Below are 57,297 nucleotides of genomic sequence, written 5' to 3' on the forward strand. Positions count from 1 at the left end.
TTCAAGACCTGGCTGGCCGACCGCCCGCAGGAGTGGCGCGACGGCGTGGAGGTGGTCGCGATGGACGGCTTCACCGGGTTCAAGACCGCCGCCGTCGAGGAACTGCCCGACGTGGTGACCGTGCTAGGGCGTGTCTCCTATATGTGAGGTGAGGGTCGCGGGATACTGGCGGGGTGAATGAGAAGTCTCGGTTTGAGGCGATGACGGATGAGCAGTGGGAGCGTGTGGAGCCCCTGTTGCCAACGAACTGTGGGCGTCGGGGTCGCCCGTTCTCGAATAGTCGGATGATCGTCAACGGGATCATCTACCGCTACAGGACGGGGATTCCTTGGAGAGACCTGCCTCGTGAGAGGTATGGGCCGTGGCAGACGGTGTGGAAGCGTCACCGCTCCTACGCGAGGCGGGGCGTGTGGGATTGTGTCCTTTCTCAGGTGGTGGCCCAAGCGGATTCGGCTGGGAAAGTGGATTGGACGGTCAGCATTGACGCCACGATCAACCGTGCCCACCAACACGCCACGAACACGACGCGCCCCGACCAGGACACGGGGGGCTTCATCGAACTACAAGAATTCTCCGCTGGGCGAGGATGAGCCTGCAGGTCACGGCATTGGACGCTCGCGCGGGGGGTTGACCACGAAGATCCACCAGGTCGTGGACGGCAACGGGCGTCCCTTGGCCATGGTCGTCACTGGAGGCCAGCGCAACGACGGCGCGATGATGCAGGACACCTTGAAGGACATCTACGTCCCCAGGCCCACCGGCAGGCCCCGCACCACACCCGACACGGTCATGGCGGACCGGGGCTACACGTCGGGCGTGAACCGTGAATACCTTCGCGATCACCACGTCAAGGCAGTGATCCCCCAGAAGAAGAACGAGATCGCCTCCCGGAAAAAGAAGGGCTCCAAGGGAGGCCGTCCACCCGCCTTTGACGCAGAGGCATACAAGGGACGAAACGTCGTGGAACGCTCCTTCAACAGCGTCAAACAGTGGCGTGGTCTGGCCACCAGGTACGACAAGCTTGCCGTCACCTACAGGTCAGCCACAGTCCTACACGCCGTCCTCCAATGGCTCCAAATATAGGAGACACGCCCTAGTGGGGTCGTGCTCCGCATGCCCAAAGAGGACGTCAAATGCCTCGCCGATCTGTCCGTAGACCTCTGGCACCTCGCCTCGCAGACGGAGCCTCAGGTAGGCCCCACCTTGAATGGTTGTCTCGTCCAGGTCTAGAGGGTTGTCGACGTCACGGCCCACACGGACTGAGCACATTCGGTAGACGTGCCGCCCCCCATAGATGAGCCCCATCATGCGCCGCCCCCTGAGGGAGTCAAAACCGTGCTCAAATTCGGGCCATCCAGCCTGGATGTTTGAAAGGTCCAAGGGGACATCCCGACTCAGCGCCGGAAGATCTTCGAGGGTGACCACATCGATCCGGCCCAGGGCATGGCGAGTTGGATAGTTGCTCATGTGAGAGGTCTAGCCGAGATTTTGGGAGGTTTTCAAGCACTCACAGCAGACGTGGCGTGAAGGGTAGTTTCCCGCGGTGAACTGTCGGGCTGTCCCGCGGCCCGTTTTGATGGTGATGACGTGAAGAGAGGCCGTCGAGGTGTGAGAGAACACCCTAGGGGGCAGTGGGATCGGCCAGCCGTTCTTCAGCGAACCACCCGGCACGACGCCGCGCCGCCCGCGCCCCACGCAGGCCGGGCACGGCGTCGTCGTCGGGAGACGAACGAGGCACCCACCCCGCCAAGGGTGGGCGCCTCGCTCACGTGCTGCCAGCACGGGCCAGCGCTGGTGGTCCTACGACTCGCAGCAGGAGGAGGACTGCTCCTGCTCGCCGGCGCAGCAGTGGCCCTTCCTGGGGGCGGGGACGTCCAGGACCGGTGAGCGGTCGAAGAAGCCCTCGGGGCGCAGCTTGAAGCCCACGGTGTCCACGGGCATGATCGGCCAGTCCTCCACGCGCGGGAAGTGGGTGAGCCCGAAGGTGTGCCACACCACGATGTCCTCCCCGTCCACGGAACGCTCCTGCGCGGTCCACTCCGGCAGGCCGCCGTTGCCCGCGTGCTGGTTGGGGAAGTCGCCGGTCGGGTAGCGCTCGGCCTCCTCGTAGGGCGTGACCCACAGGGCCTTGGTGGCGAACGTGGCGCGGCGGTGGATGGAGGAGTCCTCCGAGGCGAGCATGGTGGGCCCGCCCTCCGGGTGGATCTTGTACGCGACCGGGTGGCCCAGGCGGTTGGTGTGCTCGGCGCTGGAGACCACCCAGGTGCGGCCCACGGCGGCGTCGGCGTCCCGCATGGCCTCCTTCTCGGTGGAGAGCACGGTGCGCTTGCGCGAGAAGGCGTTGCCGCGCGGGCTCACGTCCGAGGACAGGGGCACGCGCACGGCGTCCTCCTCCTCCACGCGGCAGGGACCGTCGTCGAGCGCGAAGTCCAGGCGCGCCGAGAACAGATGCTGGTGGAACGGCGCGCCCAGCCCCGGAGCGATCTCGGACGCGAAGTCCGTGGAGCCGTTCGGCAGGGCGGAGGTGAAGACCACGCCGGTGGCCTTGGCCTCGAACTCGATGGTGCCGTCCAGGTAGAGGTACCAGTAGAAGCCGTAGTCGTAGTTGCCCACGGTGGTGAAGAAGGAGATCACCAGGCGGCGGTTGCGGCGCGTGTAGGCCACCCCGCTCCACAGGTCCGTGTGCTTGGAGAGGATGGACCAGTCCTCCTCGTGCATGCAGATGCCGTTGGTGATCTCGCGCGGCTCACCGCGTCCGGTGACCACCACGGGCGAGAGGTAGGTGATCTCGCCCAGGCAGTCGCAGCCCAGCTCCAGGGAGTTGGCCCACTGGCCCACCAGGTACTCGCCGGTGTCGAAGTAGTTCTGCCAGGAGCGCACCGGGGACGGATCGCCGTAGGGCACCATCATCTCTGCGATGGCCGCGCGGTCCAGGATGCGGCGCTTCTGCCCCTTGTCCTCGAACGCGATGTTGTGCAGCACCAGCCCCTCGCGCATGTCGAAGCCCACGTCCAGGCTCCACTTCTCCCACTCCACGTGGTTGCCGCCGGTGACTGTGAAGGACGGGCCCTCGGGCTGGATGATCTCGATGGGCTTCTGGGTGGTGCGCGTGGGCCCGGTCAGCTCGGGATCCGAGTAGTCGCCGTCCTCCTCCGGCACGGGCACGAGCTCGATGTCCAGGACCTGGTCCACCACGTGGTTGGTGACGTCCACGTAGGCCACCAGGCCGTCGATGGGGTGCGCCCACGCGGGCTTGTGCTCGTCCTTCTGCAGGAACGCGAGACCGCGCAGCATGCGCCGCCCCTTCTCCTCCGGGTACTCGAACACGCCCGCGGACAGCGGCGCCACACGGACCTTCTCCACGGGCAGGCCGCGGCGCTCCAGCGCGGCGAGCCAGCGCTCGTCGGTCGAGAGGATCTGCTCGACCATCTCGAACTCCTCCTCCAGCACCGGCAACTCGCCGGTCTCGGAGGTGTCCAGCTCCACGACGGACTCCACCTCGCGGTTCGTCGCGGAGACGACGGCGTCCTTGGCCGGTCCCCCGGCGACGTCCAGCAGGAACACCCGGAACCGCCGGTTGGCCGGTGCGTCCACCGGGGTGCCGCGGGCGGGCTCCACGAGGCCGAGGTACGCCATGCGCGCCGTCTCGGGGAAGTGCCCGGCCGCTTCGAGGACCTCGCGCACCACGCGGATCTCCTCGGGGGTCTGCAGGGCGTACGGGCTCAGGTCCGTGGACGCGCTGGCGTCGGTGAGGGACATGGTGGGTCCTTTCGTGGAGCCGGGGGCACGGGGCGCATCCCCTGCGCCGCCTGTGTCCCGGGTCACTGTTTTTGCTCTACAGTCGTAGAGAATAGAGACGGCGGGGGCCCCTGACAAGACCGACGCCGTTCGCGCACCATTGCGACGTGGGTTGCGTCGTGGGTTGCCTCGAGGGGACTCGACGTCGACGACGCCGCCCGACGCCGACCCCGCGACAACGCCTCGCCAGAGGACGCCCGCAACAGGACGCCCACCAGAGAACGTCCCCAGCAGAAGGAGCCCCCGTGCCGAAGGTCGTGGACCACGAGACCCGCCGCGAGGAGCTCGTCCGCACGGTGTGGCGCATCATGGCCCGCCGGGGGCCTGCCGCGGTGACCATGCGCCAGATCTCCGCCGAGGCCGGCTACGCCAACGGTGCGCTGAAGACCTACTTCGCGGGCAAGGCGGACCTGCTGGAGGCCACCTACACCCACGTCTTCGAGCGCACGAACGAACGGGTGGAGCGTGCGGCCGCGGGGCTGTCCGGGCTCGGCGCGCTGGTGGCGTTCTGCCGCGAGGTGATGCCCCTGGACGAGGAGCGCCTGGACGAGGCCCGCGTGGTCATGGCGTTCTGGCAGGAGGCGGCCCACGACCCCGCCCGCGCCGCGCACAACAACCGTTACATGCACCAGTGGCGGGACTCCGTGGCCGGGTGGGTGGCAGAGGCCCGGGCCGCGGGCGACGTCACCGGGCACGTGGACCTCGCCTCCTGGGTGGACGCGCTGCTCACCTTCCTGCTGGGCACCCAGATCACGGCGGCCCTGGACCCCACAAACGTCACCCCGGCGCACCTGGAGCGTCAGCTGGCGGCACAGCTGGCGCTCGTGCGCGTTCCCGCGGAGGCTCCCGTGGGCGCCAAGGCCGCCGCCGACGTCGCTGCCCCCGGGAACGCCGGGGCCACCGCGAGCGCCACGACCCTCGGAGGCGCCGCAACCGCCGGGGGCTCCGCGGCCGCTGGACGGGGGCCGGTCACGTAGCCTGCTGGGATGCGCTCGCTCCGCCCGCTTCCCGCCCGGCCCGACGACCACGACGACGGGCCACCGCCCGAGAGCCGCTACCAGCACCTGGACGGCCAGGCGGTGCGCGCCTCCGCGGCCGCCCTGCAGCGCAGAATCCACTCGCGCTTCCCGCAGCGCAGCCTGTGGGAGGTATGCGGGGAGCTGATCGCCCTGGTGGACGAGGTCACCGAGGGCGGGGGCATCAGCCGACGCCGGATCCGCACCGCCCGCACCCTGTCCCGGTTGGGCGTGCTGGTGGTGCTGCTCGTCTTCGGGACTGCCATCACCCTGGCCGCGCTGAGCATCTGGGCGGACCCGGACGCCCTCGGTCCCGTGGATTGGCTGCCCCTGCTGGAGACGGTGGTCAACGACCTCGTCTTCGCGGGCATCGCCATCTTCTTCCTGCTCGCCGTCCCCCAGCGCCTGGAGCGCGCCCGCGTGCTGCGCGTGGTGCACCGGCTGCGCTCGCTCGCCCACGTGATCGACATGCACCAGCTCGTGAAGGTCCCGGAGCGGCTGCCCGCCGCCGGGGTCCACGCCGAGGACGGGCAGGGCACAACGACGCCGCCCGCGCCCCACGGCGCCGCGGATTCCGGTCCTGGGGCTTCCGATGCCGCGGGCTCCGGCCCCGCTGGTTCCGGTGCCACCGTGGCCGGCGCGGTCGCCGGAGGAGGCAGCGGTGCGGCGTCGTCGTCCCCGGGACGGAACCGGCGGGAGGACGAACCGGCACTGACGCGCGCGCAGATGACCCAGTACCTGGACTACTGCACGGAGATGCTCTCGCTGGTGGGCAAGACGGCCGCGCTGTTCGCGGAGGACACCACGGACGGCGAGGTTCTGGACGCCGTGGAGGGCATCGAGGCCCTCACCTCGGACATGGCGCGGAAGGTGTGGCAGAAGATCGCGATCATCCAGGAGCAGGGCGGCTGACCGCCCGCCGCAGGGGCGCCCACCATGCCGCCGGTGAACCTGAGGTGTAGAGGTGCCACGATTTCGGCGCGCCGGGCGGTCAGGTCTACACCTCAGGTTCCGCGCCCGGCGCCGGGTGGCGACGGCGGACGAGGACTTCCGCAAACCGGCCCAGCCAGTCGGCGACGACGGCGAGCAGGGACACCAGCCCGGCGCCCACCACAGTGACCGCGCTCTGCTGGTGCTCCACCCCGGTGGTGAGCAGCACACCCAGTCCCCCGCCGCCGGTGAAGGCCGCCAGTGCGGCGGCACCCACCACGACCACGAGGGTGGTGCGGACCGTGGTGAGGAGAACGAGCAGCGGCACGGTCCCGCGGGATGAGGCCGCCGGACCGTTGCCCGGTCCCGTCGTCGGCACCGGGACCGGGACCGGAGTGTTCATCCGTTGCACCCCAGCGACGAATACCCGCAGCGCGGGGAGCACCGCACAGGCCACGAGCCCCGCGATCGAGGAGCGGACCCCGAAGCCCAGCGCGCACGCGAGCAGCACCATCAGACCGATGGCGGGTGCCCCCTCGCCGATCCCCGCAACCACGAGCACGGGACGCCCGAGTCGACGCAGCGGGCCACGGGCCAGCGCAAGGCCCAGGGGAAGGACGAGCGCCAGGACGAGCACCGTGGCCACCGCCGTGAGGCCCAGGTGCTCCAGGGTGCGGGTCCACAGAGACCCCGGGGACACCACGGTCCGCTCCGCCGGGCTCAGCGGACCGAACGCCAGGAACGACCACAGCCCCGCGAGCGCGACGAGCACCGCTGCGAACTGGATCCACAGGGCGCGCAGACTCTCGTGGCTGGCCGCGGGGACAGTCCCTGGGACGACCGCGGTGCTGGCCGATGGGACCCCCACTGCGGCTGAGACGGTCTCGACATCGGTGCCGGACTCGACTGCTGCCGGGGCGCCGTCGCCGGGTTCCACCGCCGGAAGATGCTCGGCGCCGCCCTCCGCCGCAGCTGGCGGGTCATCCCTGCGGCTCATGTCCACCACTCCCCCGTCTCGCCTGCCTCGCTTGCCTCGCCCGAATCCCCCGCCTCACTCGACTCGCCCAGGCCCCCCGTGCCGCCCCTCGCGGGGCCGTCCGTCGCGCGGAGCCGCTCGGCGGCGTCGCCCGCGGGGGCCGGCTGCTGACGGTCAGGAGTGTCGTAGCGGACGAGCCGGGCTCCCCGGTCTAGGACGGCCACCCGGTCCCCGAGCGTCGTCGCCTCCGTCAGGTCCCCGGTCGCGCACACGACCGTGAGCCCCAGCCGCCGCTGGATCCCCAGCAGGTCACGCTGCAGGGTGTGCCGGGTGGCGGGGTCCACCGCACCGAACGGGTCGTCCAGCAGCAGGACGCGCGGCTCCGCGGCCAGGGCACGGGCCAGGCCCGCCCGCTCGTGCTGGCCGGGGGAAAGTTCCGCGGGGTGGCGCCGCCCGTCGGTGGCCGGGTCCAGCCCGACGAGCTCGAGCACCTCCGCCACCCGCGCGGCCGTGCGCCGTCGGGGCCACCCGAGCATCCGGGGCACCAGAGCGGTGTTCGCGGCCACCGTCATGTGCGGGAACAGTCCGCCGGTGCGGAGCATGAAGCCGATGCCGCGGCGCAGGGCACGCTCGTCCATACCTGCGACGTCCTCCCCGTCGAGCAGGACGCTCCCGCTGGAGGGGTCGAGCAGGCGGTTCACCATCCGCAGCACCGTGGTCTTCCCGCACCCGGGCGGTCCGACGAGCGTGACGACGTCACCGGCGGGCACCTCGAGGGTGAGCCCTCCCACCGCGGCACGGCTCTGCCCCGGGTACTGCTTGGTGACGCGGCGCAGCAGGACCGCAGCACCGCGGACCTCCCGGGGCGCGGGGGTGCCCCGCACCTCCCGGGCTGCAGGGACGGCGCGCTCCCCGGGGGACGACGTCGCCGGGTACGACGTCGCCGGGTACGACGCCGCGGCACGCGGGGTGGGGTCCACGGCGGGTTCACCCACGGAGACCTCGCGCGGTGGTGAGGCGACCCAGGAGCACGAGCGCCAGGTCGAGGACCGCGGTGAGGACCACGACGCCCACGAGGCCGCTGAGGGCCAGGCCCGCGGCGTCGTCGCCCCGCTTCGCGAGGCCGGCGAAGACCAGACCGCCCAGGCCGGAGCCCACCGTGTACGCGGCGAGCGCCGCGACACCCCCGCTCAGGCGCGCGGAGACGCGGATCCCCGCCAGGACGGCCGGCCACGCGAGGGGCAGCTCCACGGTGGTCAGCATCCGCAGCCGGCCCATGCCGATCCCGCGCGCGGAGTCGGAGAGGACAACCGGGATGCCGCGGAGGCCCCGCAGCGTGCACCGCAGGACCGGGAGGACGGCGAAGAAGGTCACCGCGAGCATCCCCGGCACCGCTCCCCCGCCGGTGAGCACGAGGAGAACGGCCAGCACGGCGAAGGCCGGAACGGTCAGTGCCATCCCGGCCAGGGTCTCGCTCGTGGCGTGCGCGGCCGGGTGGCGGTGCACCAGCACCGCGAGTGCCACGGCCAGCAGCGTGGCCGCGCCGAGGCACGGCAGCACCAGGGCGAGGTGCTGCCAGCAGGCCGTGGCGATCTGCTCGCGGTGCTGCGCCATGAACTCCCCCACGAGGCTCTCCTCTCTCGGCGCGGTGGGACCGTCCGGACCGAGGTGCGGCCACACGGTCAGGATCGATTGATCACCCTACTGACGATGAGTTGATTGTCCACCTTGCGGCAGCTGATTGTTGTTATTGCATGTATATTTCTTCACTTATACTTGTTTAAGAAACTATTTCTGGCGTAACGTGTGTGGTGCTCCGGCGGCCTCCCGAGCCGTCCCCCGACAAGGAAGTGGTTCCCGTGTCCCTGCTCATCCAGCGCCCCGATCCCCGCAGCCTGCGCCGCCGTCCGGCGGACGACCTGCTCTCCGACGGCACCACCATGGGTGCCGTGGAGCTGCTCGTGAAGGACCTGGACGGGATGATCGCCTACTACTCCACCGGCATGACCCTGGACGTCCTGCAGCACTCCGGGGACACCGCCGTACTGGGCCACGACGGCCGCGTAGTCCTGCGCCTGCGCCGCGTCACGGACCTGCCATCCTGGCGCCCGAACCAGGCGGGCCTGTTCCACACCGCCGTGCTCTTCGACGACGACGCCGCCCTGGCCCGCGCGCTCGCCTCGACGGCCCGTTTCGCACCGGGCACCTTCACGGGCTCCGCGGACCACCTCTACAGCCAGGCCTTCTACTTCACGGACCCCGAGGGCAACGGCGTGGAGCTCTACGCGGACCGCCCCCGGGAGACCTGGCAGCGCGAGGCGAACGGCCTGCTCAGCCTGGCCTCCAACTATCTGGACCCGAACGAGTTCCTGCGCACGAATCTGTCCCGGGAGGCGCCACAGCCAACCACGGCACCGGCCTCCACGCTGGGTCACGTGCACCTGCAGGTGGGCGACATCCCCACGGGGCGCGAGTTCTACGTGGACACGCTCGGCTTCGAGGTGATGAGCGACGCCGGGTCCGCCCTGTTCATCTCCGCGGGCGGCTACCACCACCACATCGCTCTGAACACGTGGAACAGCGCGGGCGCCGGTCCGCGCGCCGCGTCCCTGGGTCTGGGCCAGGTCAACATCGACCTCCCCACCGCCGAGGACGTCTCCGCGCTGGAGGAGCGCCTCACGGACCACCGGGTGACCACCCGCCACGATGGCGCCGTGCTGCGCTTCGAGGACCCGTGGGGCACTCTCATCCAGGTCGCGCAGGCCCCCGCGCCGGGCGTCGCCTGACACTGCCCGCCCCCGTAATGTCGGCTTGCTACAGTCGCCAAGGAAAATGCCCCGACCGGCCACCACACCACCGCAGGAGGTTCTCATGAGCCAGCACGCACCCACCACCGCACGGATCGCCGGGATCGAGCAGGAGATCTTCCGGCTGAACCTGGGCGGGAACACGTTCGGGTGGACGAGCGACGAGCAGCAGTCCTTCGACGTCCTGGACACCTTCGTGGCCGCGGGCGGAAACTTCGTGGACACCGCGGACATGTACTCCGTGTGGGCCGAGGGCCACGAGGGCGGGGAGTCCGAGACGGTCCTGGGGCGCTGGTTCGCGGCGCGCGGCAACCGTGACTCCGTGGTGCTCGCGACCAAGACCGGGGCGCACCCGCAGTTCCGCGGCCTGGCCCACGACACCGTGGTGGCTTCTCTCGAGGCGTCCCTCGACCGGTTGCAGACCGGCTACGTGGACCTCTACTACGCACACTATGACGACGCGGACACGCCCATCGAGCAGCAAGTGGAAACCTTTCACGAGCTCGTGGACTCCGGGCGCGTGCACGCAGTAGGGCTGTCCAACTACTCGCCGCAGCGCATGCGCGAGTTCTTCACGGTGGCCCGCGAGCGCGGCATGGCGGTGCCCGCGGCCATCCAGCCGCAGTACAACCTGGTGCACCGCCGCGATTTCGAGCGGGACTACGCCGCGATCGCCCAGGAGTACGACGCTGCCGTGTTCCCCTACTTCGCCCTGGCCTCCGGCTTCCTCACGGGCAAGTACCGCACCACCGATGACCTCGAAGGAGCGGCCCGCGAGCAGATGGCCCGGGAGTACGTCTCCCCCGAGGGTTTCGCGGTTGTGGAGGAACTGGTCTCCGTGGCGGACAGGCACCGCGCCGAGCCGGCCACCGTGGCCCTCGCATGGCTGCTCGCCAAGGGCGTCACCGCACCCATTGCTTCCGCATCCTCCGCCGCGCAGCTGTCCTCGCTGGTGGCGGCGCCCGCACTGCACCTGGGCGCGGACGACATCGCCGCACTGGACCGGGTGTCGCAGCCCTTCGCGTGAGGGGACGCTGGGTGCACGCAGCAGACGCCGCGCGGCGGCGTCATGATCGTGTCGCTGACAGCGGAACCGGCGGGGACACCCTTGCCGAGGAAAGTGCCGCGGTGCCAGACTGGAACCATCACCCGATAGAAAGGATTCTCGACAATGGCTGAACTGTCCGGCAAGAAGATTCTCGTTCTGGTGACCAACCAGGGCGTGGAGCAGGACGAGTTGAAGGTGCCCCTGGAGAGGTTGCGAGCTGACGGGGCGGAGGTTACGGTGGCCGCCCCCGAGACCGGCGAGGTGAAGTCCCTCGTGGGCGACTGGGACCGAGGAGAGACCTTCCCCGTGGACCAGACCATCTCCAGCGTCAACGAGTCCGAGTACGACCTGCTGCTGCTGCCCGGCGGGACCCTCAACGCAGACGCCCTGCGCTTGGACCAGGACGCACAGAAGACCGCCAAGGCCTTCGCGTCCTCCGGCCGCCCAGTGGCCGCCTTGTGCCACGGCCCGTGGCTGCTCGTGGAGACCGGCCTGGTGGACGGAAAGACCCTGACCTCCTACCCGTCGGTGAAGACGGACATCGTCAACGCCGGCGGCAACTGGGTGGACCAGGAGGTCAAGGTGTGCCCCGCCAAGGAGTGGACCCTGATCACCTCCCGCAACCCCGGTGACCTGGACGCGTTCGTGGGCGCCATCGAGGAGCAGCTCACCGCCTGATCCGCGCCCCTTCACACCGCAGGACGACGGCGGGCCCCACCTTCCCGGTGGGGCCCGCCGTTCGCACGTGGTGCCGACGACGTGGTGCCGCGGCGCCCAGGTCGCCCGGGGTCCGACCCGCGCGCCGGCTGGCCGACGTCACGCACGGGCCGGCCGGGTGGCCGGCCGAGGGGCGCGCGACCGGCGCGGCCGCTCAGCAGCCGTGGGCGGTCAGCGGCCCAGCACGTTCCTCAGCGCGCCGAGAATGAGCGTCACCGACTCGGGGCACGCGTTCGGACCCATGAGTCCGATGCGCCACACGGTGTTCGCGTACTCCTTCACCCCGGGGCCGATCTCGATGTTGTAGGTCTCCAGCAGCTCCCTGCGGACGGCTGCGGAGTCCACTGCCTCGGGAACCTTCACGGTAGTCAGCTCCGGCAGACGGTACCCCTCCCGGGCGAACAGCTCCAGGCCCATCTCCTGCAGACCGTCCTGCAGCGCACGGCCAGCGGCATCGTGACGGGCGCGGACGGCGTCGAGTCCCTCCGCCAGGACGCGGCGCAGACCAGCCTCCAGGGAGGCGACCATCGCCACCGGCGCGGTGTGGTGGTACGTGCGGGTGGCCCCGGAGGCCTCCCCCACGTAGCCGCCGAGCATACCCAGGTCCAGGTACCACGAGCGGGGCTTCTCCACACGGCGCTCCCAGGCGCGGTCCGACACGGTGAACGGAGCCAGACCGGGAGCCACGCCCAGGCACTTCTGGGTGCCGGCGTAGCCGATGTCGATCCCCCACTCGTCTGCCTTCAGCTCGATGCCGCCGATGGAGGTCACGGCATCCACGAGCAGCAGCGCATCCCCCTTGAGCGCGCCGAGAGCGGCGATGTCCGAGCGCACACCCGTGGAGGTCTCCGCGTGCACGGCGGCGATGACCTTGGGTGAGGGGTGCGCGGCGGCCACCTTCTGGGCGTCCACGGGCTCACCGAAGGGAAAGTCCACGCGGGTGACCTCGGCGCCGCAACGGGCAGCGACGTCGCACATGCGCTCCCCGAACAGGCCGTTGACCGCGATCACCACGGGATCCCCCGGGTTCACGAAGTTCACGAACGCCGCCTCCATACCAGCGGAACCGGTGGCCGAGAGCGGGAGCGTGCGGCGGTTCTCGGTGCCCCACACCGCCCGGAGACCGTCGCAGGCGCTGTCCATGACGGCGAGGAACTGGGGGTCCAGGTGGCCGAGCAGCGGACGGGCCAGCGCCTCGGTGGCCTCCGGGTACGGGTTGGTGGGGCCTGGGCCGAACAGGTGTCGGACGGTGAGGATGTCGCTCATGGAAGGGTCTCCTGACTGCGCCAGCCGAACTCGCGTCCTCGCGGGGCGGTGTCCGCGGGAGCACCGGCGGACGGCGGCGCGCTGTGGTGTGCGGGGCCGCCTCCAGGGTAGAGCCAGATCACACGCGGCGCGATCCCCGCGCGTGCCGGTGCCGACAGGGCCGCGGCGTCGTCCCCTCCGCGCTCCGCACCCTGGCGACGCCGCTGGGCTCAGTTCGCGAGCTCGGAGCGCCGCTGACGCAGCTCGCGTTCCGCGAATCGCAGGGGCGACCCGTGGAACGGCAGCGCATGGAGGTCAACGGCGGACGCAGCCCTGAGCGCCAGCGCGTTCGCTGAGTGCGCTGCACGCTCCGGGAGCCCGATGGCACGGGCGAAAGCAGCCCAGTGGCTCGCCCTGAGGTTCTTGGTCCGCCCGTCCACCGGCAGCGCCTGGGTCCTGTCGTCGTACAGGAGCGTACAGGGCACGTCGTAGACGGGGGCCACCTCGAACCGCCCGTCGACGCCAGCGAGCACGGACACGTTCTTGGCGTGGAGATCACCGTTGCCGGACAACCACGAGAACACGAACTGGAGGTACAGGTTCCTAGTGGCCACCAGGGGCGCGGCTGTCTGCTCCGCCAGCGCCCGCACGACCTCCTCCGAGGTGCACGTGTACTTGGCCGCCGGCGCCAGCCCCATGACCTGGCACGCGTCCTCCAGCGCCGTGCGGGACCAGCCGCTGCCGAGCTGCCTCCGGTCGAAGCGCTCCACCAGCAACCCGGGAACCCCGTGGCGGTCCACCACCGTCTGCGCAGTGGCCACCGGGATCCTGAGCTGCCTCGCGGCGGCGAGGTGGAGCGCTTCGTTGGCCACGAGGTGGGCGTGCTCCGGGGGATCGAGCTTGAGGATGTATCGCTTCTCCGCTGCCGCCACGGGTGCCGTGAGCATCGACGCGCTGGCCTTCTCCTGGACACCCGGCAGGGCGTGGAGATCCAGAGCGGCGGCGAGCCGTGAGAAGTCGACGTTTTGCAGGTGAGCGGTGTCGACCAGCGGCTCGGGCTCGGCCGGAGGGGTCCCGGCGGGGACCACCTGGACGTCTCCCGGGGCATCGGCCCCCACGGCCATGAGAAGGGAGAGCTCGTCGTCGGGACTCGTCTTGATCGCGTTCCGCAGGACGGTCAGACGGTGCCCTTCCGGCAACAGTCCCGCGAAGAACGCGGGGACCCCGCCCGAGGCCGTGGTCACGGGCGTCTCCTTGACGGGAAGCGTCGTCGCCACCGGTGGGCCGCCCTGCTGCCCGTAGTTCCCGTCGTAGGTGAACACGGTGCTCGCGCCGTCGCCCCGTTCCAGTCGGGCCGCCAACCGCCCAGCCTTGTAGACGTCCGCCGCACGGACCGAGCGCAGGTGCTGCACGTCTGCCGTCATGCCACGCTCACCCGCAGACCGAGCACACCGGCCGTGGCGACGAGGGCGGCCACCGTGGGGTTGCCCCGTCCCGTCTCGATGGCGCGCACCGTCCTCTCGGAGACGCCAGAGAGGTCCGCGAGGTCCTTCTGGGTGAGCCCCGCCTCGCGACGTGCTCGCCGGATGGCCTCGCCGGGCTCCATGATCCCCTGCATCAGTCCCCCTCCGGCAAGTAGTTGCCGATTTCGATTCAGTGGACCCCATTCTACCGCCAAACCTGGCAAACCGGCAAGATGTTGCCTTTCTGGGCTCCGCGGCGTCGTCAAACGCGCCCGAGGTGGCCTATCGGCAGGATGCTGCCGCTCTGGGCAGGAAGGTCAGTGCGAGCACCACGGCCGCCACGATCAACCCCGCGATGCACAGCACCGCCCCGTTCCACCCCGCGGCGGTGAAAGGGACGCCCACCGCGTAGCCGAGCACTGACGAACCGCCGTAGTAGAGCAGGGTGTACAGCGACGACGCCTGGGCGCGCCCCTCTGTGGCGAGGGCGGGAACCCACCCGTTGGCCACGGAGTGCGCCGCGAAGAACCCGGCCGTGAACACGAGCAGCCCCGCCACAATCACGGGCAGCCACGGCACGGCAGTGAGCAGCAGCCCCGTGAGCATGACCAGTGCGGAGCCGAGCAGCACGGGGCGGCGTCCGAACCGCCCCGCGAGGCCGCCGGCCCGTGCAGAGGACCACGTGCCGGAGAGGTACGCCAGGAACAGCACGGACACCACACTCTGGGGCACGCCGAACGGCGCCTCGCCCAGGTGGAAGCCGATGTAGTTGTAGACGGCCACGAACCCGCCCATGAGCAGGAAGCCCTGCAGGTAGAGCGTGAGCAGCCGCCGGTCCCGGAGGTTGAGCCACAGGTGGGAGAGCAGTCCCTGCTCACCCGTGAGCCGCACCGGTTGGGGCGTGAACCCGCGCTGCCGTGGCGCGAGCACGATGAACACCACCGCAGCCGCCGCGGCGAGCAGGGCAACGACGGACGTGCCCACCTGCCAACCGAAGAAGTCCGCGAGGGGTGCGGCGACGATCCGCCCGAACAGTCCGCCCAGGCTGGTCCCGGAGATGTAGGTCCCGGCGGCCACTGCGCCGTAGCGGGGGCTGACCTCCTCCGCGAGGTAGGCCATGGCCACCGCCGGGATGCCGCCCAGGGCCATGCCCTCCACAAACCGCAGGGCCACCAACGCCTCGAACGTGGGCATGAACCCCATGAGCACGCCCAGGCACGTGGCCGCCACGACGGCGATCACCATGGCCCGCAGCCGCCCCCACCGGTCCGAGACGAGCGACCACGGAATCACTCCCACCGCGAGCCCCAGTGTGGCCGCAGAGACGGCGAGCGCGGACTGGGCGGCGTCCACGTGCAGGTCCTCGGCCATGATGGGAAGCACGCCCTGCACCGAGTACAGCTGCGCGAACGTGGCCACGCCCGCGCACAGCAGCGCCACAAGGATGCGCCGATAGCCCGAGCTCCCCCTGTCGTAGCCCTCCCACACCCTGCGTGACGATCCCATACCCGGGTGCACCTCCTGCTGCGACTGTCCTGCCCGGGCAGCTGCGTCTTCCCGGGCCCGGCCGTACCATTCCTGCACGACCTCGGCCAGGGTACGCCCGGTGCGCGCCCGGGCCCGGGCCGCTCCCACGCGAGGTTTCCGTGCGGCGCCGTGCAGGAGTCACGCGGAAGCGGCGGCACCGCCCCGGACACGACGACGCCCGCGTCCTCCCTGGGGAGGACGCGGGCGAACGGTCATTCTGGCGCGGGGCACACCGCTCCGCGGAGTGTCAGGAGCCGGCGACGGTGGAGGCAAGCCGCTCGAGGGACTCCTCCAGAACCTTCTCGCCGAAGAGCGGGAAGCTGATCTTCTTCGTCACCTTGGGGTTGGCGTGCTCCCACGAGTAGGTGAGGGTCACGGTGGTGGAGTCCGAGCCCTCGGGCTGCAGCTCGTACATCCACTCCCAGCCGTTGTCCTCCACGGTGGTGCCCTCGGGGCAGGGCTTCCACGCGATGAGCTTGTTGGGGTCCAGACCGGTGACGTGGTTCTCCGTCTTGTAGTCCCCGCCCATCATCTCGGCGTGCATGTTCATCACAAAGACGTCGCCGACGTTCTGGATGCGCTGGTCCGTGCCGGAGATGACGGTCCCGGAGGCGTCCAGGTCGGGGTGCTTGGCGGGCAGTGTCAAGACCTCGAAGATCTCCTCCGCCGGGGCGTCGATGACACGGCTGACGGTAATGCTCTTCTCGCTCACGAGGTACCTCCTATGTGGTGACGTGTCTCTGTTCCGTTTCAGAGTAGCCAGGACCGGGGCTGGGTGTTCAAGTGTTTTTGCGGTGGGCGAAGAACCTCGCGCCGTTCGGGCGGCCTGCTGGCTCGGGCCGCGGTGGCTGCGCGGGCCCCGGCCGCGGCGCCTTCTCCGGCTGACCGGCCAGCCGTGCGAGGCCCAGCAGGTGGTGGGCGAACCCGAGTTCGGCGCGACCCTCGAACCGCGCGGAGGTGATCGCCCGGATCCGGTCCGTGGCCTCGATACGCGCTCCCGTCCGGTGCAGCGCGGCCACGAGTGCCTCGTCCTCGCTGCACTCCAGTGGCGGAAAGCCCCCGGCGCGTTCGTAGCACACCGCACGAACCCCCATGCTGGCGGCATGGATGTGCGGGTGGCCCTCCGCAAGCGTGTGCTCCCGCTGCCACAGGCGGTACACGGCCACCGGGCACTCCGAGGGGTCCGGTTCCACGGTGCCGAGGACCGCGTCCACCCCGTGCGCCGCGCGCCCCAGCTGGTGCGTCAGCCAGTGTGCGGGCACGGCGGTGTCCGCGTCCGTGGACGCGATCCACTCCGGCCGACTGTTCGCCAGGGCCCACGACGCCGCGGCCGCCCGGGCCCCGCCCGCGCTGCGCCACGTCCCCGTCACCACCTTTAGCCGCGCTACCTCTGCAGCCAGTCCCGACGCCGCCCACGCGGTCCTCGCGCGTTCCACCGTGCGATCGGTGCACGCGTCCGCGGCGAGCACCACCGTCACGTGGAGCGGCGTGGACACGACGGGTGCGGCGGGAGGCGACGGCCGGGCGCCGGCGAGCGGCGCGGCGGCGGCGCTGCCCGGTCCCGCAGGCTCCGGTGTCGCAGAGCTGGGCAGGGGTGTGGCTCGCGGCGGCGTCCCTGTCATGCCGGTCACGGCGCAGGCCGACGCGATGGCCGCCGCCACCGACGTGATGCACCGCCCCACGTGCTGCTCCTCGTTGCAGGCCGGGACGACCACGGCCACCCGGTGCATCACGGCTCGTCCCGAGGCACGAGGCCGAAGATCTCCAGTTCGAAGTCCCGCTCGCGGTGGCTCACCACGCGCCGCAGCTCCGGGCGGCGGCGGGCCTCACGGTGCACGTCCGCACCGTCCAGGGGCCAGTCCGCGATGGGGTGGCGCCAGTGGCACAGCACCAGGTGCCCGTCCGGTCGCAGAGCGGCCACGCAACGCCCGAGCAGCTCGTGCCACTGCGTGGGAGAGCAGAAGTAGCCCATCTCGCTCACGACCACCAGATCCCGGCCGGTCCAGTCCTCACGCCAGTCCGCGGGCAGCACGGCGTGGACGAGCTCGACGTTCGCGAGGTCCTCCTCCGCGAGCCGGGCGCGGGCAGCGCGCAGGGCGACGTCGCTCGCGTCCACCGCGGTCACGGCACCCGCCCGCCGGGCCAGGGCCGCGGTGAGCGCTCCCGTGGAGCAGCCGAGGTCCAGGACCCGCTCGTAGCGCGGGCGCGGGAGGCACCCGAGGAGCACGTCCCGCTTGCGCCGCTCGTACCAGGAGGTGTCCACGGCCCAGGGGTCCGCGGCGGCCGTGTGCACGCGGTCGAAGACGGCGCTCTGGTCCGGGGTGGCCACCACGAAGAACTCGGCAGGGCGCTCGAAGTGCGCCAGCACGTGCTCGCCCAGCAGCACCTCGTCCCCGGGGCGGTCCGAGAGCGGGCGCACCTGGGTCACGTGGTGGTCGAGGGCGGCGCGCTTGGCGGCCCGGTCGACGTCGTCGAGCGGCACCCGCACGAGACCGCGCGGCAGCCGCGTGGGCGTGCCCCAGTGCCACAGCCACACCGGGAACTGGACGCAGCGCACGCCCCGCGCCCCGGCGGCGAGCGCCACGGTGCGGCCCAGGGTGTCGTGGTCCGTGTGGCCGTCCTGCTCCCACGTGGAGAGCACGAGGGGCTTCCGGCCCTTCTCCGCCCACGCGATGTGCTCCGCCACGGGGGCGCGCAGCTGCTCCTCCGTGAGCGAGCCGTCCGAGAGGTCGAGGAAGTGGGGGACGGCGTCCGGGCCCACGAGCGTGCGCAGGGCCGCCACCATCTCCTCGCGCCGCACCTCGGCCAGTTCGTGCGGGGCGTACGTGGTGGAGTCCGGGTGCGAGTTCTCCCCGAGCGTGGCCACGACCACGCGGACGTCCGCCCCGGCCCGCGCCAGTCGGTGGACGGTGCCGCCAGCACCGAGGGTCTCGTCGTCCGGGTGGGCGGCGAAGACGACGGCGCGGTCCACCCCGGCCAGGTCCAGTTCCGGGGCGCGGTGCAGGGCGCCGCAGCGGGCCCACTCCGCCTCCGGGGTGCCGGGGTCCCGGTGGTCGAAGCTCACCACGGGGTGTCCTCCTCCCCCAGCTCGAGCAGGGTGCGGCCGAGGGCTGCGGTGTCCCGCTCGGCGTGGTCCTGGCGGATGTAGACCTGCAGGGACTCCACGCGGCGCACGTGCGCCGGGTTCCCCGTGAGCGGGCCGGGGCCCGTGGCGCGGGAGACCACGCTGATGACGGACTCGGCGGCGTCGGCCACCGTGCGGCGCACGCGAAGGGCCCAGGCGGCGCCACGGTCCCCGGCGGCGTCGCCGTCGTCCACGGCCTGCGCGGCACGGTCCAGGACGGCGCGGGCGGCGCCGAGTTCGAGGTCCAGCCGGCCGAGAGCGGTGAGGGCGGCCTCGTCCACCGGGCGGCGGGGGTGTCCCAGCTGCTCCCACAGCAGGTCCGCGACGGCCTGCGCGCCGCCCAGCCACACGGCCGCCACGCCCATGCCGCCCCACGCGAAGCCGGGGCGCGTCAGGTACCACTCGTCCGCGCCGAGGGGCTCGGCGGGGACGTGCTCGAAGGACACCGGCACGGTGGTCACCTCCGCGAGGCCGTGCGAGATCCACTCCGAGGCCGGTTCCGGGGCGAACCCGGGGTGGTCCGTGGCCACGACGAACGCCCGCCGGTGGCCCGTAGGCGTCCCGTGCTCGTCGGTCACGTGGGCGGTCACGACGGCGCGCGTCACGGAGTCCGCGAGCGAGCACCACGGCTTGCTGCCGGTGAGCGTCCACGCCTCGGGGGCGACGACGCCGCCCGGGACGGCCAGCAAGGGCTCCCCCGGGCCCTCGGCGGCCCACACGGCCCAGGTCTCGTCCGTGCCTGCCAGGTCCTCGCGACCGGCCTGGCGCAGGATGGCGAGGGCGTCCAGGTGGGGTTCGATGATGCGCGCGTGGGCGAGGTCCAGCCGGCCCAGCGCGGTCAGCTCCGCCCACAGCTCGCGCGTGGCACCCTCACCCGGCGGCGGCAGCTCCCACCCGAGCACGCGGGCCCGCTCCAGGGCGTGCTCGACGAAGCGGCGCACCGCCTGCTGATCAGGCGCGACGGCCGGTGGAAGGGGGAGAGCAGGATGACCGGACACGACAGTAAGCCTACGTGCCGTGGCCGGGGCGGCGGGCGAGAGCGCTGACCCGCGGCCCTGCCCCTACGATGAACCCACGCCACGAAAGGGACGCAGCATGTTCACCGTTGATCCGAAGTCCACCACCCCGGTCTACGAGCAGCTCGTGGAGTGCGTGCTGCGGGATGTCTCCGCGGGCGAGCTCGCAGTGGGCGACAGGATCCCGCCGGTGCGCGCGCTCGCCGCTGAGCTGAGTCTCGCCGCGGGCACCGTGGCCAAGGCGTACCGCGAGATGGAGACACGCGGGATCATCGAGACGCGCGGGCGCAAGGGCACCTTCATTGCGCAGGGCCGTGACGAGCGGGACGACGCCGCGGCGCGCGCCGTCGTCGACTACCTCGCGGTGGTCGCGGACCGCCTGCACTACTCGCCGCAGGAGTGCGTGGCGCTCGTGGAGCGCGCGCTGGACCGCCGCGCCCAGGGCTGACCGCCCCTGTGGCCGCCCGGATCACCCGGGGGGCCCGATGCCCCGAGCTGCCCCTGTGCGGGCCTGACTGCGCCCAGGACTGCACCGCGGCAGGTGCCCCGTGCCGCCCGTGGCCGGAACGACGTCGCCCTGCCGTCCACCGGTCACGGTGTCCAGCAGGGCGAGGCGCGGGTCTGCAGTCGTGCGGGTGGCTCAGTCCTCCCGGTCCCGACCGCCGTGGCGCACCACGAGCGAGAGCAGCAGCGCCGCGAGGCAGAACACGGCCAGGAGCATGAGGCCCACGAAGTAGGAGTTGTTCTCCGGATCGTAGGTGGCGCCCATGACCAGCGGCGGGAAGTAGCCGCCCAGGCCACCGGCCGCGGCGATCACGCCGCCCACGGTGCCCACGTTCGCCGCCGGCGTCGCCCGGCCCACCCACGCGAACACGCCGCCGGTGCCGAGGCCCAGGAACAGTGCCATGAGCAGGAACAGCGGACCGTAGACGTGCTCGCCGCTGGGCTGGAACGCCACGAGCACCGCGCACACGATGGTCCCGGCCAGGGACAGCAGCGTGATGACCTTGGGCCCGAGCTTGTCCGCGAGGGTGCCGCCCACGGGGCGGGCGATCACGGCCGCGACCGCGAAGCCCGCGGTGCGGGTGCCTGCGGCGGTGGGGTCGTACGAGTAGACGTTGGCGAGGTACGTGGGCAGGTAGTTGGAGAACGCCACGAACGCGCCGAAGACCACGGCGTAGAGGAAGCACAGCTGCCACGTGACCTTGAGCTTGAACGCCGCCTTCAGCTTCGGCACCACCGGCTCCACGGGGACGCCCGCGCGCGCCGGGGAGTCACGCAGCATGAGCCAGCACAGCACCGCGCTGACAGCCACGATCGCGGCGATGATCACGTGCGTCGTGAAGTACCCGGTGGCCGCCACGAGCCGCGGGGTGAAGAACGCGGAGACCGCGGTGCCCACCATGCCGGCACCGAACACGCCCGTGGCGAAGCCCTTGCGGTGGGACTCGTACCACGCGGAGCAGAACGGGATGCCGATCGCGAAGACCGTGCCCGCGATGCCCAGGAAGAACGCGACCACCACCAGCAGCGGGAAGTTGTGCATTCCCCCCACCACGCCGGTGAGCAGCACGAGCGGCGCGGTGACCCCCAGGATCACCGTGAACATCAGCCGCCCGCCGAACTTGTCCGTGAGCGCCCCCACGGGCACGCGGGCGATCGAGCCCACGAAGATGGGCATGGCCACCAGGATGGCCGTCTGCCCCGGGCTCAGGTGCATCTCCGTGGCGTAGCGCTTGGACAGCGGCCCGATCACGGTCCACGCCCAGAACCCCACGGTGGAGGCCAGGGTGGCCAGCACGAGGTTCCTGAGCTGGCCCTGCTTCAGGTTCGGTGTCGCCGCGGCGACGGGGGCGGTGGACATGGTTCTCCTCGGTGGGTGCGGTGGGACAGTGGGGCGTGGTGCTACTTGGCGCGCGTGGAACCGGAGTGCTCGCGCGGAGGGCGCGTGCGGCGTCGTGTGCTCGCGCGGTCCTGGGTGCCGATGGGCTCCCAGCCGCGCCGGTAGTTCACCGAGCCCGCGCGGGGCGAGTCCCCCCGGGAGCGGTAGACGATGTACGGGCGGAAGAGGTAGTGCAGGGGCGCGGTGAACGCGTGCACCAGGCGGGTGAAGGGCCACACGGCGAACAGCGCCATGCCCCACAGCACGTGCACGTGGAAGCTCGTGGACGCGGCGGCCATGGCGCCCACGTCCGGCTGCAGGATCCACAGCGAGCGGAACCACGGGGAGACCGTCTCGCGGTAGTCCACGGTGGAGGGGTCGAACACGGAGAGCACCGTGGTGGCGAGCCCTGCCAGCAGGGCGCCCACGAGCATCACGTACATGAACTTGTCGTTGTTCGTGGTGGCCATGAACACCGGCCCGGTCAGGCGGCGGCGCACGATCAGCAGCACCAGGCCCACCAGGGTGCCCACACCGGCCACCGAGCCGATGGACAGCGCCAGGAAGTGGTACGCGTGCTCGGACATGCCCACGGCCTCGGTCCAGGACTTGGGGATCACCAGGCCCATGATGTGACCCGCCAGCACCGCCAGGATGCCGAAGTGGAACAGCGGGGACGCGATGCGCAGCAGACGGGACTCGTAGAGCTGCGAGGAGCGGGTGGTCCACCCGAACTGGTCGTACTTGTAGCGCCAGATCAGCCCGCCCACCAGGGTCAGCATGACCACGTACGGCAGGACTCCCCAGAGCAGGATGTCGATCACGTTCACGGGTTTCCTCCGGTCATGGGCAGCAGGCGGGGGTCGTAGGCGTCCAGGCCCACTTCCTCGGTGGGCGGGCCGTAGCCGGCCATCCGGGCCACGGCGGACTCGTCCTCGGGCGAGGGCCCGGGCAGGGTGGAGCACACGAGCTCCACCGCGCAGGCCTGGGGAAGCTCGTCCCGGACCAGCGCCAGGCGCAGCAGCTCCAGGGACGGTCGGTAGCGCTGCAGCAGCTCGAAGCCGTCCTCCGCGGAGACGCGCGCGGCGAACTCGAGCACCACGGGCAGGTGGTCCGGCAGCTCCTCGTCCCCGAACTCGCAGCCGTGGGAGCGGTAGACCTGCTTGAACGCGGACAGCGCCTCGCCGCGGCGTCGGGTGTCCCCGTCCGTCCAGTACGTCAGGTGCAGGCTGTGGCGGCGGGAGAGGTCGAACTCCTGGACGTACTCGCCCTGGATCTCCCGCAGGTCCGGCCCGCGCAGCCACTCGGTCAGCGGCGCGATCCGCTGCGGGTCCACGCCCACTTCCTCGAGCGCGCTCTCCAGCAGCGGCAGCTGCGCCACGAGCTCCGGGCTCGGGTAGCTCAGCAGCAGTCCGGCGCACTGGCGTACCACCGCGGAGCGCTGCGGCGTGCGGTCACGGTAGCCGGGGACCTCCACGGTCCCCTTGCCGGGCTTGCCCAGCAGGTTCGCGAGCAGGCCCATCACCGGCCCCCGTCCGCGCCGGCGGTCCCCTGGTCCGGGCGGGAGCCGGGGTTCGACGACGTCGCCGCGAGGCTCGCCGCGTCCTCCTCGGCCTGCGATCCCTGCCCGATCCGGGCGGGGAACAGTCCGGAGGGCGTGCCGTTGCCGTCCCAGTTCAGCAGGTTCACGCGCCCGGCCAGCTGGTCGTTGCCCGTGGGGTCCTCCCCGCGCTGGCGCGCCTTGAGCGCCGCGAAGTTCTCCACCGCCACGGGGGCGGGGCGCCCGGAGGCCTCCCCGAACACGCCGGTCTGGCCCATCCCGGGTCCGCCGTCCACGTCCAGGGAGCAGCCGATCTCCTCCAGGTTGTGGGCGTCCTCCACGTGGGCGGCGGGGATCACATAGCGCTCGTCGTACTTGGCGATCGCCATCAGCCGGTACATCTGCTTGATCTGCGCACCGGTCATGCCCACCGCCTCCGCGATGCTCTCGTCCGGCTCGTCACCGAGCGTGATGTCCCGCATGTACGCCCGCATGGCCGCGAGCTTGCGCAGCACGTCCGTGATCAGCTCGGTGTCCCCCGCGGTGAACAGCTCCGCGAGGTACTCCACCGGGATCCGCAGGGACTCGATGGCCCCGAAGAGGTTCTCCGGGTCCTCGCCGTCGTGGCCCTGCTCCTTGAGGAGGTCCACGATGGGCGAGAGCGGCGGCACGTACCAGACCATGGGCATGGTGCGGTACTCCGGGTGCAGCGGCAGCGCCACCCGCAGGGTCTTGGCGAGCGCGTACACCGGGGACTTGCGGGCGGCGTCCAGCCAGTCCTCGGGGATTCCGTCACGCCGGGCCGCCTCGACCACCTCGGGATCGTTCGGGTCCAGCATCAGGTCCAGCTGCGCCTCGTACAGGTCCTGCTCGTTCGGGGTCGCGGCCGCCTGGGTGACCTTGTCCGCGTCGTACAGAAAGATGCCGATGTAGCGCATGCGGCCCACGCACGTCTCCGCGCACACCGTGGGGATGCCCACCTCGATGCGGGGGTAGCAGAACGTGCACTTCTCGGCCTTGCCGGACTTGTGGTTGTAGTAGATCTTCTTGTACGGGCAGCCGGTGATGCACTGGCGCCAGCCGCGGCAGCGGTCCTGGTCCACCAGCACGATCCCGTCCTCGGTGCGCTTGTAGATGGCACCGGAGGGGCACGAGGCCATGCAGGACGGGTTGAGGCAGTGCTCGCACAGCCGCGGCAGGTAGAACATGAACGTCTGCTCGAACTCGAACTTGATGCGGTCGTTCGCGTCCTTGCGCAGCTTCTCCACCACGGGGTCCAGGTGACCCATCTCGGTGGCTCCGCCGAGGTCGTCGTCCCAGTTCGCGGACCACTCGATCTTGGTGTCCTTGCCCGTGATCAGGGACTTGGGCCGCGCCACCGGGAAGTCGTCGCTGGCCGGAGCGTTGACCAGGTTCTCGTAGTCGTACGTCCACGGCTCGTAGTAGTCCTTCAGCTCCGGCTGCACCGGGGACGCGAAGAGCTGGGCGAGCTTCTTCAGCCGCCCGCCGGACTTGAGCTTGAGGTTGCCCCGTTTGTTGAGCTCCCAGCCGCCCTTCCAGCGGTCCTGGTCCTCGTAGCGGCGCGGGTAGCCCTGCCCGGGGCGGGTCTCCACGTTGTTGAACCACACGTACTCGGTGCCCGCCCGGTTGGTCCACGCCTGCTTGCACGTGACGGAGCACGTGTGGCAGCCGATGCACTTGTCCAGGGTCATCACCATGGCGACTTGCGACATCACACGCATCAGTACTGAACCTCCTGGGAACGTTTGCGGACCACGGAGACGATGTCCCGCTGGTTTCCGGTGGGCCCCATGTAGTTGAAGGCCCAGGACAGGTGGGCGTAGCCACCGATCATGTGGGTGGGTTTCACGAGGATGCGCGTCACGGAGTTGTGGATGCCGCCGCGCTTTCCCGTGGTCTCGGACTTGGGGACGTCGATCGTGCGCTCCTGGGCGTGGTGGACGTAGACGACGCCGGCCGGCATGCGGTGGGAGACCACGGCCCGTCCCACGAACACGCCGTTGGTGTTCACGCACTCCACCCACTCGTTGTCCGAGACCTCGATGGCCTGGGCGTCCTGCGGCGCCATCCACACCGTGGTGCCACCGCGCGAGAGCGAGAGCATGAACAGGTTGTCCTGGTACTCGGAGTGGATGGACCACTTGTTGTGCGGGGTCAGGTACCGCACGGCGATGGACAGCTCCCCCTTGTCACCGAGCTGCGGCTCGCCGAAGAGCCGGTGCATGTCCAGCGGCGGGCGGTAGACGGGGAGCATCTCCCCCATGTCCTTGAGCCAGTCGTGGTCCAGGAAGAAGTGCATCCGCCCGGTCAGGGTGTGGAACGGCTTGAGGCGTTCGATGTTCACGGTGAACGGCGCGTACCGGCGCCCACCGGTCTCGGAGCCGGACCACTCCGGGGAGGTGATCACGGGCACCGGCGCCTGCTGGGTCTCCTTGAAGGTGATGACCTTCTCCTCGGAGCCGCGGGCGAGGTCCGCCAGGGGCTTGCCCACCCGCTTCTCGAGGGTCTCGAAGCCCTGCGTGGCCAGTGCACCGTTGGTCGTGCCGGACAGGCTCAGGATCGCCTCGGCCATGCGCGCGTCCGAGTCCAGGGCGGGCCGGCCCTCCGCCGCACCGGAGTCGAAGACACCGTGCTGACGGCCCAGGCGGTCCACCGTGGCGGAGACGTCGAACGTCACGTTCTTGGTGGTCAGCCCGAGCTTGTCCGCGAGCGGGCCGAGCGCCACGAACTTGTCCCCGATCGCGGTGTAGTCCCGCTCCACGATCTTCATGGGCGGCAGGTTCTTGCCCGGCACCGCGGAGACGTCCGTGCCCTTCCAGTCCGGCACGTGACCGCCCGGCTGGGCGATCTCCCCGGGGGTGTCGTGCTGCAGCGCGGTGGCCACCACGTCCCTGCGGGTGTCCAGGTGGCCCACCGAGAGCCGGCTGACCTCGTCCGAGAGCAGCTGGAAGAGCTTCCAGTCCGTCTTGGCCTCCCACGGCGGGGTGATCGCCGGGGTGAACGCGTGCACGTACGGGTGCATGTCCGTGGAGGAGAGGTCGTACTTCTCGTACCACGTGGCCGCGGGGAAGACGACGTCGCTGAGCAGCGTGGAGGACGTCATGCGGAAGTCCGCGGAGACCAGCAGGTCCAGCTTCCCCTCGGGGGCCTCCTCCCGCCAGCGCACGTCCTGGGGCTTGGCCTGCGCGTGGTCCTCGCCGCGCACGCTGTGGTGGGTGCCCAGCAGGTGCTTGAGGAAGTACTCCTCGCCCTTCGCGGAGGAGCCGAACAGGTTGGAGCGCCACAGCACGAGCGTGCGCGGCCAGTTCTCCGGGGCGTCCGGGTCCTCGACGGCGAAGTTCAGCTCCCCGCTCTTGAGCTTCTGCGCGATCCACTCGGGTTCCGACGCCGCCTCGCCGCGTTCCACGCCGGCGATCGCCGCGTCCGCGACGTCCAGCGAGTTCTCGTGGAACTGCGGGTAGAACGGCATCCACCCCAGACGCGTGGACTGGGCCACGACGTCCGCCGTGTGCATGTTCTTCAGGTGGCCCTCCGCCAGCGGGGACTGCAGCGAGTCCGAGGAGTAGCCGTCCGAGCGCCACTGGTCCGTGTGCATGTACCAGAACGCGGTGCCGATCATGAACCGCGGCGGGCGGACCCAGTCGTTCGCGGAGGCCATGGCAGCCCAGCCGGTGATGGGGCGGGCCTTCTCCTGGCCCACGTAGTGCGCCCAGCCGCCGCCGTTGCGGCCCTGGCAGCCGCACAGCATGAGCATCGCGAGGATCGCCCGGTAGGTGGTGTCACCGTGGTACCACTGGCAGATGCCCGCGCCCAGGATGATCATGGACCGGCCGTGGGACTTCTCCGCGTTGGCGGCGAACTCCCGTGCGGTGCGGATCACGGCCTCCGCCGGAACGGACGTGACCTCCTCCTGCCACGCGGGGGTGTAGGGCGTGGCGGCGTCGTCGAGGCCCGCGGACCACTCGCCCGGAAGCCCGTCCCGGCCCACGCCGTACTGCGCGAGCATGATGTCGAAGACCGTGGTGACCGTGCGCCCGGCCACCGTGGTGGTGGGAACGCCGCGGTGGATCACGGAGCCCACCCCCGTGGGATCCGTGAACGCGGGCAGCTCCACGGTGCTGACCCCGCCCTCGTAGCCCGCGGAGTCCGCCACGGACAGCGCCGGCAGGGTGTCGCCGAGGTCCAGGTTCCAGCGGCCCTCGTCCTGCTCGTTGTAGCGGAAGCCCATCGAGCCGTTGGGCACCACGGGGCGGTGGGTGTGCCGGTCCAGCAGCACGGTCTTGAACGCGGGATCGGCCTGCCCCGCGGCGTCGTCGTCCCCCGCGGCCGCGAGGTCCTCGGCCGTCACGAACTTGTCCGGAACCACCGTGCCGTCCGCACGCCGGTCCAGCGAGACCAGGAACGGGAGGTCCGTGTACTGCAGGACGTACTCCTCGAAGAACCGCACCCGGCGGTCCACGAAGTTCTCCTTGAGGATCACGTGGCCCATGGCCATCGCGAGCGCGGCGTCCGTGCCGGCCTGCGCGGGCAGCCACTCGTCCGCGAACTTGGTGTTGTCCGCGTAGTCCGGGCTCACCGAGACCACCTTGGTGCCGCGGTAGCGGACCTCCGCGAGCCAGTGGGCGTCCGGGGTGCGGGTCACCGGGATGTTCGAGCCCCACATCATGAGGTAGGTGGCGTCCCACCAGTCGCCGGACTCGGGGACGTCCGTCTGGTCCCCGAAGACCTGCGGGGAGGCCACGGGCAGGTCCGCGTACCAGTCGTAGAAGCTGTTCATGACCCCGCCGATGAGGTTGATGAACCGCGCGCCAGCGGCGTGGGAGACCATCGACATCGCGGGGATCGGCGAGAAGCCGGTGCAGCGGTCCGGGCCGTACGCGGCGATCGTGTGCACGTGCGCGGCCGCCGTCATCTCCACGGCCTCCTGCCACGAGGCGCGCACCAGCCCGCCCTTGCCGCGGGCCTGCTGGAACTCGCGTCGCTTCACGGGGTCGTTGACGATCGACTCCCACGCCTTCACGGGATCCCCGTGGATCTCCTTCGCCTCGCGGTACATCTGCAGCAGCACGCCGCGCACGTACGGGTAGCGCACGCGGGTGGGCGAGTAGGTGTACCAGGAGAACGCCGCACCGCGGGGGCAGCCCCGGGGCTCGTACTCCGGGCGGTCCGGACCTACCGAGGGGTAGTCCGTCTCCTGCGCCTCCCACGTGATGATGCCGTCCTTGACGTACACCTTCCACGAGCACGAGCCCGTGCAGTTCACACCGTGGGTGGAGCGGACCACCTTGTCGTGGCTCCACCGGTTGCGGTAGAAGGAGTCGCCCGCACGCCCGCCCTCGCGGAAGACGGCGCGGCGGTCCGGCGTCTCGTCCCAGCGGGAGAAGAAACGTCCCATTTTCAAGAGCGCGTCGGATGCCGGTCCGTCGATCCCGGCCGGGGTCTGGGTGGTAGCCATACCCGAATGCTAAGCCCTTTTGGCATCGCGGATGCGGATTAAATCGGGCGTGGCGGTCTTGCCTAATTCCGCTCTGACCTGCGGAAATACCACACAGTTAGGTGACCTAATGGCCTGCGTCGACGGTGTTCGGCCTGGTCCGGGCGGGTTCCGGCGGCTCCGACGGCGCGGCGCCCCGGCCCCGCAGCGCCGTCGAACCGTCCGCCCGGACGCCGTCGGGCCGTCTCCGCCGCCGCCCCTAGACTGGTGTGTCATGAAGTCGATCGTCGCGCCCCTCCTGCTCGTGGTCACCGCGGCCGTCCAGGCCATGGGGGTCTACCCGTACGTCCAGGACGGCATCACGCTCGCCGGGCAGCTGCTGTTCCCCATCCTCTTCGCGCTGGGCGCCGCCTACCTCGCGCGCAAGGGCCGCCCGGGGGTCTTCGGCACGGCCCACATGCTGGTGACGATCCTCGCCGCGGTCCTGCTGGTGCTCTCCCTGGTGGGCATGAGCCAGCGGATCCCCTCGCTGTACCCCACGATGATCCTGTACTACATCGCGTTCGTCCTGCTGGCCGTCGAGTGCGGCCTGCGGATCGCGGGCCTGCCCAAGAAGCCGCGCCCCGCGGACGAGGACCTCGAGCTCGACGACGCCGAGTCCACCCTCTGAGCCGTGGTCACCCCCGGCTCCGGTTCCGTTCCCGGTTCCCTGCCAGACCCCGCGTCAGAACGGGCCTGGCACGACGCCGCTGACGCCGGCACAGGGGACGACGGAGCAGCAGACAGTGCCCCCGGCGTCGAGATCCTCACGCGCTTCGACAGCATCGTGGTGGCCGGCGGCCGCTCCTCCCGGCTGGGCGGGACGCCCAAGGCCGGACTCCCGCTGCGGGGCTCCACGCTGCTGGCGCACACCGTCGAGTCTGTGCGCCCGTTCGGCACCGTGGTGGTCGTGGGGCCGGAGGACCAGCCGTTGCCCGAGGACGTGCTCCGCACCCGCGAGGACCCGCCCTTCTCCGGCCCGGCGGCGGCAATTGCGGCCGGAGCCGCCCGCCTCTCCCCCGTGGCCGCACGGGCCGCCTGGACCGCGGTGCTCGCGTGCGACATGCCCTCGGTGGACCGCGCACTGCCGGCGCTGTGCGCGGAGGCGGCCAGGGCGGCGTCGTCGACGTCCTCCTCGGACGGAATGATCGCCGTCTCCGCCGAGGGGCGCCGCGAGAACCTGGCCGTACTGGTGCGCACGGAAGCCCTGGACCGCGCGCTCGACGCCGCGCCCACGACCGACGCGCCAGTGCGCTCCGTCTGGCGGCACCTGGACCTGACCGAGACGCCGGTGCCGGAGGACAGCACTGCGGACGTGGACACGTGGGATGATGTTCACAGGCTCGATCTGCACTGAATCAGCATGCTGAGGAGACATGATGCCCGGCCTTCCGCACCCGCACGACCCCGCCGCCCGCGAGGAGCACGAGCAGCACGGGGCCCACCAGGACACCGCCGCCCCCACCGTGAACTGGGCGCAGTGGGACGAGGCCCGGCGCATCGCCTACGGGCTCCCCCAGACGCTGCCCGAGATCCTGCTGCCGCTCGCGCAGTGCCAGGACGAGATCCTCGCCGAGTCCGTGACCGCCGAGATGCCCGTGCCGCACTACGCCTCCGCCGCCGCGGACGGCTGGGCCGTGGCCGGGGACGGCCCGTGGCGCATCCGCACCCCGCAGCCCGCAGAGACCGACGAGCGCCTGCTGCTGACCCTGCCCCCGGAGAAGCGGATGCTGCCCGTGGTGGAGATCGCGGCGGGCGAGGCCACCCACGTGAACACCGGCGACGCCGTCCCCTTCGGCACCACCGCGCTGCTGGAGGCCCACCGGGGGCACGTGGTCCCCGCGGACCCCTCCGTGGAGGTGCCGGCCGGCACCGAGCACGGCCGCAAGGCGGAGGAGGGAGACACCCTCGAGGACGCCACCCCCGCCGCTCCCCTGGTGAAGAACCAGGACGTGCGCGCCGTGGGCGAGGAGATCGAGCAGGGGGACCTGCTGCTGCGCGCCGGGCGCAAGCTCAACCCCGTGCACCTGGGACTCGCCGCGAGCGCCGGGCACGACATGCTCCCGGTACGACGCCGCCCGCGCGTCACCGTGCTGCTCGGCTTCGCCAACGTGGTGGAGGACGGCATCCCCGGCCCGGGCGAGGTGCGCGACTCCCTCGGCCTGCAGCTGCCCGCCGTGCTGCACGAGCTGGGGGCGAACGTGGACCAGGTCCGTCGCGTGGCCGACGGCGCGCAGGGCACGGTCAACGCGCTGACGGAGTCCCCCATGGGAGCGAACTCGCTCCTGGACGCCCGCGCGGAGATCGTGGTCACCACGGGCGGCACCGGCCACGGCGAGGACGACCACGTCCGCCAGGCGCTCGAGGAGCTGGGCGCACACCTCGTCCTCGACGGTGTGGCCCAGGAGCCCGCGCACGGCGTGATCCTCGCCAAGCTGCCCGACGACGGGCCCGTGGTGCTCGCCCTGCCCGGTTCACCGCTGTCCGCGATGACGGGTCTGCTCACCGTGGGCCACGCCCTGATCTGCGGCGCCACCGGGGACGCCCTGCCCGCCACCCGGCGCGTCACCGCCGGTGCGGCGCTCGGACCCACCGGCAGCACCCGCGTGATCCCCGCCTACCTGCAGGACGGGCGGGTCATCCCCGAGCCCGCGGTGGGCCCGGCGATGCTCTCTGGACTCGCCCACGCGGATGTCCTCCTGGTAGTCCCGGAGGACGGCATGCACGCCGGCCAGGACATGGAGGTCATCCCGCTGCCCTGGCGGGTGTGACCGGCGCGGCGACGTCGTCGCCTCGCCCTGCCGCCGCAGCCGCTGCAAAAACTCAGCAGGTGCCATTTCGGGCTCCCCGGACGGCACTTGCTGAGTTTTTGCAGGGGTGGTTCTCGGGGGTGGGGGTGCCCGGGGTGGTTGCTCAGCGCCACTTCGGGGCGGGCGGCTGCCACCCGCTCAAGCGGGGCAGGACGTCGTCGGGGCCGTCGGCGACCACCAGCATCTCCCGGTCCTCGGGGCGCACGAAGCCCTCGGTGACCATGTGGTCGAGCATGTCCAGCAGCGGCTGCCAGAACCGGCGCCCGCACAGGCCCACCGGCTTCGCATGTACGCCGAGCTGCTGCCAGGTCCACGCCTCGAAGAACTCGTCCAGGGTCCCTCCGCCGCCGGGCAGGGCGATGAACGCGTCCGCCAGGTCCGCCATGCGCTGCTTGCGCTCGTGCATGGTACGCACCACCTCCAGCTCGCTCAGGCCCGGGTGCGCGATCTCCCCGGAGACCAGGTGCTCGGGCATCACGCCCACCACGCGGCCGCCCGCGTCGAGAGCACCGTCCGCCACGGCACCCATGAGCCCCACCTTGCCGCCGCCGTAGACCACGGTGACTCCGGCGTGGGCGAGCGTGGCTCCGAGGGTCCGGGCCAGCTGCGCGTACTCGGGCGAGGCGCCATCCTTCGCTCCGGTGAACACGGCCACGGAACGGATGACGGATGAGGTTGCAGTCATGCGGGCCACCCTACCGAGGGGCTCGCACCATCACGGAAGCGCACGTCACTGCCCACTCCGTCGAAAGAGCGCCACCCACCGCCGCCCACTCCATCAAAAGTGCAGCTCTTGACGTCTGGGGCCCGCGAAACGTCAAAAGCTGCACTAAAAATGCGCGGGACGGTGGCGCAGCGACAAGGCAGGGAGCGCCGGGCTACGCGTGCGTGGCGAAGAATATGATCGCCCCGACGATGAACGTGAGCGAGGCCAGCAGCGCGCAGGAGAGCTCCACCAGCATGCCCAGCCCCATGGCCTTCGCGGCGATCCACGAGGTCTCCAGCGCGGTGGTCAGGTTCCTGTTCCGCACGGTCTCCGAGAGCAGCAGACCCACCACGAAGCCGATGAGCAGCCCCACCACGGGGATCACGAACATGCCGACCACCGCACCGACCACCCCGAAGAGCAGCGTGCGGTTGGGAATGGCCCGGCGTTTCAGGGTGCTGCCCGTCATCACGAGGCTCGCGGACATCCCCGCCACGAGCAGGGTGCCGCCCAGTGCGAGCACCACCCACCCCTCCGGGGCACGCACCACGAACGCCCAGATGAGCAGCCCCACCAGGGCCGTGAGGGAGCCGGGCAGCACCGGGACCACGATTCCCACGCAGCCCACGACGATCAGGAGGACGGCCACCACGGTGGCGATGATCTCTGCGGTCACGCAGTCATCGTACGGGCCCGCCCCGGTGAGTCCCGGCCACTCTGCCCGACAGCACCGTCGGCACACACCAGCCGGGGCCGACGACGGGGCTGGTCCCTTTCCGCCCAACGACGTCGTCGCCGCCGTCACCGCCCCGGCGCCGCACCCCGGCCTAAAATGGCATGGAAGAAGCCACTTAAGGATCGGATGCACCGTGCCCTCCCCCGCAGCCACTGAGCGCCCCACCGCCGCGAAGCCCCGTCGCGGGAGGTCCTGGCACCGCACCGCGGGAAAGCCGGTGCGGTGGTGGCTGGTGGCGCTGGTGGTGGTGATCGGGGTGCACCGGTGGATCCCCGAGACCCGCTGGCTCATGGTCCACATGGTCACGCTGGGGCTGATCACCACGTCCATCATGGTGTGGTCCCAGCACTTCACCGAGGCGCTGCTGCACCACAAGCTCCCGGACACGGACCGCCCGCGGCAGATCGTGCGCATCTACGGGGTCACGGCGGGCACGGTGCTGCTGATCGCGGGCATGCTGGGCGGCTGGTGGTGGCTGACGGTCGTGGCAGCCACGGTGATCGGGGCGATGCTCACATGGCACGGTCTCGCCCTGCTGCGTCAGCTGCGCGAGGCCCTGCCCGCGCGCTTCGGGATCACGGTGCGGTGGTACGCCACGGCATCCTTCTTCCTCCCCGTGGGTGCGATCTTCGGCGCGATCCTGGCCCGTGACCTCCCCGCCGAGTGGCACGCGCGGCTGCTGCTGGCCCACCAGGCCGTCAACGTCCTGGGCTTCGTGGGCCTCACGGTCTCCGCCACGCTCCTCACGCTGTGGCCCACCATCCTGCGCACCCGCATGCGCGACGACGCCGTACGGCTCTCCCGGATCGCCCTGCCCCTGATGGCCGCGGGCAGCCTGCTCAGCGCCCTCTTCGCGCTGACCGGCCACCCCGTGCTGACCGCCGCCGGGCTCGCGCTCTACACCGTGGGCGCCGCGCTGGTCGGCGTCCTCATGCTGCGCACCGCCCGACGACGCCGCCCCGAGGGATACATGGGCTGGTCCCTGGCCTCGGGCGTCGCGTGGCTCGTCGTCACCTCCGCCCTCGCGGCCTGGCTCGTGGCGACCCGCGGCCTGGAGACCTCGGTCGCGCAGACCCTGACCGTCCCGTTCGTGGCCGGGTTCCTGGTGCAGACGCTGTTCGGGGCCATGAGCTACATCCTGCCGTCCACCATGGGCGGCGGACCCGCCACCGTGCGCGCCTCGCTGGCGGCGATGAACCGGGCGGGCGTCTACCGCGCCACGGTCGCCAACCTCTGCATCGCCCTGTTCGCTCTGCCCGCGGGCGTCCTGCCCTCGTGGGTCCGCGCGCTGGTCTCCATTGTGGGCGCGGTGGTGCTCGCGGCCTTCATCCCCCTGATGATCTCCTCCGCCAAGGTCTCGGTGGCCGCACGACGCCGCATGGTCGCCGAACGCGCCGCTCGGGCCTCCTCCTCCGACGACGACGCCGCACCGCACGCGGCTGCCTCACCGTCCCGTCCCGGGCAGGCCGGGTCGGTGCCGACGCCCAGCTCCTCGGGCGAGGCGGTGCCAGCGAACGCGGGGCACGGCGGGAGCTCGTCCCGGACCGTCACCACCCGAGGGGACGTCGAGGGCTCGACGATGGGGCAGGGCGTGGCGTCGTCGGTTCCCGCGGGGCACGGTGGGGGCTCGTCCCGGGGCGCCTCCACCCAGCGGGAGGGTGACGGCTCCGCGAGACGACAGAGCGCCGCGTCGTCGTCGGCGGGCGGGGTCTCCCCACTCACGCAGCTGCTGGCCGGGGTGCTCACGGTGGTGCTCGCGGTGGCGGCGGGGATCGCCATCGCTCCCCAGTCCGCGGGCTTCTCGCTCTCGGGCGGCGGGGGATCCGCCGCGGAGGGCACCGGGGAGACCACCGAGGTGACGATGCATGCCCGCGAGGACATGCGTTTCGACCCCTCCGAGATCCGTGTGCCCCGGGGCAACCGGCTGGTCATCACCCTGGTCAACGAGGACCCCTCGATGGTGCACGACCTCGTCTTCGCCAACGGCGCGACCTCCGGACGGCTCGATCCCGGAGCCACCGCCACGGTGGACGTGGGAGTCGTGACCGATCCCCTGGACGGGTGGTGCTCGGTGATCGGGCACCGCTCCATGGGCATGACCGTGAACGTGGTCCCCGTGGACGAGAACGGCCAGGCGGTGTCCGGCGACGGAACGCACGACCACTCGTCGGCTGCGGGCGGCGCGGCAGGCTCGGGCACCGCTGCCGGTTCGGAGGCGGATCCCGCGCAGTCGGCAGACCTGAATGCCGCCCCGGGGAAGGGTTTCACCACCCGCTCCCCGGTGCTGGAACCGGCTTCCGAGGAGACCGTGCACCGCGTGACGCTGGACGTCCAGGAGGTGGCCCGCGAGGTGGCGCCCGGCGTCACGATGGACGCGTGGACCTACAACGGCCAGTACATGGGACCCACGCTGCGGGGAAAGGTGGGTGACACGTTCGAGGTCACCCTGGAGAACCACGGATCCATGGGCCACTCGGTGGACTTCCACGCCGGGGACGTCTCCCCGGACGAGCCCATGCGCACGATCGCCCCGGGCGAGTCGCTGGTCTACCGCTTCAAGGCCCAGCGCTCCGGGATCTGGCTCTACCACTGCTCGTCCATGCCCATGAGCACGCATGTCGCCGCGGGCATGTTCGGTGCGGTGGTCATCGACCCGCCGGACCTGCCGGCCGTGGACCGCGAGTACCTGCTCGTGCAGAACGAGACCTACCTCTCCGCCCCGGACGAGAACCAGCCGGACGTGCCGGAGGGCGCGGGCGCCGTCGTCGACCCGGAGAAGATCAAGACCGGGCAGCCCACGTTCACGATGTTCAACGGCCACGCCACCCAGTACATGCACGCGCCGTTGACCGCCCGCCCGGACGAGCGCGTGCGGATCTGGGTGCTCGCGGCCGGACCGTCCATGGGGCTGAGCTTCCACGTGGTGGGCGGGCAGTTCGACACCGTCTACAAGGAGGGCGCCTACCAGCTCACCCCGTCCGCCACGAACAACCCCGGTGGAACGGGCGGCGCCCAGGCCCTGGACCTCGCCTCGGCGCAGGGCGGGTTTGTGGAGCTGAGCTTCCCCGAGGCGGGCACCTACACGTTCGTGAACCACTCCTTCGCGGAAGCGGAACGTGGCGCGAAGGGCCTCATCCGCGTGGCGGGCTGAGCGACGGCGCGGCACACGGCCCCGCGGCGTCGCACCACTCGGTGCAGACGCCGCGGGGCCGCTGAGTCCTCTCAGGCGATCACACCTGCGGGATGGTGATGACCTGTCCCGCGCGGATGGTGTGCAGCGAGATCCGGTCCCGGTTCGCCTGGTACAGCTGCGCCACGGTCACGCCCGAGCGCTGCGCGATGGAGCCGAGGGTGTCCCCGGGCTGCACGGTGTACTGCCCCGCACCGATCGTCCCGGTGCCGTTGTCGACGGGCGCGAAGCCGGAGCCTCCCGCACCGTTGGCTGCACCGGAGCCGCCCGCGCCGGAACCACCGGCCGCGCCGCCGCCCGAACCGTTCGCACCGCCGGCTGCCGAACCGTCCGAAGCCCCGCCCGATCCGTCGGACCCCGCGGCACCGCCAGCAGCCCCGCCCGCGGCGGAACCGCCCTGACCGGATCCGTCACCGGAGGCACTCGAACCGTCCTGCGAACCGCTGCCCGCGGCTCCGCCTGCCTGGCCGGAGCCGTCGGAGGTCGCCCCGCCGGCTGCGCCGTCGCCCGCCGCGCCCGAGGCCCCGTCAGAGGGGCCATCCGACGCCCCGTTGGACGCCCCCGCCGAGGCACCGTCGGAAGCGCCGCCCGATGCCCCGTCCGAAGCCCCTGCCGATGCCTGTCCGCTCGCCGCCCCGGAGGCGGCAGACGACGAGGCGGACGCCGTGCCCGAAGCCGCGTCGTCGGCGTCGCCACCCTGACTGCACCCGGTGAGCACGAGCGCACCCGCCACGGCGAGCGGTGCGAGTCCCTTGAGGATCCTCTGGTTCATGTTCTCTCCCAACGCCGAGGGCGGCCCGAGCGGCCACCCGGTGTGATACCCGTCACGCTACCGCATGGACGTGGCGAAGCCCGGGCGGCGGCTCGTCGAACCACCACCCGGGCTTCCACCGGAACGCGCCCCGCAGCGTCACCCTGCGGCCTCACCCCGCGACGTCGGCGCCCGCCGGGTCACGCCGCCGCGATCAGTCCGTCAGCGCACCGCGCAGGGTCCGCAGCGCCACGGACAGTGCCGCGAGCTCGGAGCCGAAGTCGTCGGTGTCGGACATGGACTCGATCTCGTCGAGCACCTCGCGCAGCCGCTCGAGCCGGTCCGCGTTCTCCTGCTCCCACGCACGGACCTTCTCGGAGGCGTCCGCGCCCGGCGTCTCGAGCACCTGCGCGGCGATCGAGACGAGGGTCGCGTAGAGGTCCTCGCGCATCGCGATCCGCGCCATGTTCTCCCACCGCGTGGTCTGCGGCAGCGCGCTGATGCGGTTGAGCAGGTTCTCGAGCCCGTAGCGGTCGTAGAGCGTGAAGTACACGCGCGCGACCATCTGCACGCTCACACCGTCCTCGTTCGTGGCGGCGAGGGCCTCCCGGGACGACGACGCCGCGCCGTCGGGTCCCGTGCCCACCTCGCCCTCGGGGCCGGTGAGGCCCTGGGACTCCGCGAGCCGGGCGACGTCGAGCAGGGCGTAGGCGTCGAGCAGCTCGGCCCACTCCACGGCGAGGTCCCGGGGCACGCCCTGCCGCTCGGCCAGCTCGGCCTCGGCGCGGGTGCGCTCCTGGGACTCGGTGCTCATCAGCTGCTCGGTCCCGAAGCGCATGCGCACCACGGGCCGGTAGGTGTTCACGAGCTCCTGGATGTCCGAGTCCGCGATCTGACGGTGCAGGAACCACCGGACCACGCGGTCCAGCAGCCGGCGCATCCTCAGGGACATCCGGTTCCACAGCTCCAGCGGCACGTCCGCGCCCAGGTGGGCGTGCTGGTTCGCGTAGTCCCGCAGCTCGAAGATCTCCATGGCCGCCACGAAGGCGCGCGCCATGTCCGCGAGGTCCGCGCCGGAGTCGTCCACCACGCGGTACGCGAAGGCGATGCCGCCGTAGTTGACGATCTGGTTGGCCACGACCGTGGAGATGATCTCCTTGCGCAGCGGGTGGGTCTCCAGCTCGTCCCCGAAGCGCTCCCGGATCTGCGCCGGGAAGTACTGCGAGAGCGTGCCGTGGAACCACGGGTCCTCCGCGAGGTCGCTGTCCACGAGCGCCTTGGTGAGCTGGATCTTCGAGTACGCCGTCAGCACGGAGAGCTCCGGGCCCGTGAGGGGCTCGTTCTGCGTGGCGCGGTCCCGCAGCTGCTCGTCCGAGGGCAGGAACTCCAGCTCCCGGTTGAGGTCCGCGGTCTCCTCGAGCCAGTGCATGAGCCGGATGAACGTCTCGGTGAACTCGACGCCGCGGGCGCGCTCGGTGGTCAGCAGCACGTTCTGCGCCACGTTGGTGCGCAGCACGAGCTCGGCCACCTCGTCCGTCATGGACTCGATGAACTCGGCGCGCTCCTCCGGGGAGAGCAGCCCGGCCTGGACCATGCCGTCCACGAGGATCTTGATGTTCACCTCGCGGTCGGAGGACTCCACGCCGCCGGAGTTGTCGATCGCGTCCGTGTTGACCAGCACCCCGTTCAGCGCGGCCTCGATGCGGCCCAGCTGGGTGAGCCCCAGGTTGCCGCCCTCGCCCACGACCTTCACGCGCAGGTCCTCGCCGTTGACGCGGATGGCGTCGTTGGCCTTGTCCCCGACCTCCTGGTTGGTCTCCGAGGAGGCCTTCACGTAGGTGCCGATGCCACCGTTGTAGAGCAGGTCAGCCGGGGCCAGCAGCACGCGGCGCACCAGCTCCTGCGGGCTCAGGGAGTCCACGCCGTCCTCGATGCCCAGCGCCTCGCGCACCTGCGGGGTGATGGGGATCGACTTGTCCTGGCGCGAGTACACCCCGCCGCCCTCGGAGATCACGCTGCGGTCGAAGTCCTGCCACGAGGTCCGCCCCGCGGTGAACAGCCGCTCCCGCTCCTTGTACGACGCCGCGGCGTCCGGGGTGGGGTCCAGGAAGACGTCCCGGTGGTCGAACGCGGCGATCAGGTGGATGTGCTCGGAGAGCAGCATGCCGTTGCCGAACACGTCACCGGACATGTCTCCCACGCCCACCACGGTGAACGCCTCGGACTGGGTGTCCACGCCGAGCTCGAAGAAGTGGCGCTTCACGGACTCCCACGCACCGCGGGCGGTGATGCCCATGGCCTTGTGGTCGTAGCCCACCGAGCCGCCGGAGGCGAACGCGTCCCCGAGCCAGAAGCCGCGCTCCAGGGAGATCGCGTTGGCGGTGTCCGAGAACGCGGCGGTGCCCTTGTCCGCGGCAACCACCAGGTAGGAGTCGTCCCCGTCGCGGCGCACCACGCCCTCGGGGTGCACCACGGTGTCCCCGGCATCAGAGTCCGTGGCGTCGTCCACCTCGGTGTCCCGCTCGATGTCGTCCGTGAGGTCCAGCAGCGAGGCGATGAACAGCTTGTACGCCTCCCGGCCCTCCGTCAGCCACGCCTCGCGGTCCGCCTGCGGGTCCGGCAGCTGCTTGGGGAAGAAGCCGCCCTTGGCACCCGTGGGCACGATGACGGCGTTCTTGACCATCTGCGCCTTCACGAGCCCGAGCACCTCCGTGCGGAAGTCCTCGCGGCGGTCGGACCAGCGCAGCCCGCCGCGGGCCACCTGGCCGAAGCGCAGGTGCGTGCCCTCCACGCGCGGGGACCAGACCCAGATCTCGTAGGCCGGGCGGGGCTGGGGTGCGGCCGGGATGGCCCCGGGGTCCAGCTTGAACGCCATGGTGGGCCGCTGCTGGAACACGTTCGTGCGCAGGGTCGCGGAGACCACGTCCGCGAGCGCGCGGAACAGGCGGTCCGCGTCCAGGCTCGGGACGTCGTCCAGCACGGCGCCCAGGCGCTCGAGTGCCGCGTCCCGCGCGGCCTCGCGGGCGGCGTCGTCGTCCCCGAAGCGCTGCGGGTCGAAGCTCGCCGAGAACAGCTCGGAGATCTCCGCGGTGGCCTCCGTGTAGGCCACGAGGGTGTCCGCGATGTACTCGAAGGAGTTGGAGTAGCCGAGCTGCAGCAGGTAGCGCACGTACGCGCGCAGCACCGCCACGGAGCGCCAGCCCATGCGCTCGGTGAGCACCAGGCGGTCCAGGCTGTCCGACTCGGAGCGCCCGGAGAGCACCGCGCACAGGGTGTCCTCGATCAGGTCCTCGGTCTTGGCGTCCTCGGGGCCCGCCGGGTCCACGCCCGCGGGCAGCTCCACGCCGAAGTCGTAGAGCTGGAACTCGCGCCCGTCCGCCGGGGTCACCGTGTAGGGGCGCTGGCCCAGCACGCGCAGGCCCAGGTTGTGCAGCAGGGGCAGCAGCTCCGTCAGGGACAGCGCCTGCGTGAGGTAGATGTTCAGCCGCACCTGGCCGCCGGTCTCGGCCACCCGGACCTCAGCGGGCAGGTCACTGTCACGGCCCCACAGCTCCTCGCAGCGCCGCAGGTCCTGGATGGCCTCCTCGATCTCGTAGTCCTCGCGGTACGAGCCGGGGAACGCCTCCGCCCACACCGGGCTCAGGGACAGCGCGTGCTCGGCGTCGAACTCCAGGCCGATGGCCCGGTCCAGGGACTCCGGCCAGGAGCGCACCGCCGCGCGCAGCCGGGACTCGAGCTCCTCGTGGTCGAACTCGCGCACCTCGCCCGTGTAGGGCAGGCGGATCCGGAAGAACACGCGGGCCAGAGAGGAGGACGTCAGGCGCACCTCGAAGTCGATGGCCTCGGCGTCGAAGGCCTCGAAGAGCTGGGCCTCGATGCGCTGGCGTACGGACGTGTTGTACCGGTCACGGGGCAGGTAGACCACCGCGGACATGAAGCGCCCGAAGGTGTCCTGGCGCAGGAACAGCCGGGTCTGGCGGCGCTCGTTGAGCCCGAGCACCCCGCTGGCGGTCTCGTAGAGCTCCTCCGCGGACATGTGGAAGAGCTCGTCCCGCGGGTAGTCCTCGATGATGCCCATGAGGTCGCGGGCGGAGTGCGAGTCCGGCAGGAAGCCGAAGTCCCGGACCACCCGCTCCACCTTCTCCTTCACCAGCGGCGTGAGCTGGGCGGGCACCGAGTACGCGTGGCGGGAGAACAGCCCCAGGATCAGGTACTCGCCGTTCACCTCACCGTCCTGGCCGAACGTGCGCACCCCGATGTAGTCCAGGTACTCCCGGCGGTGGATCGAGGAACGCCGGTTCGCCTTGGTCACGAAGACCACCTGGTGGTCCCGCGCGTGGAGGCTGCCCAGGCCCGTGAGCCGCTGGGCGTGGCCCTCCTGGCCGCGCTCGCGCAGCAGGCCGAGGCCGGTGTCCGGGCGGGAGTGCAGCACGGCGTCGTCGCCGTCCGACTCGAGGTCGTAGCGCTTGATGCCCATGAAGACGAAATTGCCGTCCCGCAGCCACTCGAGGAAGTCCTTGGCGGCCTGGACGTCCGGCAGCTGCGAGCCGTCCGGGAAAGTGAGCTCCTCGAGGGGGTCCAGCGACGCCGCAATCACCCCGGCCTCTTGCAGCATGGCCACCTGGTCCTCGGACACCCGAGTCACGTCCGCCACGAGCTTCTCGATGTGGCGCTGCAGCTCTCCACGCGCGGACTCGTCCAGCGAGCGGTGCAGCTCCATGCGGATCCAGGACTCCACGGCAATCTGGGTGTCCCCGCCCGCCGCGGCTTCCCCCACCAGGTCCCGGGTCAACGGGATGGCCGTGGTGTCGCCGGAGGAGACTGCGGAGATGTTGGGCACGCGCTCCAGTGCGGTGAGCTCGTGCGAGGCGGCGTCCCGCGAGGCCAGCAGCAAGGGGTGCAGCACGAGCTCCGCGCCGCCCCAGTTCGCCGCGATCTCCGTGGTCAGCGTGGAGACCAGGAACGGCATGTCCGTGGTGACCATGTACAGCACCGTCTGGCCGTGGTCCTCCCGGACCTGGATGCACAGGCGGTCCGAACCACGGACCCGCCCCACCTCGCGGTGGGTCTCCGCTCGCTCGGTGAGCACCTGCACGTCCGCGCCCGCCACGTCCGCGTCCGGCACGGAGCGGTAGTACTCGTTGATCCACGACTGCGCGCCTCTCCACTGCGGTCGCGTCCACACTGTGGGGATGACCTGTGTGGTGTCTGGAGGAGGGGTCACTGCTGCATCACGCCTTTTGACTCGTCGAGTTGGTGGTAACTCCACGGCGTGGCACGTGACGCCCGGTCGGGCACCACGGACGGCGCACACGGGACCGCTGCCGGGCCCCGTCCGTCCGTCTCGCTCACGGCCACACTGCCGCATACGCCCCTAACCCTAGGGCCCCGGGAGCACGCGGGCCAGGAAGCGGGTCCGGCGGGCACCTGCATTGCAGAGACCTACACTCTTCCGGGCGCCGATTTGCGCCTTCCCCTCTTGCGGATCCCCGGCACACCGGTTCCACCGCGCACCAGCCGTGCCCGTGGCCGCGAGAGAGCTGAGCACCCATGAGCAACGAGACACCCGCGGAGGTGGTGACGGCGGCCGTCGCCTCCGGCATGGCCAAGGCCACCGAACCCTCCGCAGCTCTCGTGCTGTTCCCGGCCGGGATCACCATCGTGATCCTCATGGTCATGGGGCTGCTCACCGGCGGTTTCGCCCTGACGCCCCTGGCCGCAATGCGCGGTCGCGTGCCCTGATCCGCTGTGGGCCGCCGCATTCTCCTGGTCGCCATCGGCAAGATCGCCGCCATATGGCTGCCCGTCATGGCGTTCTACGGCCTGGGCTTCAAGCGCGCCGTGGTCGACTTCTTCGTGGTTCCCGTGGGCATGCTCCACCGGGAATCACCGCGGTGCGATGGTTCAGCCGCGGGACTCCTCGGCGCTGGCCGCGGCCACCTCGGCGGAGGTGACGTCCAGGACCTCACCGTTAGCCAGGCTGTGCAGCTGGGTGCCGCGGATCCGGTCCACCGTGAGACGGATGATCGTCCCATGCGCCACCACCATCACGTTCTTGCCCGGGTGGTCCCGGATGATCTGCTGCAGCACCGCGATGCCACGCCGGATCACGTCCTCGGCGGTCTCGCCGTGGTGCTCCATGAAGGCGTGGCGCTCGTCATCGGACATGCCCGTGCAGTCGTAGCCCTCGGCGTCCCCGAAGGCACGCTCCACGAGGTCCTCGTACGTGCCGGACAGCGTCAGCCCGAGCTGCTCGCCGATCAGCTGCGCGGTCTCCCGTGCCCGTGCCAGCGGGGACGAGACGAGCACGTCCCAGTGCCGTCCGGAGGCGGCGAGTTCACGGCCGACCTCGCGCGCCTGCTCCCGGCCGGTCTCGTTGAGGGGGATGTCGGAACGGCCCTGCAGCCGCCCCTGCAGGTTCCAGTCGGTCTGGCCGTGGCGGATCAGTGTCAGGGTCGTTTCAGTCACCCGCCCAACCTACCCCCGTGCGCAGACAGGCCCGGCGGCGTCGTCGTGCCGTACCGACGTAATGCATCGTCAGGCCGTGCAGCGACGCCGCCTCAAGCACCGGCACCGCCCCCGAACCGGCGACCCGCCCTCAGACGCGCGGGTCCTCCTGCGTCTCAATGTCCACGCGCTCCTTGCGCAGAGTGTCCTCCACGACCTCCGTGTGCTCCACGCGCCGGGCGACGAGCCGCACCCGCTGGTAGGGCACCCGCACGGTCTGCACCACGGGCTCGGTGCGGTAGAGGATGACCTCGTCCTCCCCGACCGCCAGCTCCCGTCCGTCCAGGAACGCCTGGCGCTCCTCGGCCGTGACGGCGGTGCGCACCACGTCCGGCTCCTCGGTGGCCACGGTGACCTCCTGGCGCACGGGCTCGCTCACCACGTACTTGCGCAGCCGGGCGCGGCCCGTCTGCTCCTGCTCGCGGTGGATCACGAGCCGCTCCTCGTGGCGGACCACCGAGGCGGCGTCGCGCTCCGTGGCGTCCGAGTGGTGCGGCCAATGCGGGGTCTGTCCCGGCGTGGTGTTCTGTGCTGCCATCGTGTCCTCCAGAGGGCCAGAGAGAGTGTACGACCGAGATTATCAGCAGGGTTCCTGCGGGCCCCGCGCATGTAGCATTCTTAGACCCTGACGGGCCACGGGAGGATGCTGGGATGAGTTACTCGGACGACGGCAACGGATACTTCACACGAGCCCTGGACGCGGAGGACCGCGGTGACCACGCCCTCGCGGAGACGGCGTACCGCCAGGCCATCGAGCTGTTCCGCGAGGGTGAGGGCACCGAGCGGGAGCTCGCCGCGTGCCACTACAACCTGGGCCACGTCTACGTGGTCACGGAGCAGACCAGCAGGGCGGTCGTGGAGTACGGCAAGGCACTGGAGCACTTCGCCGGGCTGGAGGACAGCGGCAAGCACAAGGCGCGCGCCCACCTGATTCTGGGCTCACTGCTCGTGGAGACCGGGGACCTGCGCGCCGCGGAGGACCATCTCCTGGACGCCCTCGGCCAGTACCTGGACGCGCCCCACGACCCGCGGGACCAGGCGGACTGCTACGTCAACCTGGCCCGCGTCTACCGCGCGACCCGCCGCCCCGCCCAGGCCGTCACCGCCTACAACCGGGCCGTGGACTTCTACCAGGAGGACCCGGAGACCTGCCGGGACCGCTCCGACTGCTTCACCGAGCTCGGCTCCCTCTACGAGAGCACCGGCAAGCTGGACGAGTCCGCGGCGGCCTTCGCGGAGGCCGCCCGGCTGCGGCGCGCCGCCGAGCAGCAGGGGGGCCGCGCGTGAGCTCCCCGCTGGTCTACGGCTGCATGAACCTGGGTGGTTCGTGGGGTCAGACGGAGATTCCCGCGGCCCAGTACGACGTCGCCCGCGACGCCGTCCACGCCGCCCACCGCGCCGGGATCACCCTGTTCGACCACGCGGACATCTACGTGGGCGGGGACTCCGAGACCGTGTTCGGGCGGATCCTCGCGGAGGACGAGTCCCTGCGCCGCTCGGTGCGGATCCAGACGAAGTGCGGGATCAAGCTTCCCGGGAACACCGGCCCGGCGGGCTCCCCCGCCCACTACCGGCTGGACCGGGACTCGATCCGCTCCTCCCTGGAGGGGTCCCTTCGGCGGCTGGGCGTGGACCGCGTGGAGCGGCTGTTCCTGCACCGCCCGGACCCCCTCACCCCGCTGGGCGAGACCGCCCGCGCCCTGGACGAGCTGCACCGGGAGGGGCTGATCGGCTCGGTGGGGCTCTCCAACATGACCTCCCACCACGTCGCCGCTCTGCAGCAGCTGATGTGCGTGCCGCTGACCGCCGTGCAGATCCAGATGAGCCTGGAGCACCGGGACTTCGTGGAGTCCCAGGTGCTCGCCAACCACCCGGACGGCGCGGCGGTCTCCTTCCCCCAGGGGCTGCTCGCGCAGTGCGTCGCGGACGAGATCGAGCTCCAGGCGTGGGGCGCCCTGGCTGGCGGGGCGTACTCCGGTGCGCCGGCGCCGTCGTCGGGGCCCGTGGCGTCGTCCGGGTCCGCGACGTCGGAGGACGGCGGGGCCTCCGGGGCGGACGCCTCGTCCGGGACCGAGCCCGCGACGTCGACGGCGGACGGTGACGCCGCGCGTGACGCGACCGGCAGCGCTGGCGGGACGACGGCGACGTCGCCCCGGGAACGCACGAGCGCGCTCGTCGCCGAGCTCGCCGCACGCATGGACCTCTCCCCCGAGGCCGTGGTGGTGGGGTGGCTGCTGCGCCACCCGTACGGCATCCGCCCCGTGGTGGGAACGCTGAACCCGCGGCGGATCGCGGCGTGCGCGCAGGCGCCCCGGGCTGCCGAGCTGATGAACCACGAGGACTGGTACGCGCTGTGGACCGCCGCGCGCGGCCGCCCGCTGCCCTGAGGGACTCCCCGCGTCTGCGCCCTGCGTCGGTCGGCGACGGCGCTCCGCCCATCTCCAGTGCGCACCCAGCGGACCGTGGCGAGAGGGCTCGACGTACCTGCGCCGAGACCCCGCGGCGCCGACCACGGGGGCGCCCCACCGTCACCCAACGGTGACCCGGCGGTGCTTGCTTGTCCCCCTGCCCGGGGATATTTTCATGTGTAAAGCAAGGGCGATGGGCTGCCACAGCGCCACGCCGCGGTGCCGACAGGAAGACAGACACCATGGAGCATCTCTGGCTCACCCGCACGCCCGGGCACGTCGTGCGCCGCCCGGAGGAGTTCGGCTACCGCACGGACCTCCCGGCGCTCGACGCCCCCGCCCGACGGAGCCTGCACGTGGACGAGACCACCGAGGTGGAGCTGCGCGTGGGTTCCGGACACCACCAGTGCGTGGTCGGCCACGAAGGGGACCGGTGGATCGAGACCGTGGGCGTCTTCGAGGACGCCGCTGCCGGCCTGCCGGTTCTGCGCTGCGAGGCCCACCCCACTCCCTTCGCCTCCCAGGTGGAGACCGGCTGCACCGTCACCGAGCACTCACCCCGCGGGCTGCGCAAGGAGCTGCGGCGGCTGTGGGAGACGCTCGAGGCCGCTCCCCTGGCCCTGGCGGTGCAGGATCCGCAGGAGCCCACCGCGGTCACCGCGGCCACGTGCCACGCGGACCTGGTCTCCCGCGCCCTGCTGTGGTGGACCTGGCGCGTGCTGCCGGAGAGCGGCCACATCCTGCGCACCCGCGCGGAACTGCGGCTGGCGAGGTCGACGGTGCGAGCGGCCGCCTGAGCGCACCGCACCGTTCCAGCGGGCCCCGCCATGGCCCTGCCCCGAGGCTCCAGCCCCGGCCCGCTCGCCCCCGCTCACGTGGTCGGAGCTGGCGCCGCCCGAGGCCCAGCCGCCTCGCAGGCGCGCCGACCTCAGGCCAGCCTCAGAACGGCGAAGGCGCCGTGTACGGCTCCAGGAGTTCCCGCTGCTCTCGGGTGATCCGCAGGACCGTGCGCGTGGCCGGGACGAACAGTGCGAGCTGGGTCTGGGCGCGGACCACCGGGGCGCCGTCGTCGGAGTCGAGGACCTCGAAGCCCAGCACCAGCGTGGCCGCCCGGGCCGAGACCACCCACACGCGCACGTCCACGGGCACGTTGCGATACTCCAGCGGGCGCAGGTACTTGACCCGGTGCTCCGCGATCAGGGCCTGGGTGCCCTCCGGGAGGACCGAGAACAGCGGGATCCGGGCCGGCAGCACCTGCTCGCCCGTGCCCACGGGAACGCCGAACGCCGCAATCCGCGCCTCCTCCAGCACTCGGATGACCTCCACGTTGTTGACGTGGCCGTAGGGGTCCATGTCTCCCCAGCGCAGAGGGACCTGGCAGGTCACGGCGTGGTCGAGGTGCTCATTCGAACGCATGGGCTGTCTCCTTGCTGGGCGTTCGCCCGGTCGTCACGCGGAACCGGTGTCCGCGCTGCCACTGGGTGAGATGATATCGGCGGCAGATTCGCCGAACAGCCCACGCGGAAGGAACACCTTGGCAGAAACGGCGCCCGGAGAGGGCCCCGCGACGAGACGACGGTGGCCCCTGGTGGTGGTGATCGCCGTGGTGCTGCTGATCGTGCTGTGGCTCGCGGTGTGCCACGCGGTGCTGGACGATCCCCGCGTGGAGCGTCCCGGCGCCTCGGACGCCGTGCTGGTGCTCGGTCCCCCGGACCCCACGCGGGTGGAGTACGCGCAGGACCTCGTCTACAACCAGCACATCGCCAAGACCCTGGTGATCTCCGTGCCGGACGCGGAGGCCTACGACTCCCCCGAGACCGTGGCCTACTACGAGGCGCGCTCGTTCTGCAACGAGCACGACGGCGTGGAGGTGATCTGCTTCAAGCCGGACCCCTCCACCACCCAGGGCGAGGCCATCGAGCTGCGCTCCCTCGCGCAGGAGCGCGGCTGGGACACCGTCACTGCGGTGACGTTCACGCAGCACGTCAGCCGATCGCGGTTGATCCTCTCCCGCTGCTACACCGGCGAGCTGCGGATGGCCTCCGTGGACTTCCACCTGACGGGCACGAGCCTGCTCATGCAGTACGTGCACCAGAGCGCCGGATTCGTGAAGGCCTGGCTCACCCCCGGGTGCGACCAGCAGCTGCCCGGAAACCCGAAGTCCTCCTCCTGAACCGGCGGACGCTTATGCGGGTCTGAGCCCCTTCCTAGCCTGGGTTCCTCTCCTTCCCCGAGGTCTTGAGAGGACCAGTCCATGCCCAGGTCAGCCCCATGATGGGTCCCAGTCACGCCGCCTGCGGTGCCGCCGCGTGGGTGGCGCTCACCGGCACGTACACCGTGCAGCTCGCGGACGTCTCCCTCCCCGTGGGGCTCGGGGTCATGCCCGTGGGCAACGCCGGGGTGATCACCGGCTCGCTGATCTGCGCCGGTGCGGCCCTGCTGCCGGACCTCGACCACCCCGGCGGCACCGTGGCCCGTTCGCTGCCGCCGCTGTCCGGGTGGATCGCGAAGGCCACGAGCACGCTGTCCGGGGGTCACCGCCGGGCCACCCACTCGCTCGTGGGCCTGGTGCTCGTGATTCTGCTCGCGGTGCTCTCCCAGCGCGCGTCCGTCCCCGTGGGGGACGCGCTGCGCTGGCACTCCTTCTCCTGGCCCGGCACCGGCGGCGAGGCGGGCGCGGTCCCGGACGCCGCGGCGTCGCTGCCCGGGCAGGTGTGGCCATTGGCAGCGGTGCTGTCCGTGCTGCTGATCGCGTGCGCCGTGAAGGTCCTGGCGTTCGTGCCGGACCGGCTGGCCCACGCCAACTGGGTGGTGGGCATCCTGCTGGGCGCGTTCGTGGCCACGCACCCGCCCGAGGACCCGCGCTGGTTCGTGGTCGCGGTGGGGCTCGGGTGCGCAGTGCACATGCTCGGGGACCTGCTCACCACACAGGGCATCCACCTTCTGTGGCCCCTGCGGATCCCCCTTCCCCTGCCGAGCACGTTCTACCGCCGCAACGCGTTCGTGCGCCTGCCGGTGCTGGGCAACGCGGGTTCGGCGCGCGAGATCGCGGTCATCGTGCCCGTCACGCTCTACGCCCTGGCGGGCCTGTGCTGCGCGGCAATCTCCTGGGCGGGGCTCACCGTGAGCGTGTGACGACGGCGCTCGGGCCGGTTCATGGTTCAGCCGGGCCCGTTGCCGGTTCGGCTAGGTCGGCTGTCGGCTCAGTCGGGTCGGGTCGGTGGGTCGGGTCGGCCGGTCGAGTCGGCGCGGCGCCCCGCACGGGTGACGGACGCGCGGTGGTGGCGGTGCGGCGTCGTCGTGCCCTCGTGCTCTCGTGCCGGCGAGGGGCGCCGATTCGCCAAGGCGGCGGGCGTCGGGTATTGTTTTCGACGTTGCTCGCAGGCGCATGCCGAGCGGGACAACGAGCGCGAGTGGCGGAATAGGCAGACGCGCACGGTTCAGGTCCGTGTGCCCGAGAGGGCGTGGGGGTTCAACTCCCCCCTCGCGCACCGCAGAGAGATCCCGTTCGACCGGAAGGTCGGGCGGGATTTTCTCATGTCCGGGGCCGTCCTGCCAGCGCGAGCTCACTCCCCCACGACGTCGCCCACTCCACCCACCCGCGCGAACAGCGGCAGCAGCCGGTTCTGGAAGTGGGTCTGCAGCACGACGACGCTGCGTGTCCTGTTCACCGCGCCGGTCACGGCCACGGCGTCGAGGACGCGCTGGAGGTCGTCGTTGGACTTCGCAACCACGCGCACCATGACGTCGTGATCCCCGGAGACGGTGTACATCTCCACGATCTCCGGGATCTCCTTCAGCGCGGTGCCCACGGCGATGTGCCCCACCCCCTGGGCGATCTCGATCGAGACGATGGCCATCACGGGGTAGCCGAACTCCGCCGGGTTCAGCAGCGGGCCACTGGACTCGATCACCCCCGCCGCCCGGAGCTTGTCCAGGCGGGACTGGACCGTGGGCCGTGCAACCCCCAGTTCGCGGGACGCGGCCAGCACTCCGATGCCGTCCTCGCGACTGAAGAGCTCGACGATACGCACGTCCAGTTCATCGATCTTCATTCGGGCTCCTCGTGGTCCCACCGAAAAAGCATGACAATCTGTACAGCGACCCACCGGTAGATCGGCGAAGACTGAGCAGTGTGCTCAAATTTCGGATGACTGGTTGTCAACCTGGGAGTCCTGTGCCACTGTGACTCCGACCACAATGCCGTGAAGGAGCCAACCGTGACAACTCAGCACCCCGAGGACTCGGCCCAGTCCGCCGTGACCCTGCGGGCCGCGCTGCGTTCACTTCCCCCCTACAAGCCGGGGAAGTCCGCCGCCGCGTCCGACGTCGTCCAGTACAAGCTCTCGTCCAACGAGAACCCGTACCCGCCCCTGCCGTCCGTGCTGGATGCCGTGAACCAGGTGTCCCCGGAGATGAACCTCTACCCGGACATGACCTGCCAGGCGGTCACCCAGGCCGTGGCCCAGCGCTGGGGTGTGGAGCCGTCGTCCGTGAGCTTCGGCAGCGGGTCCGTGGAGGTGGCCTCCCAGATCATCCGCGCCGTGTGCGAAGAGGGCGACGAGGTCGTCTTCGCGTGGCGCTCCTTCGAGGCGTACCCCATCCTGGCGGGCCTCGCCGGTGCCACGGCCGTGAAGGTCCCCCTGGACGAGAACGAGCGGCACGACCTCCCCGCGATGGCCGCCGCCATCACGGAGCGCACCAAGGTGGTGCTCGTGTGCACGCCCAACAACCCCACCGGCACCTCCGTGGGCACGGACGAGCTGCACGAGTTCATGGCGCAGGTCCCGAGCAACGTGCTCGTGGTGGTGGACGAGGCCTACGTGCACTTCAACGTAGACCCGGACGCCGCCCGCGGCATCGACTTCTTCCGCGAGTACCCGAACGTGGTGGTCCTGCACACCTTCTCCAAGGCCTACGGTCTCGCGGGGCTGCGGATCGGCTACGCGATCGCCCCGGCCCATGTGAGCGCCGCACTGCGCGCCGTCGCCATCCCCTTCGGCGTGACCAACCTCGCCCAGCAGGCCGCCCTGGCAAGCCTCGCGGCGGAGAGCGAGATCGAGGAGCGCATCACCGCGCTGATCGAGCAACGCGACCACGTCCACCGCGAGCTCGCCGAGCAGGGCTGGAACGTCCCCGAGTCGCAGGCGAACTTCGTGTGGCTGCGTACCGGCGCGAAGACCCAGGAGGCGGAGGAGGTCTTCTCGCGCCACGGCGTGATCGTGCGCGCGTTCGGGGACGAGGGCATCCGCGTGAGCATCGGCTCCCCCGCCGGCAACCAGGCCTTCCTCGTGGCCGCGCAGGAGGTCCTCGACCTCGTCCGCGGCACCTCGAGCACCGCGAACCCTGCGAGCACCCAGGGCACCCCGGCCGCCTCGGACACCCGGAACGGGGGCTGATCCGCGATGAACGCACAGCGCGCACCCCGGCAGACCTCCGCCCAGATCCCCCTGGAGTCCACCTCCACGGTTCGCGGGCTCAAGCCCCGCCAGCTGACCATGATGGGCCTGGGCGGCGCGATCGGCGCGGGCCTGTTCCTCGGCAGCGGCAAGGGCGTGGCCGTGGCCGGTCCCGCCATCCTGGTGTCCTACATCGTGGCCGGTGCGCTGGTCATCCTCGTGATGTGGATGATCGGCGAGCTCTCCGCGGCGAACCCCACCACCGGTGCGTTCTCCGCGCACGCGCAGAACGCGTTCGGCCCCGTGGCGGGCTACACCGTGGGCTGGCTGTACTGGGTGCAGCTCGCCGTGGTGACCGCCGCCGAGGCCAATGGCGCCGCCACAATCCTCACGGGCATCCTGCACAACACCATGGGGGACGTCACCGTTCCACCCACCTGGTTGCTGAGCCTCGTGTTCATGGCCCTGTTCACCACCATCAACATGTTCGCGGTGAGCAAGTACGGCGAGTTCGAGTTCTGGTTCGCGTTCATCAAGGTGGGTGTGATCCTCGCGTTCCTGGTGGTCGGCGTGCTCATGCTGCTCGGCGTGATCCCGGGCCACGAGGGCGGCCTCTCCAACTTCGCGGACTTCGCGCCCACGGGCGTGGCCGGTGTGGGTGCCGGTCTGCTGATCGTGATCTTCGCGTTCGGCGGCACCGAGATCGTGGCGATCGCCGCCGGTGAGACGGCCGATCCGCAGCGCAGCGTGGCCACCGCCATCCGCACGGTGGCCTGGCGGATCTGCCTGTTCTACATCGGCTCGGTGTTCATCATCGTGGCGGTGCTCAAGCCCTCCCAGGCGGATCCCCCCGAGGGCCCGTTCGCCGCGGTCCTCAACGTGGCGGGCCTTCCCGCCGCGGGCAACATCATGGCGCTGATCGCCGTGTTCGCCCTGCTCAGCGCGCTGAACGCCAACATCTATGCCGCGTCGCGCATGATGCACTCGCTCGCCCAGCGCGACTACGCCCCCGCCGCGATCAAGCGCACCGCCCGCAACAGCGTGCCGCGCCGCGCGGTGCTGCTCACGGTCTCGTTCGGGTTCGTGGCGAGCATCCTGGAGGCGCTCTTCCCCGGCAAGGTCCTGGACACCCTGCTGTCCATCGTGGGCTCCACGATCATCATCATCTGGATCTCCGTGGCGGCCTCCCAGATCACGCTGCGGCACCGGCGCGAGCGGCAGAACCCGCGGGACGAGAGCACCACGTACCGCATGCCGCTGTTCCCGTTCCTGTCCTACCTGACGGTCGCGCTGCTGGTGGTGATCGTGGTGGTCGCCCTGTTCGACCCCGCGGCCCGCACCCAGCTGCTGCTCACGGTGGCCGCCACGGCCCTGATCGCCGTGACCGGCGTGTTCGTGACCCGGCGCACCACCCAGCCCGCCGCGGTCCACGCGGACCTCGACGAGTAGGAGAGCACCCGCATGAGCACCCACTCCGCGTCTTCAGCACCCGCTTCCACGCACGACGACGCCGCGCAGCCCCCGGTTCTCACGGCTGGCCAGGCCGCGGTGGCCGGACTGCGCGAGCAGGGTGTGGACACCGTCTTCGGCATCCCCGGGGTCCAGACCTACGAGCTGTTCGAGTCCCTGCGCAGGGAACCGGGCATCAAGGTGATCGGCGCCCGCCACGAGCAGGCCTGTGCCTACATGGCACTCGGCTACGCCCAGTCCACGGGACGGCCCGGAGTGTTCAGCGTGGTTCCGGGGCCGGGCGTCCTCAACGCGAGCGCGGGGATGCTGACCTCGCTGGCCACGAGCACACCCACCGTGTGCGTGACGAGCGAGATCCCGACGGACTTCATGGGCCGGGGCATGGGCCACCTCCACGAGATGCCGGACCAGCAGGCCACGGTGTCCTCGTTCACCAAGTGGGCGACCACGGTGACGGACCCCGCGGAGGTTCCCTGCGCCGTCGCCGAGGCCTTCGACCAGGCGACGGGCGGACGGCCCGGACCGTCCGTCGTCGCCATCCCGTGGAACGTGCTCACCCGGCAGGCGCCCATGCCGCCGGTGGAGCTGGTGCCCACGCGGCCGCACGGTGCGGACGAGGACGCCGTGGCGCGCGCCGCGCAGGCACTGGCCGGTTCACGCAACCCCATGATCATGGTGGGCAGCGGCGCCCGGCACGCACGAGAGGGCATCCTGGCGCTGGCCGAGAAGCTGCAGGCGCCGGTGGTGTCCCTGCGCGGCGGCCGCGGGATCGTCCCGGACGACCACCCGCTGGGGTTCTCCAGCGCGGCGGGGTTCGAGCGCTGGGCGGACACGGACGTGCTGCTGGCCGTGGGCACCCGGCAGGAGCTCGTGTGGTTCCGCTGGCCGGACACGCCCGAGGGCCTGGTGACCGTGAACGTGGACATCGACCCGGCCCAGCAGGAACGGCTCGAACCGACCGTGGGGCTCACCGGCGACTCGCGCCTGGTGGTGGACCAGCTGCTCGCCGCCCTGCAGGACGCTCCGCAGCGGCCCTCGCGGCACGAGGAGCTGGCGGGGATCAAGGAGAAGGCGCGGCGTGAGATTGCCGAGCTGAAGCCCCACGCCGACTACCTCGCGGCCATCCGGGAGGTCCTTCCCCGGGACGGGTACTTCGTGGAGGAGGTCTCGCAGATCGGCTTCGCCTCTTACTTCGCGCTGGACGTCTACGACCCGCGGCACTTCATCACGTGCGGCTACCAGGGCAATCTGGGCTACGGCTTCCCCACCGCGCTGGGCGTGCAGGCTGCGCACCGGGACAGCGTGGTGGTCTCCGTGACCGGTGACGGCGGGTTCATGTACGGCGTGCAGGAGCTCGCCACCGCGGTGCAGTACGGGCTCAACGTGATCACCGTGGTCTTCGACAACGGCGCGTTCGGCAACGTGCAGGCGGACCAGGTGCGCATCTACGGCCACGGCTCCGGCACCGAGCTGCGCAACCCGGACTTCGTGGCGATGGCCGAGTCCTTCGGGGCACTCGGACTGCGTGCCACCACCCCGGAGGAGCTGCGCTCCGCGATGGCCGAGGCGGTCGCCGCGAAGCGCCCCACGGTCATCACGGTCCCCATGCCGCTGTCCCTCGAGCAGAGTCCGTGGCGCTTCATCATGCCGGCGAGCCGGGCGAAGGCGGCGGAGCCGGAGCGGGGCTGACGGCTGGCGAGCGGCGCCTGCGGCGTCGCCGATCATCTGAGGCACGAAATGACCACCGGGAGACGATCCCGGTGGGCATGTCGCGCCTCAGATGTTGTCAGGGGGTCGCGGGGGGATCAGCCGGGCGACGTCGTGAATCTGAGGTGTAGAGATGACTGCCGGAAGTCAGTTCTGGCGGGCAGGTCTACACCTCACGTTGTCCCGGTGAACCGGGTGGCGACGACGGCGCCCGCTCAGCCCTTCGCCACCGTCACCTTCCCGGTGGCCCGGTGCCAGGTGACCACCCACCCGTTCGAGAACTTCTGCGCCACTCCCCCGTTCACGGCGTACTCCTCCGTGGTGGGGAAGCCCCAGCCGTGCTCGTGGCCGGCCTTCTGCCACGCGGTCCCGATGCCGCCGCTGAGTTTCACCGCGTGGGTGCCCGTGCGCGGGGAGTAGATCGCCCGGACGCGCGCGGTGCCCCGGTGGAAGTCCTGGTACGCACCGTTGGCGAGGGCGCGTTCGGCGATGGCCGGGTAGCCCCACCCGCGCTCCAGGTCTGCGGCGCGGTAGGCGTTGCCGATGCCCGTGCCCCACTTCACCGGGTGCGCCCCCGTCTGCGAGCTCCAGTAGTAGGTGCAGTTCTTGGTGAAGCCCTGGTACACACCGCCGAGCAGTCCCGTGGGCTTCTCCGCCGAGGTGGGTTGCCCGTACGTCGCGGCCCCGCCCGTGGCCAGGTAGTCCGCCCGGATGGCGCCGCGCAGCAGGGCGGAGGGGGACGACGTCGTCGGGGCGGGCGGCAGCGTCGCCAGGCCCTTCGAGATCAGGCCCACGATGTCGTAGTCGTCGTGGCTGAGCCCCGGCAGCGTGGTGAGGGTGGTGCGCGTGAAACCGTCCTTGGCGTAGCGCTGCCTGCCCTGGGCGGCGGTGGCGGATGCGGACCACGTGGCCGGGGTGGTGCTGCCCGCCACGTCCTTCGACCCCGCGTACCAGGTCACCGGCAAAGACCGGACGGTGGCATCCGGCGCGGTCTGCATGCCGCTGGAGCCGCCACCGCCGATGATCGTGGCGCCTCCGCCGCGGATCCAGTTCTGACGGTCCGCCAGCAGCTCGTACGTGAGGAACTCCGCCCCGCCCGAGTAGCCGGCCAACCAGGTGCGGGAGGCGTCCAGGCCATAGCTGAACGCGAGGGAGCCCTGGAGGGCGCGGAACCAGTCGCCGTTGGCGTCCGCGTCCTCCCACCAGGTCACACCGTTGCCGGATGCGTCCTTGTCCGGGGAGATGGGGACCACCAGGACCATGTTCTTCTTCCGGGCCTCCGCCGCCATCGCCTTGAGGTGCGTTCCCCCGGGGTTGTGGACCCAGGTCTCCTTGACGCTCGTGTAGTCGCCGCCCAGGTAGTACAGCACGCCCACGGCTCTGGAGCGGTCGATGCCGTCCGCGTAGACGTGGTACGTGGAGGTTTTCCCCGCGCCGGTGAAGGAGCGGTGGTAGCCGGTGGTGGGCAGCGCCGCTGCTCTGGGGGCCGTTGCCTGCGGCAGGCGGGCCGACGACGCCGCGGCACCCGCGGGTGCCGCAGTGACCTGGGCGGTGCTCGCCGCCGCGGGAGTCGTCAGGGCTGGGGAGAGCGCCGTGACGGCGCCCAGGACCAGGGCCGCCGCGGGCACGGCGAGATGACGTGAGAAATGCATGGGGGTGCTTTCTGAGGGGGGATGTGCTGCTGTGCCACGCCCGGTCAGCTCGGTTCCGGGCACGGCAGTGGCCACGCATCCGGGGGAGGAATGCCTGGCCAGTGGACGATCATGCCAGCCGGGGGCCCCGCACGCACGGAGACGCCCCGGTGAGCACCCTGAATCTGAGGAGTAGCACTGCCCTCCGGAACGGCCTTCGGGAGGGCAGCTCTACTCCTGAGAGTGTGCAGCCGAGGAGGGCACGACGGCGCGGGGTCAGGATGCTGGGGCGGCGACGCCACGGTGCCGCCGCAGTGGTGTCGCTGCGCCGTCGTCGCTGCTGGTACCTGTGCCGCTGCGGGTGCCGGTGCCGGTGCCGGTGCCAGTGCCAGTGCGGCTGCAGGTCAGCCTCGCAGGCCCGCCACGATCCGAGCGAGCTCCTCGGCCTCCGCGTCCGAGATCCTCACGTCCAGCTCCCGCGCGAGGCTGACCACCCGGTCCACCCCGAGGTCCTCGTGCAACGTCCGCTCCCCCGGCCGCCGCACGGTCACCCCGCCCTCGGTGACGGTCACGTGCCCCTGCGGGGTGTGGCGCATGACCATGAGGTGCTGGCGGAAGACGGAGTCCTCGCCGGTGGAGGTCATCAGGTGGCCCATCCGGACGTCTGCCGGGTGCACCGTGGACTCGTCCAGCACGTGCTCCATCTCCCCGTCACGGTTGAGGGAAAACAGCGGCCAGCCCTCGTCCGGGACCCGGCCCACGGAGAAGGTACGGTCCCCCTCCACGCGGCGAGCGCCGTCGTCGAGGGCAACAGGGCCCGTGATGCTGAAGCCGAAACCGGGGTCGCACAGGTACCGGGCGCCGTCGAGGTCCACGAGGACCGTCATGTGGGTGCGCGCACTCTGCAGCGAACGGACCCGGCCCAGCGCGCGGCGCACCGAGAAGCCGAGCGTCTGCAGGGCGGCGGCGAAGAGCTGCGAGTGCTCGAAGCAGTACCCGCCGCGGCGGCGCACCACGATCTGGTCGAACACGGTGGCCGGCTCCACACCCGGGTGCTCACCCAGCAGCACCTCCACGTTGCTGAACGGGAAGGTGGACACGTGCGCGCGGTGCAGGCGTTCGAGCAGCTCGAGGCTCGGCGGCGCGGGCTCCACCCCGAGCGCCGCAAGGTAGGCGGGCACGTCGACGGCGTCGATCTGCCACTCCTGGGCGGTGGTGTCTGTCATACGATTCCCCTCCCTCGTATACCCGGTTGCTCCCAAGGCCAACATCACGGTTCGATATGTCATCGTGGCACACCGGGATGCCGTGGCCTCCGCCCCGTTCCCACGACCTCCAGTAAGGTGGCCCGCATCCGTCCCCTCGCACCCAGGAGGAACGAATGTCGAAGCGAGTCGTG

The 57,297-nt window shown here is 71.2% G+C and carries 47 protein-coding genes, 1 tRNA gene and 1 pseudogene; 22 read left to right on the plus strand and 27 right to left on the minus strand.

The annotated features are described in order from the left end of the window. Together D8M39_RS06425 and D8M39_RS06430 are read left to right on the plus strand one after the other, a co-directional pair. Positions 1–126 (plus strand): annotated as a pseudogene (locus D8M39_RS06425) (transposase); the annotation flags it as partial. A gap of 74 nt (positions 127–200) precedes the next feature. After that, a protein-coding gene (locus D8M39_RS06430) for an IS5 family transposase (RefSeq protein ID WP_198145182.1) occupies positions 201–1,083 on the plus strand; the annotation gives its coding sequence in 2 pieces (ribosomal slippage) (positions 201–545 and positions 547–1,083; 882 coding nt in all). Positions 1,084–1,800: 717 nt separating this feature from the next. Here the strand turns inward: D8M39_RS06430 and D8M39_RS06440 are convergent. After that, positions 1,801–3,759, minus strand: a complete 1,959-nt coding sequence (locus D8M39_RS06440; RefSeq protein ID WP_126874663.1) for a primary-amine oxidase — start codon at positions 3,757–3,759, stop codon at positions 1,801–1,803. A 284-nt stretch (positions 3,760–4,043) separates the two neighbouring features. Here D8M39_RS06440 and D8M39_RS06445 point away from each other — a divergent pair, with 284 nt between their 5' ends. Together D8M39_RS06445 and D8M39_RS06450 are read left to right on the plus strand one after the other, a co-directional pair. Next, positions 4,044–4,775, plus strand: a complete 732-nt coding sequence (locus tag D8M39_RS06445) for a TetR/AcrR family transcriptional regulator (RefSeq protein WP_094393464.1) — start codon at positions 4,044–4,046, stop codon at positions 4,773–4,775. A gap of 9 nt (positions 4,776–4,784) precedes the next feature. Continuing rightward, on the plus strand, positions 4,785–5,726 hold the full coding sequence (locus D8M39_RS06450) for a hypothetical protein (RefSeq protein WP_126874664.1): 942 nt from the start codon (positions 4,785–4,787) through the stop codon (positions 5,724–5,726). A gap of 85 nt (positions 5,727–5,811) precedes the next feature. On the opposite strand, the gene D8M39_RS06455 is transcribed toward D8M39_RS06450, so the two are convergent. Genes D8M39_RS06455 through D8M39_RS06465 form a run of 3 tightly spaced genes read right to left on the minus strand, consistent with a single transcriptional unit; the run spans position 5,812 to position 8,346 of the window. Next, positions 5,812–6,741 (minus strand): ABC transporter permease, encoded by a 930-nt coding sequence (locus tag D8M39_RS06455; RefSeq protein ID WP_238693984.1) that lies wholly within the window; start codon positions 6,739–6,741, stop codon positions 5,812–5,814. Further along, positions 6,738–7,715, minus strand: a complete 978-nt coding sequence (locus D8M39_RS06460; RefSeq protein ID WP_238693985.1) for an ATP-binding cassette domain-containing protein — start codon at positions 7,713–7,715, stop codon at positions 6,738–6,740. Before D8M39_RS06460 ends, D8M39_RS06455 begins: the two co-directional genes overlap by 4 nt. Further along, a complete protein-coding gene (locus tag D8M39_RS06465) occupies positions 7,708–8,346 on the minus strand; it encodes an ABC transporter permease (protein ID WP_055083621.1) in 639 nt (212 codons plus the stop codon). Before D8M39_RS06465 ends, D8M39_RS06460 begins: the two co-directional genes overlap by 8 nt. Before the next feature lie 224 nt (positions 8,347–8,570). On the opposite strand from D8M39_RS06465, the gene D8M39_RS06470 reads away from it, so the two are divergent. The 3 genes from D8M39_RS06470 (at position 8,571) to D8M39_RS06480 (ending at position 11,253) form a co-directional block, all read left to right on the plus strand. Further along, complete coding sequence (locus D8M39_RS06470; protein ID WP_126874665.1) at positions 8,571–9,506, plus strand: VOC family protein; 936 nt, start codon at positions 8,571–8,573, stop codon at positions 9,504–9,506. Positions 9,507–9,591: 85 nt separating this feature from the next. Next, positions 9,592–10,554 (plus strand): aldo/keto reductase, encoded by a 963-nt coding sequence (locus D8M39_RS06475; protein WP_055083619.1) that lies wholly within the window; start codon positions 9,592–9,594, stop codon positions 10,552–10,554. A 144-nt stretch (positions 10,555–10,698) separates the two neighbouring features. After that, complete coding sequence (locus tag D8M39_RS06480; protein ID WP_126874666.1) at positions 10,699–11,253, plus strand: type 1 glutamine amidotransferase domain-containing protein; 555 nt, start codon at positions 10,699–10,701, stop codon at positions 11,251–11,253. A 210-nt stretch (positions 11,254–11,463) separates the two neighbouring features. Here the strand turns inward: D8M39_RS06480 and D8M39_RS06485 are convergent, their stop codons facing one another. The 8 genes from D8M39_RS06485 to D8M39_RS06520 all read right to left on the minus strand — a co-directional run bounded on the left by D8M39_RS06485 (position 11,464) and on the right by D8M39_RS06520 (position 19,592). Then, a complete protein-coding gene (locus D8M39_RS06485; protein ID WP_055083615.1) occupies positions 11,464–12,558 on the minus strand; it encodes an alanine--glyoxylate aminotransferase family protein in 1,095 nt (364 codons plus the stop codon). Positions 12,559–12,767: 209 nt separating this feature from the next. Further along, positions 12,768–13,961: a type II toxin-antitoxin system HipA family toxin gene (locus D8M39_RS06490; protein WP_094393462.1), complete on the minus strand. Its 1,194-nt coding sequence runs from the start codon at positions 13,959–13,961 to the stop codon at positions 12,768–12,770. Continuing rightward, a complete protein-coding gene (locus D8M39_RS06495; protein ID WP_055083610.1) occupies positions 13,958–14,155 on the minus strand; it encodes a helix-turn-helix transcriptional regulator in 198 nt (65 codons plus the stop codon). Before D8M39_RS06495 ends, D8M39_RS06490 begins: the two co-directional genes overlap by 4 nt. Positions 14,156–14,282: 127 nt before the next feature. Further along, entirely contained in the window at positions 14,283–15,506 is a 1,224-nt protein-coding gene (locus D8M39_RS06500) for an MFS transporter (RefSeq protein WP_055083608.1), read from the minus strand. 268 nt (positions 15,507–15,774) lie between these two features. Beyond that, entirely contained in the window at positions 15,775–16,239 is a 465-nt protein-coding gene (locus D8M39_RS06505; RefSeq protein ID WP_055083606.1) for an SRPBCC domain-containing protein, read from the minus strand. A 67-nt stretch (positions 16,240–16,306) separates the two neighbouring features. Next, positions 16,307–17,257, minus strand: a complete 951-nt coding sequence (locus D8M39_RS06510; RefSeq protein ID WP_238693991.1) for a glycosyltransferase family 2 protein — start codon at positions 17,255–17,257, stop codon at positions 16,307–16,309. Continuing rightward, positions 17,257–18,594: a PIG-L family deacetylase gene (locus D8M39_RS06515; RefSeq protein WP_164497803.1), complete on the minus strand. Its 1,338-nt coding sequence runs from the start codon at positions 18,592–18,594 to the stop codon at positions 17,257–17,259. The genes D8M39_RS06510 and D8M39_RS06515 overlap by 1 nt, the downstream gene beginning before the upstream one ends. Beyond that, positions 18,588–19,592, minus strand: a complete 1,005-nt coding sequence (locus tag D8M39_RS06520) for an acyl-CoA dehydrogenase family protein (protein ID WP_055083600.1) — start codon at positions 19,590–19,592, stop codon at positions 18,588–18,590. The genes D8M39_RS06515 and D8M39_RS06520 overlap by 7 nt, the downstream gene beginning before the upstream one ends. A gap of 154 nt (positions 19,593–19,746) precedes the next feature. On the opposite strand from D8M39_RS06520, the gene D8M39_RS06525 reads away from it, so the two are divergent. After that, a complete protein-coding gene (locus D8M39_RS06525) occupies positions 19,747–20,115 on the plus strand; it encodes a GntR family transcriptional regulator (protein WP_055083598.1) in 369 nt (122 codons plus the stop codon). 192 nt (positions 20,116–20,307) lie between these two features. Here D8M39_RS06525 and D8M39_RS06530 read toward each other — a convergent pair whose 3' ends face one another. The 5 genes from D8M39_RS06530 to D8M39_RS06550 are packed head-to-tail and all read right to left on the minus strand — an operon-like array spanning position 20,308 to position 28,565. Beyond that, complete coding sequence (locus D8M39_RS06530) at positions 20,308–21,531, minus strand: nitrate/nitrite transporter (protein WP_055083596.1); 1,224 nt, start codon at positions 21,529–21,531, stop codon at positions 20,308–20,310. A gap of 41 nt (positions 21,532–21,572) precedes the next feature. Beyond that, a complete protein-coding gene (narI, locus tag D8M39_RS06535) occupies positions 21,573–22,379 on the minus strand; it encodes a respiratory nitrate reductase subunit gamma (protein WP_126874668.1) in 807 nt (268 codons plus the stop codon). Continuing rightward, on the minus strand, positions 22,376–23,071 hold the full coding sequence (gene narJ, locus D8M39_RS06540; protein WP_094393458.1) for a nitrate reductase molybdenum cofactor assembly chaperone: 696 nt from the start codon (positions 23,069–23,071) through the stop codon (positions 22,376–22,378). Before narJ ends, narI begins: the two co-directional genes overlap by 4 nt. Beyond that, on the minus strand, positions 23,071–24,831 hold the full coding sequence (gene narH / locus D8M39_RS06545; protein WP_094393457.1) for a nitrate reductase subunit beta: 1,761 nt from the start codon (positions 24,829–24,831) through the stop codon (positions 23,071–23,073). Before narH ends, narJ begins: the two co-directional genes overlap by 1 nt. Next, positions 24,831–28,565 carry a nitrate reductase subunit alpha gene (locus D8M39_RS06550; protein ID WP_126874669.1) on the minus strand — a complete coding sequence of 1,245 codons (3,735 nt, stop codon included), beginning with the start codon at positions 28,563–28,565 and terminating at the stop codon, positions 24,831–24,833. The genes narH and D8M39_RS06550 overlap by 1 nt, the downstream gene beginning before the upstream one ends. A gap of 253 nt (positions 28,566–28,818) precedes the next feature. On the opposite strand from D8M39_RS06550, the gene D8M39_RS06555 reads away from it, so the two are divergent. Genes D8M39_RS06555 through D8M39_RS06565 form a run of 3 tightly spaced genes read left to right on the plus strand, consistent with a single transcriptional unit; the run spans position 28,819 to position 31,354 of the window. Beyond that, entirely contained in the window at positions 28,819–29,214 is a 396-nt protein-coding gene (locus tag D8M39_RS06555; RefSeq protein WP_126874670.1) for a hypothetical protein, read from the plus strand. 3 nt (positions 29,215–29,217) lie between these two features. Further along, positions 29,218–29,940, plus strand: a complete 723-nt coding sequence (locus D8M39_RS06560) for a molybdenum cofactor guanylyltransferase (protein WP_238693986.1) — start codon at positions 29,218–29,220, stop codon at positions 29,938–29,940. Between the two features lie 19 nt (positions 29,941–29,959). After that, positions 29,960–31,354, plus strand: coding sequence for a molybdopterin molybdotransferase MoeA (locus D8M39_RS06565; RefSeq protein ID WP_238693987.1), 1,395 nt, complete (start codon positions 29,960–29,962; stop codon positions 31,352–31,354). A gap of 142 nt (positions 31,355–31,496) precedes the next feature. Here D8M39_RS06565 and D8M39_RS06570 read toward each other — a convergent pair whose 3' ends face one another. After that, on the minus strand, positions 31,497–32,078 hold the full coding sequence (locus D8M39_RS06570; protein ID WP_126874671.1) for a TIGR00730 family Rossman fold protein: 582 nt from the start codon (positions 32,076–32,078) through the stop codon (positions 31,497–31,499). 193 nt (positions 32,079–32,271) lie between these two features. After that, positions 32,272–32,775, minus strand: a complete 504-nt coding sequence (locus tag D8M39_RS06575) for a DUF456 domain-containing protein (RefSeq protein WP_055084085.1) — start codon at positions 32,773–32,775, stop codon at positions 32,272–32,274. Between the two features lie 193 nt (positions 32,776–32,968). On the opposite strand from D8M39_RS06575, the gene D8M39_RS06580 reads away from it, so the two are divergent. Next, complete coding sequence (locus tag D8M39_RS06580) at positions 32,969–35,986, plus strand: multicopper oxidase domain-containing protein (protein WP_238693988.1); 3,018 nt, start codon at positions 32,969–32,971, stop codon at positions 35,984–35,986. A gap of 79 nt (positions 35,987–36,065) precedes the next feature. On the opposite strand, the gene D8M39_RS06585 is transcribed toward D8M39_RS06580, so the two are convergent. Together D8M39_RS06585 and D8M39_RS06590 are read right to left on the minus strand one after the other, a co-directional pair. Further along, on the minus strand, positions 36,066–36,797 hold the full coding sequence (locus D8M39_RS06585; RefSeq protein ID WP_094393451.1) for a LysM domain-containing protein: 732 nt from the start codon (positions 36,795–36,797) through the stop codon (positions 36,066–36,068). 193 nt (positions 36,798–36,990) lie between these two features. Further along, positions 36,991–42,000 (minus strand): NAD-glutamate dehydrogenase, encoded by a 5,010-nt coding sequence (locus D8M39_RS06590; protein ID WP_126874673.1) that lies wholly within the window; start codon positions 41,998–42,000, stop codon positions 36,991–36,993. Between the two features lie 326 nt (positions 42,001–42,326). On the opposite strand from D8M39_RS06590, the gene D8M39_RS12750 reads away from it, so the two are divergent. Then, positions 42,327–42,518, plus strand: a complete 192-nt coding sequence (locus D8M39_RS12750) for a hypothetical protein (RefSeq protein ID WP_055084077.1) — start codon at positions 42,327–42,329, stop codon at positions 42,516–42,518. Between the two features lie 162 nt (positions 42,519–42,680). Here D8M39_RS12750 and D8M39_RS06600 read toward each other — a convergent pair whose 3' ends face one another. Both D8M39_RS06600 and D8M39_RS06605 read right to left on the minus strand, forming a co-directional pair. Then, on the minus strand, positions 42,681–43,244 hold the full coding sequence (locus D8M39_RS06600) for a histidine phosphatase family protein (RefSeq protein WP_055084075.1): 564 nt from the start codon (positions 43,242–43,244) through the stop codon (positions 42,681–42,683). Positions 43,245–43,374: 130 nt separating this feature from the next. Continuing rightward, the gene (locus D8M39_RS06605) at positions 43,375–43,821 is read right to left on the minus strand and encodes a YsnF/AvaK domain-containing protein (RefSeq protein ID WP_055084073.1); all 447 of its coding nucleotides are present in this window, start codon (positions 43,819–43,821) and stop codon (positions 43,375–43,377) included. Between the two features lie 113 nt (positions 43,822–43,934). On the opposite strand from D8M39_RS06605, the gene D8M39_RS06610 reads away from it, so the two are divergent. The 3 genes from D8M39_RS06610 to D8M39_RS06620 all read left to right on the plus strand — a co-directional run bounded on the left by D8M39_RS06610 (position 43,935) and on the right by D8M39_RS06620 (position 46,488). Then, entirely contained in the window at positions 43,935–44,570 is a 636-nt protein-coding gene (locus tag D8M39_RS06610) for a tetratricopeptide repeat protein (RefSeq protein ID WP_126874674.1), read from the plus strand. After that, positions 44,567–45,670 carry an aldo/keto reductase family oxidoreductase gene (locus D8M39_RS06615; RefSeq protein ID WP_126874675.1) on the plus strand — a complete coding sequence of 368 codons (1,104 nt, stop codon included), beginning with the start codon at positions 44,567–44,569 and terminating at the stop codon, positions 45,668–45,670. Before D8M39_RS06610 ends, D8M39_RS06615 begins: the two co-directional genes overlap by 4 nt. Before the next feature lie 263 nt (positions 45,671–45,933). Further along, positions 45,934–46,488, plus strand: a complete 555-nt coding sequence (locus D8M39_RS06620; RefSeq protein WP_126874676.1) for a DUF2617 family protein — start codon at positions 45,934–45,936, stop codon at positions 46,486–46,488. Positions 46,489–46,630: 142 nt separating this feature from the next. On the opposite strand, the gene D8M39_RS06625 is transcribed toward D8M39_RS06620, so the two are convergent. Continuing rightward, the gene (locus D8M39_RS06625) at positions 46,631–47,107 is read right to left on the minus strand and encodes a thioesterase family protein (protein WP_055082834.1); all 477 of its coding nucleotides are present in this window, start codon (positions 47,105–47,107) and stop codon (positions 46,631–46,633) included. A gap of 118 nt (positions 47,108–47,225) precedes the next feature. Between D8M39_RS06625 and D8M39_RS06630 the strand changes: the two genes are divergently transcribed. The 3 genes from D8M39_RS06630 to D8M39_RS06640 all read left to right on the plus strand — a co-directional run bounded on the left by D8M39_RS06630 (position 47,226) and on the right by D8M39_RS06640 (position 49,182). Beyond that, on the plus strand, positions 47,226–47,864 hold the full coding sequence (locus D8M39_RS06630; protein WP_232300204.1) for a YdcF family protein: 639 nt from the start codon (positions 47,226–47,228) through the stop codon (positions 47,862–47,864). 98 nt (positions 47,865–47,962) lie between these two features. After that, positions 47,963–48,826: a metal-dependent hydrolase gene (locus tag D8M39_RS06635; RefSeq protein ID WP_094393443.1), complete on the plus strand. Its 864-nt coding sequence runs from the start codon at positions 47,963–47,965 to the stop codon at positions 48,824–48,826. Between the two features lie 272 nt (positions 48,827–49,098). Continuing rightward, positions 49,099–49,182, plus strand: a tRNA-Leu gene (locus D8M39_RS06640). A 75-nt stretch (positions 49,183–49,257) separates the two neighbouring features. Here the strand turns inward: D8M39_RS06640 and D8M39_RS06645 are convergent. After that, complete coding sequence (locus D8M39_RS06645; protein WP_055082827.1) at positions 49,258–49,746, minus strand: Lrp/AsnC family transcriptional regulator; 489 nt, start codon at positions 49,744–49,746, stop codon at positions 49,258–49,260. Between the two features lie 165 nt (positions 49,747–49,911). On the opposite strand from D8M39_RS06645, the gene hisC reads away from it, so the two are divergent. The 3 genes from hisC to D8M39_RS06660 are packed head-to-tail and all read left to right on the plus strand — an operon-like array spanning position 49,912 to position 54,249. Next, positions 49,912–51,090, plus strand: a complete 1,179-nt coding sequence (hisC, locus tag D8M39_RS06650; RefSeq protein ID WP_055082824.1) for a histidinol-phosphate transaminase — start codon at positions 49,912–49,914, stop codon at positions 51,088–51,090. 6 nt (positions 51,091–51,096) lie between these two features. Further along, positions 51,097–52,539, plus strand: a complete 1,443-nt coding sequence (locus D8M39_RS06655; RefSeq protein ID WP_126874677.1) for an amino acid permease — start codon at positions 51,097–51,099, stop codon at positions 52,537–52,539. 12 nt (positions 52,540–52,551) lie between these two features. Next, the gene (locus tag D8M39_RS06660; protein WP_126874678.1) at positions 52,552–54,249 is read left to right on the plus strand and encodes a thiamine pyrophosphate-dependent enzyme; all 1,698 of its coding nucleotides are present in this window, start codon (positions 52,552–52,554) and stop codon (positions 54,247–54,249) included. A 233-nt stretch (positions 54,250–54,482) separates the two neighbouring features. On the opposite strand, the gene D8M39_RS06665 is transcribed toward D8M39_RS06660, so the two are convergent. Next, entirely contained in the window at positions 54,483–55,919 is a 1,437-nt protein-coding gene (locus D8M39_RS06665; protein WP_126874679.1) for an LGFP repeat-containing protein, read from the minus strand. Positions 55,920–56,302: 383 nt separating this feature from the next. Further along, on the minus strand, positions 56,303–57,124 hold the full coding sequence (locus D8M39_RS06670) for an arylamine N-acetyltransferase (protein WP_161971383.1): 822 nt from the start codon (positions 57,122–57,124) through the stop codon (positions 56,303–56,305). Between the last annotated feature and the right edge of the window lie 173 nt (positions 57,125–57,297).

It is taken from the genome of Kocuria sp. HSID17590, from assembly GCF_003989485.1.
GTDB lineage: Bacteria > Actinomycetota > Actinomycetes > Actinomycetales > Micrococcaceae > Kocuria > Kocuria salsicia.

What these genes read in the sequence shown, in the direction of transcription:
- D8M39_RS06440 (WP_126874663.1), bottom strand. Translation starts at nt 3,759, where the DNA reads ATGTCCCTCACCGACGCCAGCGCGTCCACGGACCTGAGCCCGTACGCC.
- D8M39_RS06455 (WP_238693984.1), bottom strand. Translation starts at nt 6,741, where the DNA reads ATGAGCCGCAGGGATGACCCGCCAGCTGCGGCGGAGGGCGGCGCCGAG.
- D8M39_RS06570 (WP_126874671.1), bottom strand. Translation starts at nt 32,078, where the DNA reads ATGACTGCAACCTCATCCGTCATCCGTTCCGTGGCCGTGTTCACCGGA.
- D8M39_RS06530 (WP_055083596.1), bottom strand. Translation starts at nt 21,531, where the DNA reads ATGTCCACCGCCCCCGTCGCCGCGGCGACACCGAACCTGAAGCAGGGC.
- D8M39_RS06450 (WP_126874664.1), top strand. Translation starts at nt 4,785, where the DNA reads ATGCGCTCGCTCCGCCCGCTTCCCGCCCGGCCCGACGACCACGACGAC.
- D8M39_RS06485 (WP_055083615.1), bottom strand. Translation starts at nt 12,558, where the DNA reads ATGAGCGACATCCTCACCGTCCGACACCTGTTCGGCCCAGGCCCCACC.
- D8M39_RS06620 (WP_126874676.1), top strand. Translation starts at nt 45,934, where the DNA reads ATGGAGCATCTCTGGCTCACCCGCACGCCCGGGCACGTCGTGCGCCGC.
- D8M39_RS06660 (WP_126874678.1), top strand. Translation starts at nt 52,552, where the DNA reads ATGAGCACCCACTCCGCGTCTTCAGCACCCGCTTCCACGCACGACGAC.
- D8M39_RS06490 (WP_094393462.1), bottom strand. Translation starts at nt 13,961, where the DNA reads ATGACGGCAGACGTGCAGCACCTGCGCTCGGTCCGTGCGGCGGACGTC.
- D8M39_RS06475 (WP_055083619.1), top strand. Translation starts at nt 9,592, where the DNA reads ATGAGCCAGCACGCACCCACCACCGCACGGATCGCCGGGATCGAGCAG.
- D8M39_RS12750 (WP_055084077.1), top strand. Translation starts at nt 42,327, where the DNA reads ATGAGCAACGAGACACCCGCGGAGGTGGTGACGGCGGCCGTCGCCTCC.
- D8M39_RS06525 (WP_055083598.1), top strand. Translation starts at nt 19,747, where the DNA reads ATGTTCACCGTTGATCCGAAGTCCACCACCCCGGTCTACGAGCAGCTC.
- D8M39_RS06635 (WP_094393443.1), top strand. Translation starts at nt 47,963, where the DNA reads ATGATGGGTCCCAGTCACGCCGCCTGCGGTGCCGCCGCGTGGGTGGCG.
- D8M39_RS06670 (WP_161971383.1), bottom strand. Translation starts at nt 57,124, where the DNA reads ATGACAGACACCACCGCCCAGGAGTGGCAGATCGACGCCGTCGACGTG.
- D8M39_RS06550 (WP_126874669.1), bottom strand. Translation starts at nt 28,565, where the DNA reads ATGGCTACCACCCAGACCCCGGCCGGGATCGACGGACCGGCATCCGAC.
- D8M39_RS06565 (WP_238693987.1), top strand. Translation starts at nt 29,960, where the DNA reads ATGATGCCCGGCCTTCCGCACCCGCACGACCCCGCCGCCCGCGAGGAG.
- D8M39_RS06645 (WP_055082827.1), bottom strand. Translation starts at nt 49,746, where the DNA reads ATGAAGATCGATGAACTGGACGTGCGTATCGTCGAGCTCTTCAGTCGC.
- D8M39_RS06555 (WP_126874670.1), top strand. Translation starts at nt 28,819, where the DNA reads ATGAAGTCGATCGTCGCGCCCCTCCTGCTCGTGGTCACCGCGGCCGTC.
- D8M39_RS06655 (WP_126874677.1), top strand. Translation starts at nt 51,097, where the DNA reads ATGAACGCACAGCGCGCACCCCGGCAGACCTCCGCCCAGATCCCCCTG.
- D8M39_RS06585 (WP_094393451.1), bottom strand. Translation starts at nt 36,797, where the DNA reads ATGAACCAGAGGATCCTCAAGGGACTCGCACCGCTCGCCGTGGCGGGT.
- narH (WP_094393457.1), bottom strand. Translation starts at nt 24,831, where the DNA reads ATGCGTGTGATGTCGCAAGTCGCCATGGTGATGACCCTGGACAAGTGC.
- D8M39_RS06510 (WP_238693991.1), bottom strand. Translation starts at nt 17,257, where the DNA reads ATGCACCGGGTGGCCGTGGTCGTCCCGGCCTGCAACGAGGAGCAGCAC.
- D8M39_RS06610 (WP_126874674.1), top strand. Translation starts at nt 43,935, where the DNA reads ATGAGTTACTCGGACGACGGCAACGGATACTTCACACGAGCCCTGGAC.
- D8M39_RS06495 (WP_055083610.1), bottom strand. Translation starts at nt 14,155, where the DNA reads ATGCAGGGGATCATGGAGCCCGGCGAGGCCATCCGGCGAGCACGTCGC.
- narJ (WP_094393458.1), bottom strand. Translation starts at nt 23,071, where the DNA reads ATGGGCCTGCTCGCGAACCTGCTGGGCAAGCCCGGCAAGGGGACCGTG.
- D8M39_RS06625 (WP_055082834.1), bottom strand. Translation starts at nt 47,107, where the DNA reads ATGCGTTCGAATGAGCACCTCGACCACGCCGTGACCTGCCAGGTCCCT.
- D8M39_RS06665 (WP_126874679.1), bottom strand. Translation starts at nt 55,919, where the DNA reads ATGCATTTCTCACGTCATCTCGCCGTGCCCGCGGCGGCCCTGGTCCTG.
- D8M39_RS06500 (WP_055083608.1), bottom strand. Translation starts at nt 15,506, where the DNA reads ATGGGATCGTCACGCAGGGTGTGGGAGGGCTACGACAGGGGGAGCTCG.
- D8M39_RS06480 (WP_126874666.1), top strand. Translation starts at nt 10,699, where the DNA reads ATGGCTGAACTGTCCGGCAAGAAGATTCTCGTTCTGGTGACCAACCAG.
- D8M39_RS06605 (WP_055084073.1), bottom strand. Translation starts at nt 43,821, where the DNA reads ATGGCAGCACAGAACACCACGCCGGGACAGACCCCGCATTGGCCGCAC.